The organism is Flavobacterium soyae (assembly GCF_021245985.1).
Classification (GTDB): Bacteria; Bacteroidota; Bacteroidia; order Flavobacteriales; family Flavobacteriaceae; genus Flavobacterium; species Flavobacterium soyae.
Genome location: NZ_JAJQXA010000024.1, coordinates 1 through 49,398, shown reverse-complemented (window position 1 = coordinate 49,398; position 49,398 = coordinate 1). Strand labels below are relative to the sequence as shown.

Below are 49,398 nucleotides of genomic sequence, written 5' to 3'. Positions count from 1 at the left end.
TACTAATGCCGAAGGCGCTTTTAAACAGGCATTAATTGGTTATATAAACGGGGCAACAAACAGCTGGGATCAAAATTATGATGCGGCAACCCTTAACGGAAATACTTATGTAGATTTCTACAGTATCAGCGATGCAAAAAAATTAACGGTTCAGGGACGTGCACTTCCTTTTGAAGACACTGATTTAATCCCCCTTGGCTATAAAACAGCCGTTGCCGGAGAGTTTACCATTTCTATAGACCATACTGACGGCCTGCTGAACAATCAGGCGGTTTATCTTGAAGATAAAACAACGGGGACTGTTTATGACCTGAAAGCCGGAAACTATAAATTTACTACCGAAATAGGAACTTTTACAGATCGTTTCACGCTTCGTTATACTAATAAAACATTAGGAACAGGAGATTTTGAAAATGTAAAAGACGGACTTTTGGTTTCTGTAAAAGATAAAACAATCAAAGTAACATCTTCTAAAGAAAATATTAAAGAAGTAAACATATTTGATATTACCGGCAGACTTTTATACAGTAAAAATAAAGTAGGAACAGCAGAATTGTCAATCCCAAATCTGCAGGCTGCTGATCAGGTTTTACTGGTAAAAACAACTCTTGAAAACAAAGCCGAAGCAACCAGAAAGATTATCTTTAAATAGAAAAAAAATCCTCCAATAAAAAAATCCATTCCGCAAAACGGAATGGATTTTTTGTTTTAAAATAAGATAAATATTAGGCTTTTTCAATTAAAATACTCACAGCGTTCCCGCCAAAACCTACAGCATTAATCAAAACCTTTTTAATTGGCTTGTCTTGTTTTTTTGATTCTGAAAAAGGTGTTTCTATAAAAGTGTCATTCTGCAGCATCAAAAGTGCCAATTCTAAACTCAGCATCCCGGATGCCCCAAAAGTATGCCCTATCTTCCATTTATTAGTCGTTAACAAAGGTAATTCAGACCCAAAAACTTTTTCAATCGCCCGTAATTCTGTCAAATCTCCTTTTATAGTCCCCGGAGCATGCATAACAATGACGTCAACACTTTCTAAATCAACACCTTTTAAAGCCATTTTCATGGATTTTTGAAAACAGTCTGCTTCTGTAGAAATTGAGATATTGTGTTCCAAAATTTCAGTCGCATAACCAATACCAATAACATAGGCTATTGCATTTTCTTTTTCTCCTGCTTCTAAACAACAAACTGCAGCCCCCTCACCCAAAATCATGGTGTTTTGTGTTTTCTTGAAATCAAAAGCTAAGTTTGGCCACAAATCAATGTTTTGGTCAATACGCGAATAAATTTTTAGAGCCCGCATTTGGCCAATGGTAAAATCGGTTAAAGGAGCTTCACTTCCTCCAACCAAAAACTTATCAGCCATTCCGGATTTCAGCCACGCAGCTCCGTTTAAAAGTGCATGAAGCGCCGTTGAACAAGTTATCGAATGCGAAATTTCAGGCCCGGCACTTTGTAAATCATGTGCAATCCAGGACGAAATATTTCCTAAAGTTGTTGTTGGTGAAGCCAAAGTTTGTGCTTTTCCAGTTTCAAGATATTCTCTATAATGTTTTTCGAATAAATCTGTGGCGCCTCTTGAAGATCCAATATTAATCCCGAAAATATCATTTGATTTCCAGCCGGCCTCTTGAACCGCTTTTCTCGATGCAGCTAAGGCAAATAAAACAGAATCATCTAAAAACTTATACTTGATATCAGATTCACGAATTTCTTCTATAATTTTCTTTGATTCTGCATTTAAAACAGCAGCCGAAGTTTCCTGTCCGTCTAAAAACTGTTTTGTAAAACAATGTTTTTTGTCGTGGTATTTTTTCCAAACTTCGTCTGTGGTATTTCCTAAAGGAGAAATAGATGAAAAAGCTGTTATGGCAATTTTTTGTGTGTTCACAATATTTAATTTGCTGTAAAGTTCGCAAAGTTTTACAAAAATAGCACACTGATAATACTGATTTAACGAATTGACACAGATTACTTATTTTTTTGGTGCAAATCGGTTTGATCCGTTAAATCTATGGGGCAAATCATACCATTTCAATGGCTTCTTCAATTGTAGTATATACTTTATGGAGCTGTTCATCTGTCATTATATATGGAGGAAGAATATAAACGATATTTCCAACGGGGCGCAAAACGACTCCTTTATCAATAAAGAAATTATATAATTTTGTGCGCATTGATCCGTAATAACTTTCCTCTGACTCTGATTTTATTTCAACGGCAAAAATTACTCCCAATGTTCTGGCAGTAATTACTTTCGAATGATTCTCGATCTTCTTTTGAAAATTTAAATGACTTGCATTTATTCTTTCAATATTTTGCTGCATTTTTGGAGTCTGCAATAAATCTATACTTGCTAAAACTGCTGCACAACCTGTTGGATTTGCTGTAAATGTATGTCCGTGAAATAAGGCTTTATTAATGTCATCATCATAAAATGCATTAAAAATATCCTGAGTAAAAGTCGTAATTGCCATCGGGATTGTACCTCCGGTTAATGCTTTCGAAAGGCAAATCATATCCGGTTCTTCTAAAACATAATCCATAGCAAAAGTTTTTCCTGTTTTTCCAAAACCTGTCATTACTTCATCGGCAATTGTTAAGACTTGATTTTCTTTACAAATTTTAATCAATTTTTCTAACGCTTCCGGTTCGTACATTACCATTCCTGCTGCACCCTGTACTAAAGGTTCAAAAATAAATCCCGCGCAATTATGTTTTTTAATTGCATTTTCTAAAGCGTCAAAACTTGCCTGCTCCTGCCCTTTTATTGGAACCGGAATTCGAACTACATCTATAAACATACCTTGAAAAGCTTGTGTATAAAACGAGATTCCGCTTGCCGCCATTGCTGCGAAAGTGTCACCGTGAAAAGCATTTTCAAAAGCAATAATCGTGGTGCGTTTTTCATTTTTATTGAAAAAATACTGAAGTGCTACTTTTATCGCCACTTCAACCGCTGTAGAACCATTATCTGAAAAGAAAATCTTCTGCTGATTTTTCGGCAAAATTTCCATTAATCTTTCAGCAGTTTTTACTGCTGGTTCATGTGTAAAACCGCCAAACAAAACGTGTTCTAAAGTCGTCAATTGTTTGTAAATAGCATCGGCAATAAATTTATTACTATGCCCAAAAGGGTTTACCCACCAGGAAGCAATTGCATCGATGTATTCTTTATTATTTTCGTCCCAAAGCAATGCGCCTTCTGCTTTTGTAATTGCAATTGGTGTTTGCGAAGTTTTATGCTGTGTATAAGGATGCCAAAGATATTGGCGGTCTTTTTCTGTTAAGCTCATTTGATTTCAGATTGTAGAATTTAGATTTTAGATTTTTCTAAAGCCAATATGTTGTCTCTAAATAAATCAGCGTACTCTTTAATTACATTTTGATCGAAATAAAGTTCTTCGTCAATTCTTCCGATACAATTTATTCCGGTTTTATTCAGGATTAAACTTTCTGTTGATTTGTTTTCGCTTCCGCTGAAGATAATTCCAGCTACTTTAAATCCTCGATTCTGAATTGCTTCAATCGTCAATAAAGTATGATTGATACTTCCCAGATAATGTCTTGAAACAACAACAATTTTATAATCCGGTTGTATTAAATCGATGATTGTTTCTTCATCATTTAACGGAACAAAGATTCCGCCTGCACCTTCAATAACTAAATTATTCTTCGTTTTCGGTTCCTGAATTTGATTTAATTTGATTTTTATTCCATCAATTTCTGCGGCCAAATGCGGACTTGCCGGTGTATTTAATTTATAACTGTTCTCAAAAATTTTAGTTTTATTATTTGAAATTCTGGATTGAATTTTATGACTGTCGGAATTATCTAAATCTCCAGCCTGAATAGGTTTCCAATAATCAGCTTCTAAAGCTTCAACAATAATCGAAGACGCGATTGTTTTACCAACATCTGTCGAAATTCCTGTTACAAATATTTTCATAAGTTTGTTGTTTCGCAGAGACACACAAAGAACCAAGAAGATTCACAAAGTTGTTTTTATACTTTGTGCTATTTTGCGTTTTTCTTTGTGTATCTCTGTGTAATAATTTCCTCAAAAATACCAATAAAAATAAACCCATCATTACGGTGGGTTCTGTTTATTATTCTTCTTTTAATTCGTCGATAACTTTCTTTATTTCTTTAGCAAATTTTCCATAAAATTTATGAACCCACCATTCCAAAGAAATCCCCATAAAAAGTACGGCAAAAACAACAACCAAAAAGAATCCGATTAGTTGTCCGTTCGAAAATTCGTGATCAAAAAATCCGGGGATTTTTGAAAACGAGTAATAATAAAAACCCAAAAGATATAAAACCAAAAACGGTGTTAAGGCAAAACCAAATGTTTTGTACAATTCCATATTCAATCTTATGTCAAAATAAGTTTCATATAAACTGTCTTTCGTTGTTAAAGTGGTATTATTTAATCTTTTATAAAAAAAATAAAGCTTCAATAAATAATAAACAGAAACTGCTGTAAAAAGACTAAAAAGTAAATAATAAAAAAAAGTCCATTTTGGCGGCAGATTAGCAATCAAAGGAACTGTACCAATGAAAATTATAGACAGAACTTGATAATAAAATTCTGTTTTTAGATTCTTTTTAATTTTATCCAAAGGTGTATTTGCCGATTGTATTTTTTCTAAATTATTAGGAACAACAATATTATTTGGTTTATCGTTATTCCATGCGTTTTGTATTTCATCAAAATCCATATCCTTGGTTTTTAATTATTTCTTTTAATTTTTCTTTTGCCCTGTTCAGTTTTACTCTCGCATTTCCTTCGGAGATTCCGAGGTTTACCCCAATTTCTTTATGCGAAAACCCTTCTAACTGATAAAAAATAATTGCTTTATCTATCTTTTCCAGTTTTTGAACTGCTTTATAAAAATGTTCGATTTGGCTTTCCTTGATCTGAGAATCGCCTGCCTCTTCTTTTATATTCTCTGAAGCAATTTCATATTTATCAACTTTCCGCTTTTCTTTTTTAAGGAAAACAATCGCCGTATTTACAGCAACCCGATACATCCAGGTCGAAAACTGACTTTCATTTCGAAAAGAATCATACGATTTCCAGAGCTGACAAATAATTTCCTGAAATAAATCCTGCTGATCATCATATGTATCCATGTACATTTTAGAAACCTTGTACAAAATTCCTTTATGACTTTCAATCCGATTTAAAAATTCTTGTTCCCTTTCTTTCAAAATCTATTAATTCAGGATTGGTTTTACTTTATAACCTGCTTTTCTTAATAAATTAATAACTCCAAATTCTCCTGCTAAATGCCCTGATCCAACAGCAAAAAAGATGCTTTGATTCTTCATTAATTCGGGCATATTTTTTACCCAGTTTAAATTTCTTGCATCAAGAATAATCTTTTTTGTTTTATCACTTGTATATTTTTTATCTGTTGTAAAATCATACAACAAATCAATATTCTCAGTTTTATACATTGACACTAATTTTGTTGATTCTTCTGGTGTTGACTCTTCCAGCATTTCAATCATTTCATCATTTGAATACGCTTTATCAAACATCCCGAATTGTTCTTTTACAGTCTCAAGCCCGCCAATTTCTATGTTTCTTTTTTTAGCCTGCTCAATGAATTCCATTTCGTAGAATTTTAAATCGGCACAGCCAAAACTTTTCATTGAAATCAAACTCATTACAGTCAGCAAACTAAAGCTATCGACTTGCTGTACCGTCATTCCGGTTGTTTTTTTGAGAATTGCATCTAATTTAGCTAACTGTTCTGGATTCATTTTTTTACTCAACGGTTCTTTTCCCATTGCCAATTGCTGCATTTCTGACATTTCTTTTGGGTCAGAAAAGTTGATTTCGAGTATTAATTTTTCTGAAGATTCTAAAGCTTTTTTAGTTTTTTCAGTTAGAAAATAATCCGATGAACAAATCATGTGAATCGTTCCGTATAAATAAGAAGGTTTAGAAAGTCCGTTTCCGGAAACTTCCCATAAAAGAGAATTTTCTAATTTAGGAGATTTGGTTTGAGCTTGTGATTTTATGCTAAAAACAACTAGTATAAATGCTATAAATAAATGGAATACTTTTTTCATTTTGAGGATTGATTAAGTTAATGACTAAAACTCATTTTGTAATTACGAGTTGTAAGTATAGGAATAGTCAAAACGTTACAAAAAAAGATTATTTTTTTTGCCCACTGATAAAACAGATTAAACGGGTTAACGCAGTATTAAATTTGGTTTTCTGTTATTTGTGTAAATTAAGCGTTTGAATTCGGGACTTTCTCCAAAATTTAAAAGTAGGCCGACTTCCATTTTTGTCGATTTGAGATAATTCATTAATTGGGCAATGTGAGAACTTAAAAGGTATTCACAGGCTTTTAATTCTATTATGATTACATCATCAATTACCAAATCAGCATAATATTCGCCAACTAATTGATTTTTGAAATATACCTTGATTTGTTTTTGAGCTTCTACTTTATAGCCTTGTGATTTTAGTTCAAAATACATTGCGTTTTGATAAATCTTTTCCAGAAAACCATAACCTAATTGGTTATAAACATCGTAAAACACTTTTAGAATAGATTTTGATTTTTCTTTATGTAATAAGTCAGACATTGTACGCAGTGTAAACCTGTTTAATTCGTTTAATCAGCGGCCTAATATACGTAATTTCTTAATAATTCAAGAACATCACTTATCTCTTCTTCAGAATTATAACTGTGAATGCAAAAACGCAGACGTTCCTGACCTTCAGGAACTGTTGGAGAAAGTATTGGTTTTACATCAAAACCTTTGTCTTGTAATTGCTGGGCTAGTTTCTTGACGTTTTCATTTCCCTGAACAATAGCAGACTGAATTGCTGATTTGCTTCGAACAAACATTGGTTTTAAACCCAATAAGTTTTTCTGCTGATTGAAGAAAACAATATTTTGACGTAACTTTTCGATTGCCTCTTTTTCAATTTCCAGTTGTTGATATGCTGTTAAAATTGTAGCAACAGAATGTGGAGATAATCCTGTGGTATAAATAAAACTTCGGGCAAAGTTTATTAAATATTCTTTGAGTTCCGGGCTTCCAAGCACAACTGCGCCGTGACAGCCCAAACCTTTTCCGAAAGTCATGATACGGGCAAAAATTCTATTATGCAATTCCAGGTATTGAAGAAGACCTTCTCCTTTTTCACCAAAAACACCCAGAGTATGTGCTTCATCAACTACTAAATAACAGTTGTATTTTTCGGAAAGCTGTACTAATTCTTCTAAATTCGGGCTGTCGCCATCCATAGAAAAAACAGTTTCCGTAACTATGTAAATATTGGTATCAGGAAACTTTAGAATAAGCCGTTCTAAATCTTCAAAATCATTATGGTTGAATTTATATGATTTTGCGTTTGACATTACAATTCCATCCCGAATGGAAGCATGACTTAACTCATCATATAAAATTACATCATTTCTTTGCGGTACAGCGCTAAAAAAACCAACATTGGCATCATAACCAGAATTGAAAATTAAAGCCGTTTCTGCGTCATGAAATTGCGAAATAAAGTTTTCTGCAATTTGATACAAAGAATGATTTCCCGAAATTAACCTTGAACCTGTCGCTCCATTTTGAAAAATTTCATTTTCATGCAGATAAGCATGTGTATGTTTAAAGATTGTTTCTGATTTTGAAAACCCAATATAATCGTTAGAAGAGAAATCAACCAGATTATTAAACACAGGAAGTTTGCGAAGCGAGTTATTCTGCTTTCGGTTTTCAAGTTTCTGATTAAGGTTTTCCGGTAATTTCATAAAAACAAAGTTATGAAATAATGACTAATTTCTTTTGGAACCAAATTACAACTCTAATAAAAAAAGCCATTCACATAGTGAATGGCTTTTAAGATTATTTTGAAATTGTTGTTAGTCTACTAAAACAATTATCTTGTTATCTTTCATTTCGATTGTACCTGACGTAATCTTTAATGTATAGGTTTGGTCATTAACTTTCGCAAATTTATCAGCTGCCTCTTTAGAAAAATTGAAACTCGGAGCTGCAATTTTTATAGTTCCTTTTTCTAGAATAGAAACAATAGGAGCGTGATTATTCAAAATCTGAAAGCTTCCATCAACTCCCGGAAGTGTAACTGAAGTTACTTCTCCTGAAAATAATTTTGCTTCTGGTGATACTATTTCTAAAATCATCTTTTTTTTTTAGTTAATAGTTGATGGTTGATGGTTGATGGCTGCTTTCTAACAACTGACAACTAACAACTAACAACCAATATTATTAAGCTTCAGCTAACATTTTTTCTCCAGCTTCGATAGCATCCTGAATAGAACCTTTCAAGTTGAAAGCTGCTTCTGGAAGGTGATCTAATTCACCATCAATAATCATGTTGAAACCTTTGATAGTATCTTTAATGTCTACTAACACTCCAGGAATACCTGTAAATTGCTCTGCTACGTGGAATGGCTGAGACAAGAAACGTTGTACACGACGTGCTCTCGATACAGAAAGTTTATCTTCTTCTGATAACTCTTCCATACCTAAGATTGCGATAATATCTTGAAGTTGTTTGTATTTTTGAAGAATTTCTTTTACTCTTTGTGCACAGTTGTAGTGCTCATCTCCTAAGATATGTGGAGTTAAAATTCTTGAAGTAGAGTCTAACGGGTCAACCGCTGGATAAATACCTAACTCAGCAATTTTACGAGACAATACTGTTGTTGCATCTAAGTGTGCGAAAGTTGTAGCCGGCGCCGGGTCAGTTAAGTCATCCGCAGGTACGTAAACCGCTTGTACAGATGTAATAGATCCTTTGTTTGTAGATGTAATACGCTCTTGCATAGCACCCATCTCTGTTGCCAAAGTTGGCTGGTATCCTACCGCAGAAGGCATACGTCCTAAAAGTGCCGATACCTCAGAACCTGCTTGTGTAAAACGGAAGATGTTATCAACGAAGAATAATACATCTTTTCCTTGGTCTGATCCAGCTCCATCACGGAAATACTCAGCGATAGATAATCCTGAAAGTGCTACACGAGCACGAGCTCCAGGCGGCTCATTCATTTGTCCGAAAACGAAAGTAGCTTTAGACTCTCTCATTCCTGGCATATCTACTTTAGATAAATCCCATCCTCCATTTTCCATAGAGTGCATGAAATCATCACCATATTTAATAATTCCTGACTCTAACATCTCACGAAGCAAATCATTTCCTTCACGTGTTCTTTCACCTACTCCAGCGAATACTGAAAGTCCACCGTGACCTTTTGCAATATTGTTGATCAACTCCTGAATCAATACTGTTTTACCAACACCAGCACCACCAAACAATCCAATTTTACCTCCTTTTGCATAAGGCTCAATCAAATCGATTACTTTAATACCTGTGAATAAAACTTCAGATGAAGTTGATAGATCTTCGAATTTAGGAGCTTGTCTGTGAATTGGCAAACCGTTTTCTCCTGTTTTAGGTAAATTACCTAAACCATCAATGGCATCTCCAACAACATTAAATAATCTTCCATATACGTCTGGACCGATTGGCATTTGGATTGGATTTCCAGTTCCAACTACTTCATATCCTCTGCTTAAACCATCTGTTGAATCCATAGAAATGGTACGAACAGTGTTTTCACCAATATGAGATTGTACTTCTAGAACTAATAAAGTTCCATCTTTTTTAGTGACTTCTAGTGAATCATAAATTTTTGGAAGTTCAACATCTTTACCGTTGAAAACTACGTCTACTACTGGTCCAATGATTTGAGCAACTTTTCCTATTACTTTTGACATTACTTATGTATTTATTAAATAGCTATTTAGGTTTATCGAAAATACCTCTTTTTTCAGAGCGCAAAGATAATTTTTTAAAATATAAAATCAATTTTTTTTTCATAAAAAATAGAATGATTTTGTTTGATTCATAAAAGCAGACTTTTAAACTGTCATTTATATCATTTTTTAACGAAATAAAAAAGCCACTACATTTTAAAAAACGAGTGGCTTTCTTAATTAAAAAAATGGTATATTATAATGACGCCGGATATTGAATTGGATATAAAGCCAAATCAACATGACGAAGTGTAGAACCGTATTTTGCGTTTATTGCATCAATAAATATATTAGCAATTAAACCATATCCTCTTCCGCTAGGATGTACCCCATCTAAAGAAAAAGCACCTCCGGTTACATAAGTAGACGACATTGTATAATTTCCAAATCTGTATCCTCCGCTTGCTAATTGTGTTAAGATCGCTCTTGTGTCAACAAAAGCCAAGCCTTTTTCTGCAGCTACTGCTGCAATTGTTGTATTATATGCATCTGTGGCAGTTTTAATTTCCGCAATTTCTGTCGGAATCAAAACGTGTTTATCTTGCAGAGGATAAGTTACCCCAAATTTATCTAATGGTGCAGGCGGTGCAATACCAAGTCCTGAATCTGAAGCTTTAGGAGCAGCTCCAATATCTGTTCTTGTTGGAAGCACTACCAAGTCTGTCGCTTTTGCTTGTCTTGCCTGTCCAAAAACAGCTCCGTAAAAAGCTGCTGTCTGTGCCCCTAATGAAGGAGTAAACGCTGCAGTCAATTGAGCTGATAAATTAGTTAGAGATTCATCTTTTATTAAAACCGGGTTTGCAGCAGTTTCAGATAATAAATTAATTCTATCACCTGCCTGAAAAACTGTTAATGCTTGTTTTAAAGGACCGTATAATTGTGCGTTTAACGCTTTTATCGTTGCTTTACCTACTGCTTCATTATTACCTCCAAGAGATTTTGCAGTAAGTGGATTATAAGGAACTGTTGTAAAATATGGCAAAGCTGTAATATAAGGAAGATTTGCTACTACTCCTTTTGCTCCATTTGCTGTTAGAGTTGTTGCCAATGTAGAATATACATTTGCAAAAACAGTTGGATCTGTGATATCATTTCCTCCATAAGTAGCCGGGTTTAGGTTTCCTTTTTGATCTTTTCCAATTCCACCAGAAGTTGCATAACTCAAAACATCATTTCCTCCAATGAATAAAGAGAAAAATGTTGGTGCCTGTGCTGCAGCATCTGCCAAAACTGTTGTTGAAGGTGTACTTGCAAATCTTGCAAAATACGGATTTGCTGCTCCTGTAGCCACACCGGCTACATTCCCATATCCAGCAGCAACTAAGTGAAAACTTTTTGCTCCCGGAACTCCTAAATTATTAAACGGACCTGTAAGATGGGCTGTTATTTCGGTTGTTGGTTTTCCTGCTACATTTACCGGACCCTGGCCGTTAAAATACAATCGGGTTGCGGCAACCACATTTCCTCCTAACAATAAACCTCCAAGATTATCATTCATTAATGGAGTTGTAAAAGTTCCGCCGCCAGCCGCCACAAACTGCTGTGCTAAAATATTAGTATAAGCCCCTTCCTGTCCTTTTTTGAAAAGAGCATTGTCGCTGTAACCAGCAGCAAAAGAATCTCCAAGAGCAACATATTTTGTAAAAACTGCCGAGCCGGGAATTACCGGAACTTCTTCCGGAGTATTATTGTCATCATCGCTATTACAAGCTGCCATAAAGGTTAAAGAAACCATTAATAGCCATTTTATATTTTTTTTCATGTTAGTACTTTTTAAATTATTACCTCTTCATTTTCATTGAACCGCTTCAAAGAAGCCGAATCAATTTCACACAAATAATTATATCATTTAAGGATTAATTGTCCACGAAGCAAACCATTGCTGACCTATCATTCCCGCTCCAATTACCTGAAGATAATCTGATCCGAAAAGATTTGTTGCACCAACTTTTATAACCGATTTTAGTTTTGGCAGCGCATAGTTTATCTGAGCATCAAGAACAGTATTTTCCGGAATCATTCCATCTCCAAAAGAAGACTCCCATAAATATTCTGTATTCCATCTTACATTAACATTGAATCCTAAATTTTTAGCTACTTTAGAATTCCCTAAAGAAGCTTTAATTCTATGTTTTGGAGTATTAAATCCTGCTACGAAATCAGGGTCATCTTGCTGCTTAAAATTAAACTGAGCATAATTGTAATTAACTCCTAATTCAAAATCTTTATATACTTTTTTAGACAAACCAACTCCAAATCCTAAAGAAGAAATCTCTGCTGTTGTATTTGTATAAACCTGATAAACTCTTCTGTCTCCAAAAGCTAACGCTTGGTAAGTCTGCTGTACTGCCGGATCTGCCGAATTAGTTCCTACTGTTCCATAATAAGGAGAAATAACTCTCGCAGTGTTCATGAAATCATTATAAATATTGTAATATCCGTTAATATCAATTGATAAATCATTTTGAACTACTGTACGGTAACCCGCTTCAAAAGCCTGTACTTGTTCTGGTTTTACCAATCCGATATTAGCCACCTGAAGGTCATTTGGATTTGAGGAAGCTGCAAATGCCTGAACTGATGCTACAGTATACGCATTATGATATGCATTTTGACCAGACATATTAATAGTAGCTGGCTGTCCTCCGATTGTTTGTCCTGCCGCACTTACATTTACAGTCTCCTGAAAACGATCTAAATTTTCTGCAGCCGAACCAATTAATGCAAATGGTCCCAGATCTAGACCAATATATTGATCTTGTGTTGTAGGGTTACGGAAACCTGTTTGATAAGACAATCTGAAGTTATGTCTTTTTGATGCCCCTGCAGAATATACAAATGAAACTCTAGGCGAAACATTTCCGTCAAAGTTTTGACTTTTATCATAACGCAATGATCCTGTAAATTTCAATCTGTCGTCAAGGAATTTTTTCTGTAATTGTGCATATGCACCATATTCTCTGTACTCAATTGGCCCGTCATAATCTGTAAAGATTGTTCCTTCAGAGTCCATTATGTATTGTCTCCAAGAACCACCAACCTGAACTTCAGCCCATTTGATTACATCTCTAAAATTATAATTCACATCTGAGTGATATAATTTTGAATGATCGATAAATTTAGCTCCTTGTGTTAAATCAGGATTTGAAACTACTGTAGCTAAAGCGCTATTGAATTTTGCAGAACCCGGCTCAAATCTAGGCGAACCTGTTGGGGCCGGAATAAATGATATAGCAGCTGGAAGTACATTGTAATCGGCAAAATTTCTTGCTATTGCAGCAGATTGATTTGCATCTGTTCCCATAACTGCACCTGCATATTGGTAAGCTGTTGCGTAATTTGTAAACCATTCTGTATCTGATTTCGCCGCTCTGTTAACATTCCATGCCGCAAATCTCATATCGTAAGAGTCTCCAGCATCTTCACTTGTAAAATATATTCTGCCAAAAAAGTTTTTCCCTTTTACTTCAAATTTACCTTGCTGCATTAAGAAATCTTTTAAAGCATATCTGTTTGCTCCTTGATAAATCGTACTTCCTGTACCAATTTTATATTGTAATATAAATTCTGTATCGTCTGCCCAAGGTTTAATATGAGCACTAAAATCAGCTTTCATACTTTTAACTTTATTATCAGTCAAATCTTGTTCACGATAACCCGTTCTGCTTACCTGACCAACATTCGAAATAAAAGTAGTTACCTCGTCACCATATATATTCAGTCCATCATAATTTTGATTCACTGCATGGCTGTCACCTCCCGTTGTCATACTTCTTTTATCTCCTGCAATCCATTCGGTTGCTTCCATATAAGTGAAATTAGCTTTCATAGCAAAATGCTTTGTAAATGCTTTTGCTGCTCTAATTCCGAAATCATTATAATCATTTGTTCCTGCAATATCCTGGCTGGTTTGTCCATATTTATAGTAAACACTAATTCCTTCATTTGTAAAAGGGCTTTTACTATTCATAAACATAATCCCGTTGAATGCGTTTGCACCATAAAGAGCAGAAGATGCTCCAGGCAAAAGCTCAACACTTGCCACATCAATATCAGATACACCAATTAAGTTTCCTAACACAAAATTTAATGCTGGCGAAGAGTTATCCATTCCGTCTACCAATTGCATAAATCTCGTATTGGCAACCGTAGCAAAACCACGGGTATTGATTGATTTAAAAGAAATACTGCTCGTGTTGAAATGTACTTCTTTTAAATTTTCTAATCCGTCATAAAAACTAGGGGCCGTTGTATTCTTAATTTCCTGAATACCCATTCTTTCGATAGTAACTGGCGACTCAATAACTCTTTCAGGAGTTCTTGAAGCAGAAACCACTATCTCGTCTAGTTTAGTTTCTTCATCTTTTAAAGCCACATTCACTTTTTGGTTTGCAGATGTAATGCTGATTGTTTGGGCTTCAAATCCTACTGCCGACACTTTTATCGAAAAAGGCAATTTAGCGCTTGTGGTTAATTTAAATGTTCCATCAAAATCAGTTGATACACCGTCGCTGCCTCCAAGTACAACAACATTGGCACCGGGAATAGATTGTTTGTTACTATCAGTAACAGAACCTGTAATTGTATTCTGCGCGAAGGATATTCCGCTGAAAAACAACATAATTAGCAAGTAGACTCTCATTAGGGTTAGTTTTTGGTTAGTTCTTATTAGTTTTAATAGCCAAAATACAAATATTTTTAATATTAATAAAAAAACGTTAAAAAAAATTCATATTCAACACAAAATTTTAAACTATTTTAACTATTTCATAATTGATTTTATTAGATAAAAATCAATTATAAAACAAAGAAAAACCTCAATACTATGCATACATATAAAATTTGAAAGAAAAATTGCGGATTTACTAAAAATACAAGGTCCAGAAAAAAAATTTGACAAATAAAAAAAGCGAGGCCTAAATCTCGCTTTTTTTAACATTACTTACATTTCCTTAACCTATTTAGAATTTGATTCTACTTTATCTAATCGGTTTTGTAAATTGGTAATTTGTTTGTTCTGTTCAATAACATACAACGTTAATTCTTCGATTTTTTGAAGTAATTTAGCGTTCATTTCTGCCAGCATAAAACCGTTCTTTTCTATTTCTTGGGCTGAGGGAATTTCTGGCAAATGATTATTTTGCTCAATATACTCTTTAACTTCCTTCAAGGATTTTAATTTGTAATCTTTTGCGAAGACATAATCTGGCCAATTCCAGCTATTCCCTGATTTCACTACAACTTCTTCACAACCAACAATACCTTTTACAGCGAGCTTATTTCCATTTGAATTGCTTGTACCAATAGAAACATCACCAGTATTTCTGTCAAAACTCATAAATTGCAACCCTTGAACGGTTCCATTTCTTCTAAAAATATCTAAATTCCCATTTATCGGATTGTCATAAAATGCCCAGCCATAGTTAGCACTAGTAGGAATTACTGAATTCAAAACGGCCAAAAAAGGCGTAGAACTACTAGCTCCATGATTCAAAAACAGAGGAGTACTTTCTCCAATAGCAACGTCTCCAGTATTTCTATTAAAACTCATAAATTGTATTCCTTGTGAAGTTCCGTTTCTTCTAAAAATATCCAAATTACCATTTGTAGAATTATCATAAAATGCCCAGCCATATTTGGCATCCGTTGGAATTACTGAATTCAAAACAGCTAAAAAGGGTGTAGAACTACTGGCTCCGCGATTGAGAAACAAAGGACTAGATCCTCCTAATGTTAACATAGAGTTTGGATTTGAAGTTCCAATTCCTATATTATTATTTCCCGATGATCCTTGAACTATACCACTTGGTGTGTAAATTTGTGCCTTTACAAACGATATAGAAACTAATAACACTACAATCGTTAACTTACTTTTCATATATTTTATTTACAATTATCTTTCTTTATTATTTCTAAAGAATTCTGCAGGTTTTTAATTTGTTTATTTTGTTCAATAACATACAACGTTAATTCCTCAATTTTTTGAAGCAGTTTAGCATTCATTTCGCCCAGATTAATTCCGTCTTTCAAAACTTCTTCTTCATTTGGAATATTTTCTAAATGACCTTTTTCTTTGATATGCATTTCAATTTCTTCAAGTGTTGGCAGGTCATATTCTTTTTTAAAGACGAAATCTGCCCAGCCTGCTGCCTGTACTTTTACTTCTCTTGCTCCAATTGAACCTTCTACCGCCAGTTTATGAGTTCCTGTTGTAGTTGTTCCTATTCCTAAACTTCCATTTGAAGTTAAAATCATTTTTCTAGCCCCAAACGAATCCCAGGAAAATAATGGTCTATTAACAACAGCAGAACTACTTATCCTAGAGTCAAATACCATAATAGGATTTGCACCATTATCACTAAGGCCGTCAATACTTCCTGTTAAATAAAGGGCTGCCCTATTATCCGTAATATGATATCCTTCTATGCATGGCATAAATTGTCCGTCTGTATTTGTAGAATTGGCTATTTTTAAATAATCTTTAGAAGCATCGGTGACATTTAATTTTAGCAGAGTTTCAGCACCAACAACAGCAGTGCTTGTGATTTCTAAATTTGCAGATGGAGCTGTTGAACCAATACCAACTTTTCCATTTGTAATTTGCATAACGCTTCTGCTAGTCCAGTCACCAAACCGAATTCCTCCATACCAATGTATATCCAATCCCGAGGAGCTGGGAACGCTATAATGTCCAATTGTATAATTATTTGCATCATTAAATCCTACAATTGGCAAGGTAGTTTGACTATTGATAATAGATGTAAATGATGCGAAGATCATTATAAGCCATTGGTTTAAATTTATTTTTTTCATTTTATAATTAATCGATGATCATTTTATGTACGTTTTTAAAGTTTAGATATATCTCTTTCAATCTTAGTCAGCCTTTCAGAAAACTCTTTAAGCATTTCATTCTGAATTTTTAAATCTTTGATTTCTTTATTTTGCTCAATAACATAAAGTGTTAATTCTTCCATTTTTTGCAGAAGTTTAATATTCATTTCAGACAAATTGATTCCGTCTTTTTGCATTTCCTGAGCCGAAGCAATTTCTGGTAAATGTTTATTCTCTTTAATAAATTTATCTAAAAAGTCTAACGAATTGAGGTTGTAATCGTTTTCAAAAACAAAGTCGGCGCCGGCATTTACTGTTACTTTTACTTCTCGTGCATGAATATTTCCTGCAACAGTAAGTTTTTCTGTTGGATTTGATGTTCCTATACCAACATTACCATTTTGAATTGCTTTAATTGCAAGAGAAGCTCCATTTGCGGTATAATTGTTTCCAACGTACAAATCCCAATCAGTAGTCATTGGTAAAAATTTTGAAACAGCCAGATCATTTCCAATGACATTCAAAGCGGTAAAAGCACCATTTGAATTTAACGAAACAACTTTTATATAAACTGTAATGGGTACTGTAGTCGTTCCATATGTATTAATTGCTCGTATTCTAAATCGTGGGTTTAAATATTCTGTATTACAATCAATTGTGAAATTTGTATTAGTGCCTACATGAGGATTGTTGTTTGTTCTCCCAACTTCTCTCCATAATGCAGGATTTGCATGCGATAAGGATGCCAAGTGTGTTGCTGCCGCAGCTATGCCGCCACGCGTATAATTTATAGAAACCTGATAGTTACCGCTTGCCCCTGCAGACAATGGACTTACTTTTACAAACTCAATATAATCCCCTATAGTATATCCAGCTGGAAATGTTACACTGCTTTCGTATTCATTTATATAAACCGCCTTATAAGCTTTGGCAGAAAGAAGAGGTGAACATAAAATAAGTAATGTTAGAATAAATAAGTTTTTTTTCATTTTTATTTTTTTAATTGACAAATTATTTTATTTGAAATAATTTCTTACAAATATATAAAATTAAGTTAAATCCTGTTAATTTAAAAAATTGAAACGGTCTAACTTATCGTTGCCGCACGAATTCTTTCATGTGATACATTTTTATTTAAACATCAAACAGTTTATAACAATTATAACATTAACTAATCCTATACCTTAAATCTTTTCTTTTAAATTCTCAACTGCTTTTGTATCATAGATTAACCGATGAATCTTTAATCATCAGGCTATATAGAAGGATTCGTTTGCTGCAGGGACCCTCTGGATGGTAAAAGGATTTTATCTTTCTTAACTTCTAAAAAATATTTTTAACTACCAATCAGGTTTCCAATTTTCTAAAAATTCTCTAGGTACTCTCTTCTTAATGAAAATTTCTCCATATTTATAATGATCTTTTAATTTAATTCTATCACCAATTATAACACCTTTTTTATTACTAATATATAAAGAGCAATCGCCAATAGTAGATATTTTTGTTTTTATAATACTATCTTCTAGCCAATAATATCCCATCTTAGCTCGTCTTGGATCAAAAAAAGAACGCTCCAAATTTAGAGTATCAGTTTTAAGGATAATAAAAAGTCCTAACTTTCCATTAGGATAAAACTTCATATAACTAGTATAAGGATAGGAATTATCATCATTTTTTTCAAAATAAACATATTCATTTGATATGTTATTCGTACTAAAACTAATTGATAATTTGTACAACGCAAGCGTGTCTATTATATCATAAGCTATAAAAGGTTTTAGTCTATTTATTTTTTTTCTTGGCAAACCAAATTCAGAAACCATCCCATTATAGCAACAACTACTTAATAAAATTATTATACTAAAATTTATAATTATCTTTTTTACCATGATGTAAATGTGTTAGAGGATTTATATTGAAAGTAACCTTTCCAGTTCCATGATTGATTTTCGAATCCCATTTGTCTCTTGTCAAAAAGTGATTTACCATTAAACCAAGGTATTCGTAAATTGTGAATTGCTTGATCTTGTATAGCATGTCAAATATGCTCGTTATTCATACCTAATACTATATCTCCCCCTGCTGGCGCGAGCATCTTGCTCCCCCCTGCTGGCGCGAGCATCTTGCTCGTGAACACCTGCTGCCGCACGAATCCTTTCGTGTGGCACGTTCTACTTAAACACTAAACATCCTGAACCCTTTTTATCTACAGTAATCAATTGCACCGCTATATAGAAAAATCTAACTTTGATCACTATACCACACGAAAGGATTCGTGCGGCAGCGGGGGGCAGGCCCTTAGTTAAACAATGATTTAATACATTGTTTTATAATAAATATCAATTTTAGAATATTCACTCTCAATGTAATTTAAAAAATTGCGATTTAAAAAATCCTCTCCCACTTCTAAACCTACATCAACAGGCATGTAATAAATAAAACTCTTCCAATCATCAATATAATCAAAATCTGCCCAAAGATTTGCTACCTTTTTCATTTTATCTGAAATGGTTGTTGCAGTTTGATTTATATCCTTTAACAAGGAAAGCCCCCATATCTTCAATCCTAATTTATATTTTCCCTCGTTAATGTTTGAAATATTACTTAATATATCTTTCAACTTTTCACAATTTAAATCAGACGAATATAAAAGTGATATTTCTCTCTCATTCAATTTTTCCAATTCTTCATTATCCAAATCTTTTAGCACATCATCTATAGAAATAAAATTTCTATCTAACCCTACATAAGCAATTACACAATTTAGCTTTATATTATTTCTTTTTAAAGTATTCATAAAAATCAAATTATATTTTAAAATCTATTTGGAATCCCTGTTATTTTAGCACCTGGTATGAAAACTCGATGAGTGCAATTACCTCCATTCTCAACGATCCACTCAAATATCCCATTAACACCTTTCATGGAAGCTCCTTCAATTTGATACAATGATCTACTTATGCCATCTCCTCCTTTCAAAGTAAATTTAGTTGCACTTCCCATATTATTATCAACAATCTTAGAAAAAGAATGGTTTAAGTCAGTAACATCTATACTTTTATATCCAGCCGAAGAATATGGGTCAATTTGCTTATAAAAAACAGAATTTCCACTTTTACCATCGATACTACTAACTGTATCCCATTTACTAGCAGTATTACCCATATCTATAGGTTCCTGCTGTATTTTTACTGCTTTATCATACGCTATTTGTGCACTTTCTTCAAAATTAGTAACGTTTTTAGCAATTACAGATGGATTAGGTTTACCAGTCCAAGTATTTAATCCTTGCGCCTGTGCACTTCTATATCCCTGATAACCTCCTGTAACTCCAGATATCGCAATTGTAAAACCCGCACCCTGAAATGGATTTTGCCCTTCAATTACATTACCAACACCATTCAGTGCTAAATTTGTTGAAATAGAATAGGCAGTACCATTTAAAATCCCAGCAGGTGCAAAACTAGCAGCATATCCTCCTGCAGCCCCAAAAACACCTCCTTTTAGTCCACCATATGCTCCATCTAGCATTACTTGCCCAAAACTATTTCCATTTAAAGCCGAACCAGTCACACCACCTGCAAATCCAGCAGCTGCACCTGTTATCATTGAAGCAGCAAGAGGCGAAGCCCCCCTGCTGCCGCACGAATCCTTTCGTGTGGCACGTTCTGCTTAAACACTAAACATTCTAAACATATAATATTAATAAGCACTTTTGGTTCAGAGTAATCATTTGTTTTGCTATATAGAAAAATCTAACTTTAATTCACCATACCACACGAAAGGATTCGTGCGGCAGTGGGGGAGGCAGTATATGAAACTATGTATTCTCGAGAAAAAACAAAAACAAGCTCTATTAGTTTTAAATAATACATTTTAGATTTTTTTATTTAGCAATCCCATATGTTGCAATATAGATATCACGAGAAATCATAGATAAAATGCTTACTACTACAATGTCCACAATTAAAAAAGAAACAACAATAATCTTTTGCTTTTTTGAAAGTGGATATTCCACAACCCAGTTATATTCTTTTTTATCAAATAATTTTTTAAATAAAAGTAAAATACCTGTAAACAACCCTACAATGAAAATTTTACTAAGAGAAATGAAAAACGAAATGATCATTTGTAGATTTATCATAAAAATAGAAGACATAATTATACTTGGAAATATTTTCCAATAGTCGCCTTTACTTTTATAAAAAAAAAATATAAATTCTAGCTAAAAACACAAAAATAATTTCGAAAAATTTAAACATAATCCATTAATATTAATTTCTTACCCTAGTATTATCAATTTGTACCCTCTGAAGCTCTCTAAAATCCATTGATCTATGACTGAAGTATTCTGGTGTACTTCGTACACCCTCGCTGACGCACGAATCCTTTCGTGTGGCTCGTTTGCTTAAACACTAAACATCTTAAAAACTACTACATCATCAATAAGTCCTTTCTGACCACAATAATCAATTACACTACTATATACATAATCTCCCTGCTGGCGCGAGCATCTTGCTCGTGAACACAATCTAAATCAATTTATATTTTACTATAAGATAAATTCCTGTTTTGTTAGCAAACTTGCTTTTTTCTACTCATCTTTTTTTTTATTTATCATGAGCTAACTCTCTTTGCGTTCACGAGCAAGATGCTCGCGCCAGCAGGGGGGCATTTACTCCTCCGTAATTGTTCCACATTTTTAGTGACATTTGAGTTACTCCAACTCTTGGTAATGCATTAAAATCTTTTTGTTCTGTTCCCCATCTTAGACTATTAGAGCCTAAATTTCCATCAAAAGTCTGACTGTAAATTATTGCATTAAAAAACATCACTGCAAAAAACATTACTTTTTTCATATTTAAAATTTTATATTTTGTTATTCACTATTCTATATTTTTTTAAGTTAAATCCTGTTAACTTTAAATTTTAAACAAGACTATTCGACAAACTAGATATCTAATGCATTATTTAAATTCTTTCATACAGAAAATTTTAATTAAGCTTCAAAATTATAAACTCCAAACTTTCTAAAAACAAATCTTTATATTCATTTCGGGTAAATACATCTAACCATCCTACAACAGCAAAGCTTATAAAATACAAACCTTCAGGATTATGAAATTTATAATTTCTACTCATTCTAAAGCATTAAAAATTTATAATTTGGATTTGATCAGCATAGCGCCACACGAAAGGATTCGTGCGGCAACTGGGGAGATTGATTTATATAACTCATCTAAAAATTAATCTTAATACCTTCTTTTATAAAATTATTAAAATCTTCATCAGTTTTAATTGGATAATCGCCTAACAAAAGGCTTTTTTGAGGGTCTTTTTTATTATAGGCCACAACAAATTTATCGTTGACATTCGGGGAAGAAGGAAGTTTATAAAACAACATATCATAATTATTAGTATAACGAATATCATTTACAGTATATGAATATGTTATTGAGCTTCTGCCTACATTATACCCAATTGTTCCTCTATTAAAATAAGCTTCTACATTACCTACAGAGAAGTCATACTGATCCAAAGAATTTTCGGCCTTACGTTTATTCATTTTATTAGCTACTAATAGTACAATTAAACTAAAAATGAAAATAATAATATGATATTTTTTATCCATCACTTTAACCTTTATATTTCTTTTGTGAAAAATTGTAATTATACTTTTGTGGAATTACTGTTCGCTGTGGCATAAAAACATCTGTACTTTTCAGGCAAGCTTCTAATTGGCACTGATTTTAATTGTAATGATTCCCCCGCTGCCTCACGAATCCTTTCGTGGCAAGTTCTATAATCGTTTAAAATTTCAATTTAACATTTTTATACTTTTTCAAGAAAACATTAAAATCTTCTTCGGTCTTAATCGGGTAATCTCCTAACAAAATACTTTTCTGTGGATCATTTTTATTATAAACTACAACAAACTTGTCATTAACATTTGGCGAATATGGCAGTTTATAAAACATCGCATCATAATTATTTACATACTTAACATTGTTTACAATATAAGAATATGTGATAGAACTAAAAGTAGCATTATATGCTACTGGAGCTCTATAAAAATATACTTCAATAGTACCAACTATGTAATCGTAGTTCCCCAAATCTCTTTTAATTTTATCTTTAACACCATGCTTTCCCACCAAAAACATTATTAAACCCATAACTATAATTAAAACTAGAACATTAGCATCATACTTTTTAAACATAATATTATCCTTTATATTTATTGTTCGTAATATTGTAATTGTACTTTTGAGGAATTACTGTTCGTTGCGGAATAAAAACTGGTGTAGGTGGAATAACCACATTTTGTGGCAAACTTCTAACGGGAATTGATTTTAATTGTAAAGACTCTAGAACAGGCTGATTCTGCTTAATAACTTCTACAGGTACTTTTGTTGAATTAGATACTTTAATTGTTCCATCCAGCCCCCCTAGTATTGCTGCTGAAGCTATATTGACTGGATCAAAAGCAGCCTTAAAACCTTCATTAATATTTCCCGATAATGTTGATGTGACTAAAAAAGAAGATACTATACTTCCAAAGGTATTATTAATGCCTTCATTTAATATAGGATTGCCAAAACCAACAATTCCATTCGGAAATACCAACCCAAGGCCTCTTCCAAATCCCAAAGTTAAACCTCCTGAAACAATTCCATTTCCTGTGCTTGTAAGTGTAGTTGACATATCATCGCCATTAATTACAGAATTACTAAAATTTTGAAATCCTGCTGCCCAAACAACCCCATAAGGTCCACCATAAACCGTTAATGCTCCTGCTACCGCCCCTGTGCCAGTATACGAAATAAATTTATCCCACTTAATATCTGAAAACTTACCAGTTCCTCCCGTTATTTTATCCCAATTTTGATAAACATTAATGGCTGCGCTAACAAGAATAATACCAGCAATAACTAAAGGTACAATTTCTCCGCTTGGGTCAGTAAATTTTAAAGGATTATTAAAAACATACCCATAACGATTGTAGCTTTGAGCGTTAAAAGGATCCTGCACAAAATTATCAGGCTGTAAAAAACGATGCAATTTAGGATCATAAATACGTCCGTTCATGTTTATTAGACCAACACTTTGCAGGTGTTCATGACCAGTATAGCCACGATCTAAAACTGTAAGACCTGTAAGAACATTTCCTGCTCCGTCTTTTACACTTACTATAGCTCCCCAGGCATCGAACAATCGTTTTTCGAGTATTGCTCCATTAGCATCAGTAATAGATAAAATACTGCCTTGATAATCTCTTTGTAAATATAAGTAATTCTGAGTGGCACCATTGCTTTTTGCTACAATTGGAGCGCTGTAACCATCTCCTCCTATATAGGTTACAAATTCAAACACTCCTGTGACTATATTTTCCTTGATTTCCATAGTGCCATCGGCAGAATAATATTTGCGTAATGGTCTTTGAAGTTTATCATCTTGCAAACCGCCATAAAACATTGCAGTACGGCTATTTGCATCATTATAATTAAAACTTATTTTATCAATTCCTGGTTCTTCAATCGATACGGGACTTTTAAAAGTATTATAGCTAATAGCTTGCGTTGGTTTTGCTGTATAATAGGTTAATGCATCTTGCGTAACTGTAATCGAGTTATTTTGATACGGTTTATCTTTTATAGTATACCCATAAGTTCCTAAATCATTTTGTGTAATTCTTCCCTGATCGTCATACAATTGTTTTTCTTGTACTCCTTTAACGTTTGTAAATTCTGTTAAACGGTCTTGTGAGTCGTATTTAAAACTTTCGTTTCGGCTAAACAAACTGTTTGTTCTGCTGGTCAGGTTACCTTGTTTCGCATCAAAAACAGTATTTAAAGTTAAGATGTTTACTGAGCCAGCTGTTTTATCATATTTAAACTGCGATGCCAGCCCATAAGTATCATATGCATTGATAATTGTAAGGGGTCCGTTTTGAGCTGTAAGCAGTTGTCCTCTGGCATTTACTGTGTTAACCTGCCATAATACTGCACTATTAGCATTGTCTAATATCTGCCAATGCGCACCATTTTTATATACATTTTTAACCGTTTTACCGCTTGATTTCCCTCCTCCTGCTGCTGTTGAAGTTTCAAGCTCTACTCTTCCAAAAGCATCATAACTTATAATTTTTGTAAAAACTGCAAATGGAGTTGTTTCAATAGACTTATTAACTCGTTTATAATTATCATAATTATACTCATTTGTAATGGTATTGGTTCCGTTACTAAAATCCTCAAACTTAGAATTTAAAAGTAATTTAGACGATGAATCGTAGGTGTATGTTGTTTTAGAATTTGTATTAGTTCCTGAAATTGTTTTTTGTTTTATTTTCCCAACATCATCAAGTACGTAAGATGTCGCTCCGTTTGGGGTTGTTTCTTTTACTGTTTCTCCAAAAGTGTTATACTCATAAGTATAGGTTCCGGCAGAAGCATCTACAAGCTTTGTTTTTCTTCCCCAGCCATCTTGCGATATCGTTGTTTTAACACCATTATACTCTGATTCTTTTAAATTACCATTGGCAAAATAAGTGTACTTAACTGTTCCTCCCGGCGTGTCTGTCATTGACACTACGTTACCTATTGCATTTTTTGTTGAGGCTTTTGTTTTTACTCCATCATTTACTGTTGTCGTAAGACCGGAATAAGTGATATCTGTAATTTTTCCTGTAAAAGCTATACTCTGCTTATTTCTCCCATAAACATCAAATAGTACTTCATTCCATTGTGTTGATGATGATCCAAAATAAGGTTCACTCACTTTATAATTTCTATCATAAATATCATATAAATAAGAAATAAATGAGAAGGAACCGTTAATGTCTTTTACGCCGGATTTTATTTTTCGACCTAAATCGTCAAATGTTTCTTCGGTTGAACTGCCATCATCAGCTGTTGACGTTACGACAGTTTCCTCTCCATTTCGTTTATAAACAAAGTTGTTTGTTTTTCCTAAATAATCTTTTGTCTTGGTTTTTTTAAACCATGAATCATATTCATACGACGTAATTAAGCCGTATGGATTTTTTTCTGATTGTAATGTGCCGTCAATATTGTAGATATATGTAGTTGACAAACCTTCTATATCAGTACTCAAGGTTAGGTATCGGCCTGAAGCATCATATCCATAACTCGTCATTCTTGATACCAAGCCTGTTGCTGAAATTGTTTTTTTTATAATATTACCAAAACCATCGTACTCGTTATCTTCTGTTATATAATCTGTATTTGTTCCTTTCTTTTTGATTTGACTCAATAAATTATTTTTATATGCATATATTTCTTCGGTTGACATCACATCTCCCGTAACGGTCACTGTTTGATTTTTACTCGTTGGTCTGCCCACGATGTATGGTGATGCCGTTGGAGAGTTTTGATATGCTATATTGGAAACTGTAGTTTGAACTGTTGTTCCCCCTTCTTTTAATAATGTTGTCGCCTTAAGCGGATTATTATAAGTATCGTATTCTGTAGCTGTCTCTGTACTTGTATTTTCTAATCCATTATATTGTTTTACTGTTGTATTTTTAAGTTTAAAAACTTTATTTGACAACAGTTCAGCATCATAAAATAATCGTGATTTTGTAATATAGTTTGTTGGCGCGTTTGATGACTTATTTGCCTCTTCATTTATTTTTGCCGTAAATGTGCTGCCTGATTTAATCCACACCCCAGGCTTTAAGGTTATGCTTTGTATTGCCACTAAGTTATCTGTCGTAGTTACGGTATAGTCCTTTTCTTTAATTATTGTATTAGGTGTAATAGCCCCTGAAACAGTAAGAGGCCCATGCCATCCAAGTGTTGTATAATTTTCAATATTGGCACCTCTCAAACTGATATCATTTTTAGAGATCGTTGAAATTATTTGAGAGTCGTTTTCATACCAGTTTGTTTTAGATGTAGATCGAAAACCTAAAAAGCCAATACCCTCCATGTTAGAAACCGCGCCTAAATAAGAATACTTTTGTTTTTTATAAACAGCTTTGCTCTGTTTTTCCAGCATTGAAACAATCTTAAAGCCCGGCGCAATTACAATATCAAAATTGGGAAAAATTTCTATTGGAGATGTTGGGCTATAAATAGGCTCATACGGGTCTTGTTTCAAAGGTTTATATGTTATGGTCTCTTTTACTTTATTTCCATTTGTAATTCCTTTTAACAATACATCTTCACGATTATCTTTTGGGCTTTTAAAAGACTTAATCATATTATCAAAAATCAAACTATACTCCAAATTTTGATTTATCTGATTGTGATTTGTAAATATAGGGATAGAGTTTCTTCCTATTCCTGCAAACTCTTCTGGAGCACCAATTACAGAGAATTTAACTTCTTTATCTGTAACGATTTGATTTTCGTATAAAATCAATTTTGTTACTATTGGAGAGCCAATTGGTCCATAACTTGCATCTTTTGCAGCCGTCAAATTTTGCTGATATAATATATCAGTTTTTCCATCACCATTATAGTCATTGGCGATATAAGTGCTTTCCTTTAGACTATATGGATATCTAATGATACCGTCTTCTCCTAAAACTTCAAAATTGCTTTGTTTTCCATATTCATATAAAATTCCTATACTCGAATTTATTTTATTAAATCCTGCACCTGTAGCAAGATAAAAATTCCAACTATCTTTATTTAGCTCATTTGGTATTACAAAATCTATTTTACCATCACCATTATAATCACCTATTAAAATTGGCTTGTCAAGGGCAATCCCTGAATCAGCAGATGCATTTTGATACAATAAGGTTAATTTATTGTCTTTATTTAAAGTATATACTTTTATAAAACCAGATTCTAAAACATAGATATCAGATTTTCCATCACCGTTGAAATCGGCTATATAAATTTTTGTACCAGAGCCAATACTCATGGCAATATTTCCTATGTTATCAGGTTGATCAGCGGTAAGTCGTCTATCTAAATTGAAAAAATGAACAGTTCCGCCTTGATATAACGGTCTTTGATATTCTGTTGTACGGCTTCCAAAATTACAGACAGTCATATCATAGTAAAAACTTTTTTCAATTCCGATAACATCTGTAAGACCGTCTCCATTAAAATCTCCACTGTAATAATCGATAGGAATATTTTCTAATACTACTCCCTTATAGTCTTTAGGATCGCAATAAGACCAATTGGATGCTTTTGTTACAGTTTTACTAAAATTATATTGTTTTTCATAATGTTTAGTAGTCGCTGAAGTAGAACCAGGACCATGTAGTGAAATAATACAATTTTCATCTGTTTTTTTTACAACTGCCCATCCTTGTGGCAATAATTTATTATCTGAACTTAAAAAAGCAGCAGGAAAAATATTTTCAAAAGTTCCTACATAATCTTGTTGACCTGGATTAAGCCTTCCTGACGTAATGTTTGAAAACAAAGTATATTTATCTTTTAAGCCTGCCGTTTTTGAATATAAAATAATATCTGTTTTACCATCATTATCAAAATCACCAGTAATATAATCAGTATTCAAGTTATTTATCCCTGACCATCCGAGTGTTGCTTCTATATTTGCTTTAAGGGGAGTAGGACTAGTAGTATCATCATAGCTAAAAGTAGTAGGATTATAACTTTTAGTATTATCACCACTTTTTTCTGTAATAGATTTCAAACGTTGATAATTCAAAGAAGTTGTTTCTTGATCCAAAACATAATTTCTAAAACCTAATCCATTTCCGACAACATTAATTTCTTTTAGAATTGTATTTCTAATAACACTAAGACCACCTACATAAGACTGTTCAGTACGTTTCCTATCATTATATTTAAATCTAATTTCATTTATAGGTGTTGCAGTTCCAATACTACCATATTTTATAGATATTATATTTAATACATTATTAAATGAATTCTCTGATGCAGAATAACTATAGCTTATTCGCACTCCTTGAGGATTTTCCCAATATGTAATTGCCCAATCTGTTACAGATCGAGAATCAACTGAATTACCATAATAAGCTTTTGAGCCATCTGGATATTCAACTAAAAAATAAGCAGGGCCATAATTTACACCCAATGGATGTACTCCAAAAGACGTTATTTTTATATTAGAAAAACTTTCAGTCTCATAAATTGTTTTATCAGCGCCGTAAATTCCATTCGTTCCATTTTTAACTATTAAGCGCTGACCATCTAATGCAAATCGATCTAAAGCATTAAAATCAACAGCATCAATGACATCGTCATGAAATTTAGTTGCAGGAATTCTTGAAATTGTTGAAACTCCAGCTATATTCCATCCGTAGCCGGCCATTTCATTTCCTGACTGACTATTATATGTCAAACTTATTTGTGGTACAATTCCATTAATTCCCGGAGGTACTGCAATAGGTATTTTGTAATTAGCTGCTCCAGTAAGAGAAACAGACAATTCTCCTTCTATAACACCAACTTCTGTAGACTGTCCAAAACCAAATAAACCAACTAATAAAAATAAAAGAGTAAAATAAAACTTCTTCATAGCCAATTATTGTTTAATAATTTTAATAGATTTTTCTCCTCCATCTCTATAAGAAAGCAGTACCAGATAAATACCTGTTGGATATTGCTGAAAAGGGACATCTAAATTACTTATGCTACTATTTAGTTCAAAGGTTCTTAAAACCTGTCCAGTTATAGAATAAACATGAACAGAAGTCACATAATTATCCTGAGCCAGCTGCCATTGCAGGTACAGTTGTTCTTTTACAGGATTTGGATAGTAGGAGATAACATCTTCCGGAAAGAATTTCTCTAAATCATTTTCGACAACTGCCTCTATTTCTTTAACCTGCTGTACAGATTTTGACAAACAATTGATGCATAGTACTCTGTTTGTTTGATTTCCGGCACCATCATAACTAAAAGTTAGTTTTGTTTGGGCGTTTGCAGAAAAACAAAAATGCAGCAGAATAAAAAGAAGACATGTTCTCATAAATAATAAAATTTAAAATATTTCCTACAAACGTATAATTATATTTTAAATCCTACAAATTTAATGTTAATAAAAAAATTTAAGCACAAAAAAAGCGAGACCTAAATCTCGCTTTTTTAACATTATTTGTATTTTAAAAAATATCTACTCTACCGTAACCGATTTTGCCAAGTTACGCGGCTGATCAACATTACATCCTCTCATAACTGCAATATAGTACGAAAGCAATTGTAATGGGATTGTCGTAATAAGCGGCGATAATGCATCTGAAGTTTCAGGAATTTCGATTACATAATCGGCTAATTCGCGAACCTGCGTATCTCCTTTTGTAACAACGGCAATGATTTTACCACTTCTGGATTTAATTTCCTGGATGTTACTTACAATTTTATCGTAGTGACCTTGTTTAGGTGCAATTACAATAACCGGCATCTGCTCATCAATTAAAGCAATTGGTCCGTGTTTCATTTCGGCAGCCGGATAACCTTCAGCGTGGATATAAGAAATCTCTTTTAGTTTTAAAGCTCCTTCTAGTGCTACCGGAAAATTATATCCCCTGCCTAAATAAAGGCAGTTAGGAGCATCTTTAAATTTAGCAGCAATTTCTTTTGCTCTGTCATTTGTTTCTAATGCTTCTGCTACTTTTTCAGGAATTAATTCTAATTCTTGTAAGTAAGCATGGAAATCAGAATTTGATAAGGTTCCTTTAGCTTTCCCTAATCTTAAAGCAATCATGGTAAGAACCGTGATTTGAGTTGTAAAAGCTTTTGTAGAAGCTACTCCAATTTCTGGTCCTGCGTGCGTGTAAGCACCTGCATGACTTTCTCTTGAAATAGATGAACCTACAACGTTACAAACTCCAAATACAAAAGCTCCGTTTTCTTTAGCCAGCTTAATAGCCGCCATAGTATCTGCCGTTTCCCCAGATTGAGAAATAGCGATTACAACGTCATCTTTATTGATAATTGGATTTCTGTATCTAAACTCAGAAGCATATTCTACTTCAACCGGAATACGTGTAAATTCTTCAAAGATATACTCAGCAACTAAACCTGCATGCCATGAAGTTCCACAAGCAACAATTAAAATTCGCTTAGCGTTTAAAAATTTCTCAAGATTATCTTCAACACCAGCCATTTGAACAATTCCTTCATTGGCATGAAGTCTTCCTCTGTATGTATCTTTAATTACACTTGGCTGTTCGTAGATTTCTTTTAGCATGAAATGATCATAACCTCCTTTTTCAATCTGCTCCAAATTCAATTGAAGTTCCTGAATATAAGGATCTACTAAAGAGTCATCTTTAATTTTTCTTACTTTTAGAGGTTTATGCAGTCTGATATTAGCCATTTCTCCATCTTCTAAATATACCGCATTCGAAGTATATTCAATAAACGGAGAAGCATCAGAAGCAATAAAGAATTCTCCTTCACCTACTCCAATTGCTAACGGACTGCCTAATCTTGCTGCAACAATTTCGTTTGGATTTTTTCTGTCAAAAACAGCAATTGCATACGCTCCAACAACTTGATTTAACGCAATCTGAACTGCTTTACCAAGCTTAATTTTTTCGTTTTTCTGAACTTCTTCAATTAAGTTTACTAAAACTTCTGTATCAGTATCAGATTTAAAAGTGTATCCACGCTTAATTAACTCTTCTTTAAGCGGCGCATAATTCTCAATAATTCCATTGTGGATAATTACTAAATCCCCAGAATTAGAGACATGAGGATGCGAGTTCACGTCATTTGGTACACCGTGGGTTGCCCAGCGGGTGTGCCCAATTCCAATATTTCCATTTATTGTAAAACCTATCTTCGATTTAGCTTCAAGATCAGAAACTTTGCCTTTTGTTTTACAAACTTTTATACCTGATTCGTCATCATACAACATAACGCCGGCACTATCGTATCCTCTGTACTCAAGCCGCTTTAAGCCCTTGATAACAATAGGATAGGCCTCTCTATGGCCGATATATCCAACAATTCCACACATATATTACTTATTTATTTGGTTTCGTGTAGTAAACCTCAAGCCTCAATCTTTTATCATAATTTGAATCACCTGCAGGAATATTATTTCCAAATAATATAGTTCCTAACGGATTCATAACTGATGCTCTCGGTGCTTCTGAAAAATATTCATTTGGATCCACTTGTGGATTAAGCTGAATTCTATTTTTCAATTTATTTGATGTTATAATACTTATATCATCTGTAACAACCAGTCCTAACTTTACATTAACTGCGGTTGTTGTTTTTATTAAATTACGTATGTGATTTGTAATTCTAATTTTATAAGTACTTCCTCTTCCTGTTGTTGCATCAACATTTATTATACCTCCAAAAATAACTTTTGACATCCTTGCATCAGATGTTATACTGGAACTTCCGTCTGCTGAATAATCTAAAAGCGGTGTGCTGTTCTTAAAATCATACAAGTAAACTCTTTTTGGTTCCTGTGCCTGTAAATTGTCAGTCTTTTTAACTGCCATTTTTTCTGCATCAACATGAAAGACCAAATTAGCTTCATTTACCAGCCATCCGTTTTTTCTAATTTCTTCTAATTTAGAACCAAAGTCTTTAAGTTCTATAATTGCAAGAGATCCCTGACCGCCTTTTAAATAAAGATTTTTATCTCCGGTAGTCATATTACGTGCAGCTACGGCATTTTGGTAATCAGTATCTTTAACATCCTGAAGAAGATTAACATTACTTCCTGTTAAATTTATTACTATAGTCCTGTTTTCTTTTGTGTCATCAGGATCGGTTGTAATGTCTGTCTTCGCTTTATAATAAACCGTAATTTTTCCTTTCGAAAAATCCATTAATGCCATATTACTTGGCTTTTCCGTTTTTTCTACCTTAAAATACAACCCTCTAAAATATTCCTGAAATACATCGGCAGCAGAAAGTTTTTCTTTTGCAGCATTTAAAATTTTAGATTGAAAAAATGCCTTATTTAACTTTAAGCGCATCGCTGGAGGCGTCAAAGTTGTAACGTCTTTATTATCTTTATCTTTTGTTTTCTCGTTAATTTCGACAGCACTAAAAAAGAATTGATTATTTTGTCTTTGATCTTCATCATCATTTAACAATGTTCCTTTGTTAGTATCAAAATCACTATTTTGGTCATTATAATAGAGCTGTGCTAATTGAGTACCATTATCAAAATAAGAACTTCTCATTTGAAACTTTGACTCATAAACACTTAGCTTTAAAGTTGCATCAGCTTGCTTTCCATAAATAGAATCAAGTTCATAAACGTGAGTTCCATTAGTATTTGTACTTATAAGACGACTAAAATAAGGTATATTAACTACCACACTATCTATAACTGGTGTTTCTCCAATTGACGGAGCATACGCAGCAAGCGCTACCTGTGTATTATAATTTGCAGTGGTTGTACCAAAAACCGGATTATCATAAATCCCTAAAGCATTTGTAACTAAAGCATTTGATTGTATTGGAGTTACTTCTTGATTATAAGCTATAACATCATATTTTTCAGATTCCAATCCAAAATGATCATCACCAATTAAATCATCACCAATCGCATTAAAATCTTTGTCGCAGGAATATAATAAAACAACTGTTGCGGCTAATAGAATTTTCTTAATAAAAGAAGTATTGTACATATTCGTATTAATAGTTAAAATTTAAAGACCCATAGTTTTATAGAAATTTGTATACGCCTCGGCGAATGCATCTTTCGCGGCGAAAGGTAAAAAAGGTTTTCCTGAAGATTCTATAAATTTTGTTAAACTTGGAGAAACATTTTCTGACGCAATAATGACAGCATCAGAATGCAATATACTGGCCTTTAAGACATTTTCGTAATTTGGGGTTTCAAGATCAGAAACTGATTCGTGCGGAACACCATCAAATTTAACCTTGTTTATCATTTCTAAATCTAAGTTTTCATCAAAAGACTGACCATAAACTGAGGTAACGATTTTTGTATCATTAAACAATGCCTCATTTTTATAATAGTGTTTCATATAAATTGGAAGCATCGCCGCTAACCATCCATGAACATGAATAATATCCGGAACCCAATTTAATTTTTTTACAGTTTCAACAACTCCCTTTGCAAAAAATATAGCCCGCTCGTCGTTGTCTGGATATAAAACCCCTTCTTCGTCTGCAAAAGTTGCTTTACGTTTAAAATATTCATCGTTATCAATAAAGTAAACCTGAATTCTTTCTTTTGGAATTGAAGCTACTTTGATAATCAATGGCATATCTAAATCATTCACTACCAAATTCATCCCTGAAAGCCTGATTACTTCGTGTAATTGATGTCTTCTTTCGTTGATATTTCCATATCTTGGCATGAAAATTCTTATCTGACCTCCCTGATCGTTAATCATTTTAGGAACGTCATAAGACATTAAAGAAACCTCATTTTCAGCCAAATAAGGCACGACTTCAGATGATACGTATAATATCCTCTTATCTTTCATAATAATATTTTACTTAATTTTTGGTAATAAAAACGTCGCAAAATTACAAAATTTTATGCAGTTTATAACTAATATATTATGTTTGCACTAAATTTTAATAATACTGCCATGCATATTTTCTACGGTAAAGTAGCTCTGATAGCTTATTTAAAAACTATCAAAACCGCAAATTCGACTATAGGATTTGTCCCAACCATGGGAGCTTTACACCAAGGGCATCTGGCTTTAATGCAGCGTTCACTTAAAGAAAATGACGACACAGTTGTAAGTATTTTTGTAAATCCAACGCAATTTAACAATCCCGAAGATCTTGAAAAATACCCTCGAACTCTTGAAGAAGACGTTAAGAAAATGAGAGGTTTAAGTGACAAAATAATTTTATATGCTCCTTCTGTAGATGATATTTATGAAGGACAGACTATTTCGCAGTCTTTTGACTTTGACGGTTTAGAAAATCAAATGGAAGGAAAATTCCGTCCCGGACATTTTAACGGTGTTGGAACAATTGTAAAACGTTTGTTCGAAATCGTGACGCCAACCAATGCTTATTTTGGCGAAAAAGATTTCCAACAGCTTCAAATTGTTAAAAAACTGGTCGAAAAAAACAACCTTCCGGTAAATATTGTAGGCTGCCCTATTTTTAGAGAAGACAATCTTTTAGCAATGAGTTCCAGAAATGAAAGGCTGACTGCTGAAGAAAGAAAAGAAGCTTCTATAATCTATAAAGTTTTAACAGAAGCTAAAGAAATCTTCCAAAACAGTACTCCCGAGGAAACCATTAAATTTGTCGAGGATTCCTTTAAAGACAACGAAAGATTTGACCTCGAATATTTTGTCATTGCTGATGAATCGACATTATTACCTATCAATCATAAAACAAACGACAAAAAATACCGCGCGTTTATAGCGGTATTTGTTAATTCTATAAGACTGATAGACACCATTTCATTAAATTAAATTATCTTTGCTCCATGCAAATTCAAGTTATAAAATCAAAAATTCATCGAGTAAAAGTTACTGGAGCTGATTTAAATTATATTGGCAGTATTACTATTGATGAAACTCTACTAGAGGCTTCTAATATTATTGAAGGCGAAAAAGTAGCTATTGTTAACATTAATAACGGAGAACGTTTTGAAACTTACGCCATTAAGGGAGAAAAAAATTCAGGCGAAATCACACTGAATGGTCCTGCTGCCCGAAAAGTTCAAAAAGACGACATTATTATTATCATTTCGTATGCAACCCTGGATTTTGAAGAAGCTAAAACCTTCAAACCGTGGATCATTTTCCCAAATGAAAACGATAATTCGTTAACATAAATCACATTTCTTTCTTATTTACGTGTGTAATTTGTCAAAAAATATTTTTGTACAAATAGATTTTCTTTTGCCTAAATTGAAAATTTATTACCCGTAAGAAATCATTGCTTTTTTTATTCCCCAAAATCACAAAAAGCAAATAAAGTATTATATTGCTACACTATTTAAATACTTTTTAATTCACTGAAATGCCACAAATCATGAAAAAAGTTTACCTGCTAATTACATTAATTTCCATTTCTGTATTCTCCCAGAAAAAATTTGACAACATTCAATCCGAAAAACTAGGAGAAGAAAGAAGAATAACAATTGGACTTCCTGCTTCTTACGATGCAAAATCAGATAAAAAATATCCCGTTTTATATTTATTAGATGGCGATTATTTGTTTGACCCGTTTTATGGAGCCGTAAGTTATGGCAATTATTGGGACGATATTCCAGAAATGATTATCATTGGTATTCATCAAAATAAAGATGAAGAACGTTACGACGATACCACAATTGATCAAAACGAAGGACTGCCTTTTGAAAAAGGAGCAAAATTTTTTGAATTTATTGGTTCTGAACTAATTCCCTATGTAGAGAAAAAATACCGTACATCGCCTTTTAGAATTATCGCAGGTCATGATGTAACAGCAAGTTTTGCTAACTTTTATTTGTATAAAGAAGAACCTCTTTTTAATGCCTACATTTGTTTGAGTCCGGAACTTGCACCAAAAATGGAAGTTAGAATTGCCGAAAAATTTGCCAAAATACAAAAACCAATATTCTATTATCTTTCTGCCGGAGAAGGCGACAATAAGAAAATAAAAGAACCAATTGAAAAATTGGCCGGAAATATTAAAATCGCAAATAATCCGTTAGTGAATTATAAATACGAAGTATTTAAAGGCGCAACACATTATACTGAGGTTTTACATTCGATTCCGAGTGCATTATATCAGATTTTTGAAATATACAGACCTATAAATTCTGCCGAATACAACGACAAAATTGCAGTTCTTCAAACAGGTTATGCTGATTATTTGCAAAAAAAATACAATGATATGTCTGAAGTTCTAGGCGTTCAGATTCCGGTTAGAATGAGTGACTTTAAAGTAATTGAAAATATTATTTTAAAAAGAAATGCCTACGACGAATTAGGAAGAATGGCTGAAATTGGAAACGTAAATTATCCGAAAGCCATGTTAGGAGAATATGAATTAGGCTTGATGTACGAAAAAATGGGCGATCCTAAACATGCTTCAAAAAAATACCAAAATGCTTCGCAAATGGAGCCAATTGGTGACTTGAATAAAGATTTGATGTATGAGAAAATTGACGAAATGAATACGCTTGCCAAAAAAACCAAATAATGTCAAAAGTTAAAACTTCCTTTTTTTGCCAAAACTGCGGTACCCAATATTCTAAATGGCAGGGACAATGCAATGCCTGCAAAGAATGGAATACTATTGCCGAAGAAATAATTCAGAAGCAGGAAAAAACAGCGTGGAAAAGCGAACCAAGCTCAACAAGTAAAGCTCCGAAACCTTTAAAAATAAATGAAATCGATTCGGCTCAGGAAATCCGTATGGATACTACTGACGGCGAATTGAATCGTGTTTTGGGCGGCGGAATTGTTCCGGGATCTTTAACCCTTTTGGGCGGAGAACCAGGAATTGGAAAAAGTACACTTTTACTTCAAATCTCATTAAAATTACCTTATAAAACGTTATATGTTTCTGGAGAAGAAAGCCAGAAACAGATAAAAATGCGCGCCGAAAGAATTACACCAAGCAGTGAAAATTGCTATATTCTTACGGAAACGAAAACACAGAATATCTTCAAACAAATTGAAGCGATTCAGCCTGAAATTGTAATTATCGATTCGATTCAGACTTTACACACAGATTATATCGAATCTACAGCCGGAAGTATTTCTCAAATTAGAGAAACTACTGCCGAATTGATCAAATTTGCAAAAGAAACCAATATTCCGGTTATTTTAATAGGTCATATTACCAAAGACGGAAATATTGCCGGACCAAAAATTCTGGAACATATGGTTGATACCGTTTTGCAGTTTGAAGGCGACAGAAACCATATTTATCGAATTCTTCGTTCGCTGAAAAACCGTTTTGGATCAACTTCTGAACTCGGAATTTACGAAATGCTCGGAAGCGGTTTGCGCGAAGTAAGCAATCCGTCAGAAATATTAATTTCGCACAAAGACGAAGAATTATCAGGAACCGCCATTGCCACAACACTTGAAGGAATGCGTCCGTTAATGATCGAAATTCAATCTTTGGTAAGTACCGCAGTTTACGGAACACCGCAACGAAGTACAACAGGTTACAACGCCAAAAGACTAAACATGATTTTAGCTGTTCTTGAAAAAAGAGCTGGATTCCGTTTAGGTGCAAAAGACGTTTTCTTAAACGTAACCGGAGGAATTTCTGTTGATGATCCTGCAATTGACCTTGCCGTTGTTGCCGCTATTTTATCATCAAACGAAGATATTCCGGTTGGAAAAGGTTTTTGTTTTGCCGGAGAAGTTGGACTTTCTGGAGAAATTCGTCCCGTAAATCGTGTTGACCAGCGTATTCAGGAAGCCGAAAAATTAGGCTTTGACACCATCTTTGTTTCTAAATACAATAAAATTGCTTTAAAAAATACCGGAATCAAAATTGAACTTGTGGCAAAAATTGAAGATGTTGCGAGTATTCTTTTTGGTTAAGTTTTTTTGCTGCAAATTAAACACGAATTTTTTATTTAAATTGCACCTATTCCAAAGTAAATATCACATCAAATTAATTCGAGAAATTAGTGAAATTGCTTCGTCTGTTCGCTATCGCTCGAGTCGTGGCAAAAACCATCCTACTAACGAACAATCCTAAAATCTTTTACGAAATAGACTTTATGAATTTTCCAAAACAAAAAATTTTCAAAGCTTTAAAAATACTTGCCCTGGTATTGATTTTGCTTTGCATTGGATTATACTTTTTCCGCAACTCGCTTTTAAAACAGGCCGTTGCAAAAGTAACCCATAAAATGGCTGTTGACTATAACAGTGACTTTTCTATTAAAGAAGCTTCTTTTGACGGCTTATCCAGCATCAAACTCACCGATGTTGTTTTAGTTCCTAAAAATGCCGATACACTTTTAAAAATTAAAAATATTGAAACCAGCGTCAGTTTAAGCAATTTACTAATTGGCGATGTTCAGGTTGGAACTTTAAAAGTCGACAACGGTTATATACAATTAGTTAAAAAAGGAAAAATCCGCAACTTTGATGCTTTCTTAAAAAGAAACCGTGACGATTCTGAAAAAAGCGAAAAGCGAAAATACGGTGCTTTTGCCTATCGTATTATTTCAAAACTGCTCAATTTAGTTCCGACTGATATGAATTTGGAAAACTTCCAATTCAAAATCGACGACAATGGCAAAAAAACGGCTGTAGCAATCAATAAGCTTGTTTTAAACAACAAACAACTTGAAACCAGTATTCATGTCCAAAGCAAAGATTTTGATCAGCGCTGGAACTTAAAAGGTTTTGCAGACCCAAGAAATCAAAAAGCAGATATTCGGTTTTTTAATTTAGATACCGGAGCCATTCGTGTTCCGTATCTTGATGAAAGATATGGTTTAAAAGCAAGTTTTGATTCTATCCGTTTAAACGTTGAAAATATTGATAAAAGCGGAAGCGAATTACATCTTGATGGTTTTACTTCTATTGTAAACCTAAAAATCAATCATCCAAAAATTGCCAGTAAAGATGTTGTTATAAAAAATGCACGTTTTGATTACCGCTTTTTATTGGGGGATGATTTTATTTCAATTGACAGCACCTCAACAATGACGCTGAATAAAATAAAACTGCGTCCATACGCTTCTTACGATACCGAAAAAGATACAGTTTATACTTTAAAAGTTGATATTCCGAAAATGAAAGCGCAGGATTTTATTGTTTCGCTTCCCGATGGTTTATTTACACATTTTCAAGGAATGCAGGCAACCGGGAATTTCGATTATAAACTTGATTTCAAATTCAACAAAAATAAACCAAACACACTTGTTTTTGACAGTAAACTCAAAAAAGAAGATTTACGAATTACAAAATATGGCGAAGCCGATTTAAATAAACTAAACGGCGAATTTGTCTATCGTGCCATAATTCAAAATGTATTGCAAAGACCGGTTTTGGTTGGAAATGCCAATCCAAATTATACACCTTTAGACCAGATTTCTCCTTATTTGAGAAAATGTGTTTTAACAACCGAAGATCCGTCGTTCTTTTCACATCGTGGTTTTATAAACGAAGCTTTCAAACAATCGATTCTAAAAAACATCAGAACTAAAAAATTCTCACGCGGCGCGAGCACGATCAGCATGCAGTTGATTAAAAATGTTTTCCTAACCAGAGAAAAAACGCTTTCGCGAAAGCTTGAAGAAATCTTATTAGTTTACATTTTAGAAAATAACCGAATTGTAAGTAAGGAAAGAATGCTCGAAGTGTATTTCAACATTATCGAATGGGGACCAAATGTATACGGAATTGGTGAAGCAAGTCATTTCTATTTCCAAAAAAGTCCGTCGGCTTTAAATGTTGATGAATGCTTGTATTTGGCTACTATTATTCCGAAACCAAGAAAATTCATGTATCAGTTTAATGACGAAGGAAATCTGAAAGATTATGCATTAAAGAATCAGAAGTTTCTAAAGAACTTAATGTTTCGCCGTGGTCTTTTAATTCCTGAAGATACAATTGGTCAATTACCAGTTTATATTTCAGGAAATGCTCGTTCTTTAATAAAAATCAAGGCTCCGGATTCTACTGCAGTTCCGGTGGATTCTTTGTCTGGAGGAGATGAGTTTGATTTGTAGGTATTTGCCATGAAGGCGCTAAGGCACAAAGTTTTTTTACACTAAATGTTATAATCTCGCAAAGTTTTGTCATTTCGACCGAAGGGAGAAATCGCACTAGTAACTCTACAAAGATTGTCGATTCTCTTTGCGGAAATACTAGTGCGATTTCTCCCTTCGGTCGAAATGACAATATTGCGTCTCTCCTGCAAGGTTTTCAAAACCTTGTAGGTGTTTGTTACTATTTACTCTCTAATACCTACAAGGTTTTGAAAACCTTGCAGGAAACGATTATCTAAAGTTCCTTAAAAATTCTTCCTTATAAGTCGATGAAACCTCAATTTCAGTTTCGTCATTGAGTGTAACAATACCGCCTTTATTATAAGATTTTACACAATTCATATTGATAATATGCGATTTATGAACCCGAATAAAAGGTAATGGCAAAATCTCTGAAAAGTGTTTCAAAAATCGGCAGACCATTTTTTTACTTCCGTTATTGAGGTATAAATCGGTGAAGTTACCATTGCCGCGAAGACGTACTATTTCTTCCATTTTTACCACTTCAAAACCTTCAAGTGTTGGCAGAATAACTTGCTGCTTTTCCGGTTTTTGTTCGTGAAAGTTTTCTACAATAATTTTATTTCTGTTGAAGATTTCGTTATTCATTATTTGATGCTGCACTTTATTTACAGCAACAATCAATTCTTCAATACTTATGGGTTTTAGCAGATAATATGCCGCACTCTGGTTCAAAGCTTTTAGTGAATATTCAGAAAAAGCGGTGACAAATATGGTTTCAAAATGTAAATTTTTACAAGCTTCCAGAACATCAAACGCATTTCCAAAAGGCATTTCGACATCCAGAAAAACCAATTGTGGTTTCACTTCGTGAAGCAGCGGAACGGCTTCTTTTATATTTTGGGCTTCACCCACAACCTCAACTTGCGGACAGTATTTGCTTAAATAGTTTTTAAGCACTTCGCGCGCGGCAAGTTCATCTTCGATAATTACACTTTTTATCTTTTGCAGTGTCATCATATTTTGTCAATTAATGGAAAAACAATTTCAACAATAGTTCCCTTCTCTGCTCCTTCTTTTTCCAAAATCTTAAATGAAATATCTTTTTTATACAATTCATTCAAAAGATCAATTCGCTCTTTTGTATTGTTCAAACCACGGGATTCGTATATTTTCTGATTTGTTGTTTTAAGCTCGCGGCTTTTGGTTAAACCAATTCCGTTATCGTCAATGGTAACGATTATTTTTCCGTTTTTAAAATCAAACCGAAGCGATAAAAATCCTTTTTGGTCTAAATAGCGCAATCCGTGCCAGATTGAATTTTCTAAATGTGGCTGGATAATCATATTCGGAACAAAAACCCTTTCAGCATCCAGCGAATCATCTACCATAATTTCAAAATTGAATTTATCCTCAAAACGTAAATGCTCTAAATCCAGATATTTTTTAAGCTGTTCGACTTCTTTATCTAAAGAAATAAAATCCTTATTGGAGTTTTCCATCATATTCCGCATCAAGTTCGAATATGAAGTCAGATATTTATTGGCTTCCAGTTCTTTATTTTCTGATATAAACTGATTCACACTATTCAAACTATTGAAAATAAAATGCGGGTTCATTTCACGACGCAGTGACTGCAAAGCGATTTCTTTATTTTTTATTCTGATAGAATACAATGCTTTCGAAATAAACGTAAACAAGAGCAGCAGTAAAACTACCGAACCAATCAAAAAATAATTGAATGTATTTTTCTTTGAAATTAGTTCATCTTTTAGTGTTTTTTCTTTTTCTAACTGACGAATTTTATTTTCGGTAATCTGAAATGTTTTGGCATCGATTAAAGTCGTATCAGAATGAATCAGCTTTTCGAAGTTTTGAAAAAACTGTTCATACAACGCCATACTTTCTTTGTCTTCGCCTTTTGTTTTGTAATATTTAATTAAGGATGACAGGCTTTTTTTGGCTTCCGCCGAATTTCCTTTTTGAAACGATAAATCATACGCTTCTTTCAAAGACGAAATTGCTTTTTCCGGTTCTGCTTTTTCAAAATAAAGAGATGCCAGCGATTGCAGTTGTTTTATTTCGGTATTATAATCTTTATTGTTTTTAGCTTCGGCAAGCAGTTTTTCATTTATACTGACAGCTTTATCAAACTGATTGTCTTCGGCATAAACTTTTGCAATTTCATTCTTGATTTTAATTACAGCTTCGGGTTTGTCTTTTGCATAAACTAATGCCTTTTTATAGCTTTCTATCGCAACCTTTTTATCTTTTAAGTCTAATGAATTTTGCGCTTTTTGCACATACGCTTCTGTTACTTCCTCACTCTTCTTTTCCTTTTTCAGCAATTCAATATTAGAATCTACATAATTCTTTTGACTTGCCGGATTTGCCTTATTTTTAAGTCGGTTGGCATCATTTAAATTTATCTTTTCTTCAGAAACGTCTTTTGCCAAAGAACCCGCAGCTTCATAATTTTTAATTGCCGAATCAAAGTTCTTTTGGTTTTCCTGTGTTTTAGCTAAACTTCGGGTTACACGCGTTTTATCTTCCGTTAGTTTTAGTTTGGTATAACTGTTTAATGCTCTTTTAAAATATTCCTCGGCTTTGGCATTATCTCCATTATTTAAAAATTCATTCGCCAGCCTTTCGTAATTCTGGGCAATTTTTGCTTCATCATTTTCATCTAATGATTTAGATAAATCATCGGCTGCTTTACTGATTTTGACTTGTTTGCTTTTTTCACTTTTCTGCACAGGAGCTTCCTGCGCTATTATTTGCTGTGGAAACAATAACACTAAAAAAAGCAGACTAAAACTAATTACCAAATGATGTTTCACAAATAAGTTATTTAGAAAGTGTAAAGTAACCTAATTTCAAATTCCTATCCTATATTTTTCACCAAGTCAAACAACCTGTTGACCCATTCTGTCAAAAATACGTTTTTTCGATCAATACATTTGATTGCTAATTCTTAAAAACCGTAATTATGAAAAAACTATTCTTTACAATTTTAACAGTACTATCTTCTTCATTTATAATTGCTCAGGCTTCGGGAAATGTCAATTATCAAAACCAAGGGTATTATAACAACAACACCATCAACATTAATTTTCCTGCAAATGATGATATTGTTGTAAGCGTAAAAGGGCTTGCTAATATTAAAGCAGATGCTTACACTGCAATTTTCAGCGTAACTCAAACGGGTAAAACCACTAAGGAAGTAAATGATTTAATTGACCAAAGAATCACCCAGTCACTCAATGAAATTAAACTTAAAAAAGGTGTTGAGACTTTTGTCGACATGATTTCATTTGTTCCTGTTTATGAATATGAAACAGAAAAAAAACTTTTTAATCGTAAAACCTATAATGAAATGCCCGCAGGATTTGAATTAAAGAAAAACATTCATATAAAATATTCAGATCCCAATCATCTCAATGAATTTATTTCCATTTTATCCAATAATGAAATATACGATCTGGTAAAAGTGGATTATTTCTCCAATACATTAGAAACCATTAAGAAAGAAATGATGTTAAAAGCAAAACTCTTGATTCAGGAAAAAATAAAAAATTATCAGGAACTGCTTGGAGAAACATTTACAAATGCCGAAAAAAGAATCGCCGATGATTATATCGTAAATATTCCTGTAGAAATGTATCGATCTTATGAAGCTTACAATGGTTCTTCTTTAAACTTAAAAAAATCGGCAAACATTAATCCGCTTAACAAATCTGTTACACTTTATTACCAGCCTGTATTTAATAAAGAGTTTGATTTTGTAATTAATCCTGTTGTTTTAGAACCTGTTATTCAAATACAATACGAAGTTAAAATAGCGATTAACAGAGAAAAGAAACAAGTTCTAAAAGCAGACAAAACGGAGAAAGAATTTATTCTGGTGACTGCAAATGGTGATTTAAAAATATTGAATACAAACACAGCCAGACCAATTCATTAATCTGGCAGAAACATTTCACCAAGTCAAAATGCCGTTTCACCATTTGTGCAAAAAACGCGCGTTTTTAGTTTTTAAGTTTGGTCTGTAATCATCCAATTAAAACTAAAATTATGAAATCAAATCTTTTTATTTCCGCGTTTTTTGCTACTGTATTTTCTATCGCTGGCTATAATTCAGCTAATGCAAAACCAAAAAATAAAACTGAAATTGAAAAACCGGCTTCTGCCGCAGCGACTAAAATACAAGTGGCGCTTTTACTGGATACTTCGAGCAGTATGGACGGTTTAATTGATCAGGCAAAATCGAGATTATGGAACATCGTGAATACTTTGACAACTTTAAAATATGAAGGAAAAACTCCGGATATCGAAATTGCTTTGTATGAATATGGGAATGATGGTTTGAGTGAAAAATCAAATTATATCAGACAAATTACACCACTTTCGACAGATTTGGATTTAATTTCTGAAAAACTATTTGCCCTTAGAACCAATGGCGGCAATGAATATTGCGGCGCTGTAATTCAGGATGCAACAAAACAATTAAAATGGGCATCTGAAAACAACAGCATGAAACTGATTTATATTGCCGGAAACGAAGAATTTAATCAGGGAAAAATCAGCTATAAAGAAGCAATCAGCAATGCTTTAAAAAATGACATTTATGTAAACACGATTTTCTGCGGTAATAAAACGGAAGGAATAAGTACGTTTTGGAAAGATGGCGCTGACTATGGAAAAGGAAAATATTTTAATATCGACGCCGACCAATCTGTAGAATATATTGCAACGCCTTATGACGATGAAATCACTAAATGTGATGAAAAAATAAACAAAACCTACATTAATTATGGTGCTAAAGGAGCTGCCAAAAAAATGAATCAGGCTATGCAGGATCAAAATGCAAAAATGGTTTCGAAGGCTAATTATACAGATCGCGCCGTGAGTAAATCAAAAGCGGCTTACAAAAATGAAAGCTGGGATTTGGTCGATAAAACAAAAGATGATGCCACAGCACTTTCGAAAATTAAAAAAGAAGAACTACCTGTTGAACTCCAGGATAAATCGACTGAAGAATTGAAAAAAATTGTAGCCGAGAAAACGAAGGAAAGAGAAACGATTCAAAAAGAGATTAGCGTATTGGCAAAAAAACGTCAGGCTTATATTGATACTGAAGCCAAGAAAACCAAAAAGCAAGATGATCTTGGCAACACAATAAACACGTCGATAATTGCTTTTGCAAAAGTGAAGGGTTATACAGTTGAGAAATAAATCATGCTGCAAATCCTGAAACATGAAAAAGAAAATATTCTTTTTGCTTTGGCTGAGCATTTTGGGTCTAAGTTTTGCCTGCAGGAATAAAGAAGAAAAACCAGAAATCATTAAGAGTTCAAAACCGGTTTACTCCTACGAAGAGAAACTAAAAAGTAAGATAACTGAGATTAGGATTTTTTTGGGGAAAACTCCTAAATACAATTCAAATGTTGTCTTCTTATTAGATATGAAGATTGAATCTGGAAAAAACCGGTTTTTTGTTTACGATTTAAAACATAACAAAATACTTAACAAAGGATTGGTTGGCCATGGTTCCGGATCAGAAACCGGAATTGCCGGAAAACTGCAATTTAGCAATACAAAAGATTCTAATTGTAGTTCGCTTGGCAAGTATGAAATTGGCAGTTCATATTTTGGAAGATTTGGAAAAGCATATAAATTATACGGTTTAGACAAAACGAATAGTAATGCTTTTGATCGAAATATTGTACTTCACAAATATGCAGACGTTCCTTATGAAGAACAAATAAATCCTATTTGTAATAGTTTGGGATGCCCAATGGTTAACGAAAAGTTTTTTGGCGTAATCGAAAAATTGATTGATAGTTCTAAAAAGAAAATCATTTTGGTAATTTATTATTAAGTTAAACCAACCTTTCAGCCGTTTTTGTTATCTATACTTATATAAAACACTTTAAATTATACTCCGATGATAAAAAAACAAGCAACAGCGCTCTTATTATTGTTAGGCATTTTTGCCTTTGCGCAAAAACCAATTTTCACCACTGCAAAAGTAAAAGCGGCAACGGTTTATTTTAATGCTGCCGAAATTTCTCAAACTGCAAGTACAACTTTACCGTTAGGAACAAGCGAAATTGTGATTAAAAACGTGGCAGTAAATTTAAATGAAAGTTCCATTCAAATTGGTACGCCGGCAAGTGTAACGGTTCTATCGGTTCAGTTTACTAATAATTATATTTCAGAATATGAAACCGATCCTAAATCGCCTTTATTGAAAAGAGTTCGTGACAGTATTATTTTGGTTCAAAAGGAAATTTTGAAAGTAAATAATACTATTAATTCTGAATCAAAAACCATTCAGTTATTAGATAAAAACCAACAGATTTCCGGCGTAAATTCTGGATTAAATGTTGCCGAATTAATGAAAATGGTGGAGTATTATAAAAGCAAACAAATAGAAATTGCAAACAATATTAATACGCTAACGGAGAAAAAGCAAAAACTAGATGAAACGCTTCAAAAGCTAAACAACAAACTCGAAGTTGACACAAGTAAAGAAGAAAAAACCTCATCTGGAAAACTGATTGTTCAGGTAATGAATAGCGTAGCCGGACCGGTTCCTTTAGAAATATCGTATTTAACCAATAATGCATCCTGGTCTCCTTTTTATGATTTACGTACCGAAAGTGTTGCGGCTCCAATTAACATGATGTACAAAGCACAAGTTGTTCAAAATACAGGAATTGACTGGAAAAAAGTAAAACTGACTCTTTCCAGCGGTTATCCAAATCAAAATAATCAAGCACCAATATTGAGTTCTTGGTTTCTGGCGAATCAGCTAAATGATCAAGTTATTACTACTTCGGCTTATGGAATCAGCAAAAGGAATCAGATACAGAGAAGTATTTATAAAGATAAAAAAGTAAGTAACGAAATGGAAATGGCGGCACCGGTAATGGCAGAATCTTCTGTTTCGAATTACACAACAGTTGCAGAAAACCAGCTTAATATTTCTTTTGATATTGATATTCCGTATGACATTTTATCGAATGGAAAAATTCACAGCGTATCTTTAAAAGAAATAAAACTTCCGGCAACGTATAAATATTATGCTGTTCCAAAAGTGGAAAATGACGCTTTTTTACTTGCTGAAATTGCAGATTACAGCAAATACAATTTATTGCGAGGCGAAGCGAATATTATTTTTGAAGGAATGTATGTTGGTAAAACGTTTATTGAACCGAATCAAACCAGCGATACTTTGAATTTGAGTATGGGACGTGATAAAAAAGTATCTATCAAAAGAGAAAAAGTTGCTGATAAATCGGGAACTAAGTTTTTATCTGCCAAAAAAGAACAGACTTTTACTTTTGATATTACGGTAAGAAATAATAAAAAAGAAGCGGTTGAATTGCTTTTGAAAGATCAATATCCGTTAACTACAAATAAAGATATTGAGGTAGAATTACTGCAAAGTGATTCGGCAAAAGTAAATGTCGAAACCGGAATATTGACATGGCAATTGCAGTTGAAACCAAATGAAACTAAGAAATTCAGAATTAGTTACAGAGTGAAATATCCAAAAGATCAGACTTTGAACTTATAAACAGATAACATTTTAAACACGAATTCCACAAATTAACACAGATCAATCCGTGAAAATTTGTGGAATTCGTGTTTTAAAAAGCCTTCGACTTCGCTCAGGCTGACACTCAAAATTTAGAAGTTTCATGGTATTGTCAGGCTGAGCGAAGTCGAAGCCCTATGCAGCAAATAATTACGGTGCCGGATCTGGAATAATTGCCTGAACGTGGTTGATTTCAGCTATAATTTCTTTTGATAAAACTACATCAATTGTAGCAATGTTTTCTTTTAACTGTTCCATTGTTGTTGCACCAATAATTGCGCTTGTCAAAAATGGCTGCTGTAAAACAAATCCCATTGCTAATTCAGTTAACGTTAATCCATGTTTTTTAGCAATTTCCTGATACAATTTTGTTGCTTGTGTACATTGTTCGCTTTTGTAACGTGTATATTGCGGAAAAAGGTTAACTCTCGCATTTGGATGTGCTTCGCCCGTTAAAAATTTACCCGTTAAAACTCCAAATGCTAAAGGAGAATATGCCAATAAACCAACATTTTCATATTTTGAAACTTCGGCAGAGCCCACTTCAAAAAGACGGTTCAATAAATTATAAGGATTTTGAACGGTTTTAATTCTTGGCAGGTTTTGATATTTACTTTCTTCTAAAAGACGCATCATTCCCCATGCGTTTTCATTTGAAACACCAATATGTTTAATTTTTCCTTCTTTAATTAATCCGTCAAACGTTTCCAGGATTTCTCTGAAATGATCTTCCCATGCATCATCATAACCATTAAAACCACGCTGTCCGAAATAATTTGTTTTTCGTTCCGGCCAGTGCATTTGGTACAAATCAATATAATCGGTTTGAAGGCGTTTTAAGCTGTTTTCTAAAGCATATTTTATACTTGCCGGAGAGAAATCTCCTTTTTCTCGCATATAAGTAAAATTCGGGTTTGGTCCTGCAATTTTAGAGGCTAAAACGACTTTATCACGATTTCCTGATTTTTTAAACCATGTTCCAATAATTTTTTCTGTGCTCCCGTAAGTTTCTTCACGTGCAGGAACTGAATACATTTCGGCAGTGTCAAAAAAGTTTACGCCTTTTTCTAGTGCGTAATCCATTTGAGCGTGGCCTTCAGCTTCTGTATTCTGCTGACCAAAAGTCATCGTTCCAAGATTTATTTTACTAACTTTTATATCTGTATTTGGGATTGTAGTGTATTTCATTTTTTTTTAAGGTTCTAAGGTGCTGAGTTGCTAAGATTCTAAGGTTTTTATTTTGATACTTTTTATGTAGGTGCAAAGTTTTAGAGCCGCAAAGGTACAAAGGGATTTTGCAAATCTAAATTTGACAAAGGTTAAAAAAAGTACAAGATTTTTTTTAAAGGTGCTAAGGTTCTGAGTTGCTATCCCGATAGCTGTCGGGACTAAGTTAAAATTCATCGTAATAAAAAAGAGGCTGTCTCAAAAGTGAGGCAGCTTTTTTTGTGGCATAAAAAAAGGAAAGCTTTCGCTTTCCTAATTCTTGCAATTTGATTAAATTGCGGTGTGTGTATAGCTTCAAAAGTAGTCTTTA

General features: G+C 33.4%; 41 protein-coding genes. 10 read left to right on the top strand and 31 right to left on the bottom strand.

Going from position 1 to position 49,398, the window contains the following annotated elements:
- Positions 1–652 (top strand): RemA C-terminal-like gliding motility protein (locus tag LUU93_RS20515; RefSeq protein ID WP_232683031.1); only part of this gene is annotated, 652 nt, incomplete at its 5' end.
- A gap of 73 nt (positions 653–725) precedes the next feature.
- Here the strand turns inward: LUU93_RS20515 and LUU93_RS20510 are convergent.
- The 28 genes from LUU93_RS20510 to LUU93_RS20375 all read right to left on the bottom strand — a co-directional run bounded on the left by LUU93_RS20510 (position 726) and on the right by LUU93_RS20375 (position 34,070).
- A complete protein-coding gene (locus LUU93_RS20510; protein ID WP_232683030.1) occupies positions 726–1,895 on the bottom strand; it encodes a beta-ketoacyl synthase N-terminal-like domain-containing protein in 1,170 nt (389 codons plus the stop codon).
- A 133-nt stretch (positions 1,896–2,028) separates the two neighbouring features.
- Positions 2,029–3,300: an adenosylmethionine--8-amino-7-oxononanoate transaminase gene (gene bioA / locus LUU93_RS20505; RefSeq protein ID WP_232683029.1), complete on the bottom strand. Its 1,272-nt coding sequence runs from the start codon at positions 3,298–3,300 to the stop codon at positions 2,029–2,031.
- A 20-nt stretch (positions 3,301–3,320) separates the two neighbouring features.
- Positions 3,321–3,953: a dethiobiotin synthase gene (gene bioD / locus LUU93_RS20500; protein ID WP_232683027.1), complete on the bottom strand. Its 633-nt coding sequence runs from the start codon at positions 3,951–3,953 to the stop codon at positions 3,321–3,323.
- A 160-nt stretch (positions 3,954–4,113) separates the two neighbouring features.
- Entirely contained in the window at positions 4,114–4,728 is a 615-nt protein-coding gene (locus LUU93_RS20495) for a hypothetical protein (RefSeq protein WP_232683026.1), read from the bottom strand.
- On the bottom strand, positions 4,718–5,149 hold the full coding sequence (locus tag LUU93_RS20490; RefSeq protein WP_406845623.1) for an RNA polymerase sigma factor: 432 nt from the start codon (positions 5,147–5,149) through the stop codon (positions 4,718–4,720). Before LUU93_RS20490 ends, LUU93_RS20495 begins: the two co-directional genes overlap by 11 nt.
- A gap of 78 nt (positions 5,150–5,227) precedes the next feature.
- Positions 5,228–6,091, bottom strand: coding sequence for a TraB/GumN family protein (locus LUU93_RS20485; protein ID WP_232683024.1), 864 nt, complete (start codon positions 6,089–6,091; stop codon positions 5,228–5,230).
- A gap of 126 nt (positions 6,092–6,217) precedes the next feature.
- Positions 6,218–6,619, bottom strand: a complete 402-nt coding sequence (locus LUU93_RS20480) for a GxxExxY protein (RefSeq protein ID WP_232683023.1) — start codon at positions 6,617–6,619, stop codon at positions 6,218–6,220.
- Between the two features lie 41 nt (positions 6,620–6,660).
- Positions 6,661–7,797, bottom strand: coding sequence for an aminotransferase class I/II-fold pyridoxal phosphate-dependent enzyme (locus tag LUU93_RS20475; protein ID WP_232683022.1), 1,137 nt, complete (start codon positions 7,795–7,797; stop codon positions 6,661–6,663).
- Positions 7,798–7,908: 111 nt separating this feature from the next.
- Positions 7,909–8,190, bottom strand: coding sequence for a F0F1 ATP synthase subunit delta/epsilon (locus LUU93_RS20470; protein WP_232683021.1), 282 nt, complete (start codon positions 8,188–8,190; stop codon positions 7,909–7,911).
- 85 nt (positions 8,191–8,275) lie between these two features.
- Positions 8,276–9,787 carry a F0F1 ATP synthase subunit beta gene (atpD, locus tag LUU93_RS20465; protein WP_012022907.1) on the bottom strand — a complete coding sequence of 504 codons (1,512 nt, stop codon included), beginning with the start codon at positions 9,785–9,787 and terminating at the stop codon, positions 8,276–8,278.
- A gap of 235 nt (positions 9,788–10,022) precedes the next feature.
- On the bottom strand, positions 10,023–11,588 hold the full coding sequence (locus LUU93_RS20460) for an SGNH/GDSL hydrolase family protein (protein WP_232683020.1): 1,566 nt from the start codon (positions 11,586–11,588) through the stop codon (positions 10,023–10,025).
- Positions 11,589–11,675: 87 nt separating this feature from the next.
- Positions 11,676–14,468, bottom strand: a complete 2,793-nt coding sequence (locus LUU93_RS20455; protein WP_232683019.1) for a carboxypeptidase-like regulatory domain-containing protein — start codon at positions 14,466–14,468, stop codon at positions 11,676–11,678.
- A gap of 315 nt (positions 14,469–14,783) precedes the next feature.
- On the bottom strand, positions 14,784–15,704 hold the full coding sequence (locus tag LUU93_RS20450; protein WP_232683018.1) for a hypothetical protein: 921 nt from the start codon (positions 15,702–15,704) through the stop codon (positions 14,784–14,786).
- A 5-nt stretch (positions 15,705–15,709) separates the two neighbouring features.
- Complete coding sequence (locus tag LUU93_RS20445) at positions 15,710–16,639, bottom strand: hypothetical protein (protein WP_232683017.1); 930 nt, start codon at positions 16,637–16,639, stop codon at positions 15,710–15,712.
- Between the two features lie 35 nt (positions 16,640–16,674).
- Positions 16,675–17,649: a GAS domain-containing protein gene (locus tag LUU93_RS20440; RefSeq protein WP_232683016.1), complete on the bottom strand. Its 975-nt coding sequence runs from the start codon at positions 17,647–17,649 to the stop codon at positions 16,675–16,677.
- A 351-nt stretch (positions 17,650–18,000) separates the two neighbouring features.
- Positions 18,001–18,549 (bottom strand): hypothetical protein, encoded by a 549-nt coding sequence (locus LUU93_RS20435; RefSeq protein WP_232683014.1) that lies wholly within the window; start codon positions 18,547–18,549, stop codon positions 18,001–18,003.
- Positions 18,550–18,974: 425 nt separating this feature from the next.
- Complete coding sequence (locus LUU93_RS20430; protein ID WP_232683013.1) at positions 18,975–19,457, bottom strand: DUF2247 family protein; 483 nt, start codon at positions 19,455–19,457, stop codon at positions 18,975–18,977.
- A gap of 17 nt (positions 19,458–19,474) precedes the next feature.
- Positions 19,475–20,269 carry a hypothetical protein gene (locus tag LUU93_RS20425; protein ID WP_232683012.1) on the bottom strand — a complete coding sequence of 265 codons (795 nt, stop codon included), beginning with the start codon at positions 20,267–20,269 and terminating at the stop codon, positions 19,475–19,477.
- Positions 20,270–20,546: 277 nt separating this feature from the next.
- Entirely contained in the window at positions 20,547–20,819 is a 273-nt protein-coding gene (locus LUU93_RS20420; protein ID WP_232683011.1) for a hypothetical protein, read from the bottom strand.
- Between the two features lie 481 nt (positions 20,820–21,300).
- Positions 21,301–21,519: a hypothetical protein gene (locus LUU93_RS20415; RefSeq protein WP_232683010.1), complete on the bottom strand. Its 219-nt coding sequence runs from the start codon at positions 21,517–21,519 to the stop codon at positions 21,301–21,303.
- Between the two features lie 136 nt (positions 21,520–21,655).
- The gene (locus tag LUU93_RS20410) at positions 21,656–21,802 is read right to left on the bottom strand and encodes a hypothetical protein (RefSeq protein ID WP_232683009.1); all 147 of its coding nucleotides are present in this window, start codon (positions 21,800–21,802) and stop codon (positions 21,656–21,658) included.
- A 97-nt stretch (positions 21,803–21,899) separates the two neighbouring features.
- Positions 21,900–22,226 carry a hypothetical protein gene (locus LUU93_RS20405; RefSeq protein WP_232683008.1) on the bottom strand — a complete coding sequence of 109 codons (327 nt, stop codon included), beginning with the start codon at positions 22,224–22,226 and terminating at the stop codon, positions 21,900–21,902.
- Between the two features lie 244 nt (positions 22,227–22,470).
- Positions 22,471–22,836, bottom strand: a complete 366-nt coding sequence (locus LUU93_RS20400) for a hypothetical protein (protein WP_232683007.1) — start codon at positions 22,834–22,836, stop codon at positions 22,471–22,473.
- A gap of 49 nt (positions 22,837–22,885) precedes the next feature.
- On the bottom strand, positions 22,886–29,152 hold the full coding sequence (locus tag LUU93_RS20395) for an RHS repeat-associated core domain-containing protein (RefSeq protein WP_232683005.1): 6,267 nt from the start codon (positions 29,150–29,152) through the stop codon (positions 22,886–22,888).
- 6 nt (positions 29,153–29,158) lie between these two features.
- Positions 29,159–29,605 (bottom strand): T9SS type A sorting domain-containing protein, encoded by a 447-nt coding sequence (locus LUU93_RS20390; protein ID WP_232683004.1) that lies wholly within the window; start codon positions 29,603–29,605, stop codon positions 29,159–29,161.
- A 144-nt stretch (positions 29,606–29,749) separates the two neighbouring features.
- Complete coding sequence (glmS, locus tag LUU93_RS20385) at positions 29,750–31,600, bottom strand: glutamine--fructose-6-phosphate transaminase (isomerizing) (RefSeq protein ID WP_232683003.1); 1,851 nt, start codon at positions 31,598–31,600, stop codon at positions 29,750–29,752.
- Between the two features lie 7 nt (positions 31,601–31,607).
- Positions 31,608–33,242 (bottom strand): BamH family beta-barrel-assembly machinery protein, encoded by a 1,635-nt coding sequence (gene bamH, locus LUU93_RS20380; RefSeq protein ID WP_232683002.1) that lies wholly within the window; start codon positions 33,240–33,242, stop codon positions 31,608–31,610.
- Between the two features lie 21 nt (positions 33,243–33,263).
- A complete protein-coding gene (locus LUU93_RS20375; protein ID WP_232683000.1) occupies positions 33,264–34,070 on the bottom strand; it encodes a glycogen/starch synthase in 807 nt (268 codons plus the stop codon).
- Between the two features lie 78 nt (positions 34,071–34,148).
- Between LUU93_RS20375 and panC the strand changes: the two genes are divergently transcribed.
- The 5 genes from panC (at position 34,149) to LUU93_RS20350 (ending at position 40,255) form a co-directional block, all read left to right on the top strand.
- A complete protein-coding gene (gene panC, locus LUU93_RS20370; protein ID WP_232682999.1) occupies positions 34,149–35,027 on the top strand; it encodes a pantoate--beta-alanine ligase in 879 nt (292 codons plus the stop codon).
- A 14-nt stretch (positions 35,028–35,041) separates the two neighbouring features.
- On the top strand, positions 35,042–35,392 hold the full coding sequence (gene panD / locus LUU93_RS20365; RefSeq protein ID WP_053473997.1) for an aspartate 1-decarboxylase: 351 nt from the start codon (positions 35,042–35,044) through the stop codon (positions 35,390–35,392).
- 200 nt (positions 35,393–35,592) lie between these two features.
- Positions 35,593–36,747 carry an alpha/beta hydrolase gene (locus LUU93_RS20360; protein WP_232682998.1) on the top strand — a complete coding sequence of 385 codons (1,155 nt, stop codon included), beginning with the start codon at positions 35,593–35,595 and terminating at the stop codon, positions 36,745–36,747.
- Entirely contained in the window at positions 36,747–38,108 is a 1,362-nt protein-coding gene (gene radA / locus LUU93_RS20355; RefSeq protein WP_232682996.1) for a DNA repair protein RadA, read from the top strand. The genes LUU93_RS20360 and radA overlap by 1 nt, the downstream gene beginning before the upstream one ends.
- A gap of 182 nt (positions 38,109–38,290) precedes the next feature.
- A complete protein-coding gene (locus LUU93_RS20350; RefSeq protein ID WP_232682995.1) occupies positions 38,291–40,255 on the top strand; it encodes a transglycosylase domain-containing protein in 1,965 nt (654 codons plus the stop codon).
- A 270-nt stretch (positions 40,256–40,525) separates the two neighbouring features.
- On the opposite strand, the gene LUU93_RS20345 is transcribed toward LUU93_RS20350, so the two are convergent.
- Both LUU93_RS20345 and LUU93_RS20340 read right to left on the bottom strand, forming a co-directional pair.
- The gene (locus LUU93_RS20345; RefSeq protein WP_232682994.1) at positions 40,526–41,275 is read right to left on the bottom strand and encodes a LytR/AlgR family response regulator transcription factor; all 750 of its coding nucleotides are present in this window, start codon (positions 41,273–41,275) and stop codon (positions 40,526–40,528) included.
- Positions 41,272–43,095: a tetratricopeptide repeat-containing sensor histidine kinase gene (locus LUU93_RS20340; protein WP_232682993.1), complete on the bottom strand. Its 1,824-nt coding sequence runs from the start codon at positions 43,093–43,095 to the stop codon at positions 41,272–41,274. The genes LUU93_RS20345 and LUU93_RS20340 overlap by 4 nt, the downstream gene beginning before the upstream one ends.
- A 149-nt stretch (positions 43,096–43,244) precedes the next feature.
- On the opposite strand from LUU93_RS20340, the gene LUU93_RS20335 reads away from it, so the two are divergent.
- The 4 genes from LUU93_RS20335 to LUU93_RS20320 all read left to right on the top strand — a co-directional run bounded on the left by LUU93_RS20335 (position 43,245) and on the right by LUU93_RS20320 (position 47,840).
- Complete coding sequence (locus LUU93_RS20335; protein ID WP_232682992.1) at positions 43,245–44,219, top strand: SIMPL domain-containing protein; 975 nt, start codon at positions 43,245–43,247, stop codon at positions 44,217–44,219.
- 110 nt (positions 44,220–44,329) lie between these two features.
- Complete coding sequence (locus tag LUU93_RS20330) at positions 44,330–45,490, top strand: vWA domain-containing protein (protein WP_232682991.1); 1,161 nt, start codon at positions 44,330–44,332, stop codon at positions 45,488–45,490.
- A gap of 22 nt (positions 45,491–45,512) precedes the next feature.
- Positions 45,513–46,136 carry a murein L,D-transpeptidase catalytic domain-containing protein gene (locus tag LUU93_RS20325; RefSeq protein WP_232682990.1) on the top strand — a complete coding sequence of 208 codons (624 nt, stop codon included), beginning with the start codon at positions 45,513–45,515 and terminating at the stop codon, positions 46,134–46,136.
- Between the two features lie 66 nt (positions 46,137–46,202).
- Entirely contained in the window at positions 46,203–47,840 is a 1,638-nt protein-coding gene (locus LUU93_RS20320; RefSeq protein ID WP_232682988.1) for a DUF4139 domain-containing protein, read from the top strand.
- A gap of 171 nt (positions 47,841–48,011) precedes the next feature.
- Here LUU93_RS20320 and LUU93_RS20315 read toward each other — a convergent pair whose 3' ends face one another.
- Complete coding sequence (locus LUU93_RS20315) at positions 48,012–49,049, bottom strand: aldo/keto reductase (RefSeq protein ID WP_232682987.1); 1,038 nt, start codon at positions 49,047–49,049, stop codon at positions 48,012–48,014.
- Between the last annotated feature and the right edge of the window lie 349 nt (positions 49,050–49,398).

Coding starts and splice junctions, on each gene's coding strand:
- LUU93_RS20325 (WP_232682990.1), top strand. CDS start 45,513: ATGAAAAAGAAAATATTCTTTTTGCTTTGGCTGAGCATTTTGGGTCTA.
- LUU93_RS20425 (WP_232683012.1), bottom strand. CDS start 20,269: ATGATAACAGGTGCAGCTGCTGGATTTGCAGGTGGTGTGACTGGTTCG.
- radA (WP_232682996.1), top strand. CDS start 36,747: ATGTCAAAAGTTAAAACTTCCTTTTTTTGCCAAAACTGCGGTACCCAA.
- LUU93_RS20435 (WP_232683014.1), bottom strand. CDS start 18,549: ATGGTAAAAAAGATAATTATAAATTTTAGTATAATAATTTTATTAAGT.
- LUU93_RS20400 (WP_232683007.1), bottom strand. CDS start 22,836: ATGGGTTTAATAATGTTTTTGGTGGGAAAGCATGGTGTTAAAGATAAA.
- LUU93_RS20470 (WP_232683021.1), bottom strand. CDS start 8,190: ATGATTTTAGAAATAGTATCACCAGAAGCAAAATTATTTTCAGGAGAA.
- bamH (WP_232683002.1), bottom strand. CDS start 33,242: ATGTACAATACTTCTTTTATTAAGAAAATTCTATTAGCCGCAACAGTT.
- LUU93_RS20330 (WP_232682991.1), top strand. CDS start 44,330: ATGAAATCAAATCTTTTTATTTCCGCGTTTTTTGCTACTGTATTTTCT.
- LUU93_RS20420 (WP_232683011.1), bottom strand. CDS start 20,819: ATGTCTTCTATTTTTATGATAAATCTACAAATGATCATTTCGTTTTTC.
- glmS (WP_232683003.1), bottom strand. CDS start 31,600: ATGTGTGGAATTGTTGGATATATCGGCCATAGAGAGGCCTATCCTATT.
- LUU93_RS20410 (WP_232683009.1), bottom strand. CDS start 21,802: ATGAGTAGAAATTATAAATTTCATAATCCTGAAGGTTTGTATTTTATA.
- LUU93_RS20495 (WP_232683026.1), bottom strand. CDS start 4,728: ATGGATTTTGATGAAATACAAAACGCATGGAATAACGATAAACCAAAT.
- LUU93_RS20480 (WP_232683023.1), bottom strand. CDS start 6,619: ATGTCTGACTTATTACATAAAGAAAAATCAAAATCTATTCTAAAAGTG.
- LUU93_RS20395 (WP_232683005.1), bottom strand. CDS start 29,152: ATGAAGAAGTTTTATTTTACTCTTTTATTTTTATTAGTTGGTTTATTT.
- LUU93_RS20405 (WP_232683008.1), bottom strand. CDS start 22,226: ATGAATAAACGTAAGGCCGAAAATTCTTTGGATCAGTATGACTTCTCT.
- bioA (WP_232683029.1), bottom strand. CDS start 3,300: ATGAGCTTAACAGAAAAAGACCGCCAATATCTTTGGCATCCTTATACA.
- LUU93_RS20445 (WP_232683017.1), bottom strand. CDS start 16,639: ATGAAAAAAATAAATTTAAACCAATGGCTTATAATGATCTTCGCATCA.
- panD (WP_053473997.1), top strand. CDS start 35,042: ATGCAAATTCAAGTTATAAAATCAAAAATTCATCGAGTAAAAGTTACT.
- LUU93_RS20455 (WP_232683019.1), bottom strand. CDS start 14,468: ATGAGAGTCTACTTGCTAATTATGTTGTTTTTCAGCGGAATATCCTTC.
- LUU93_RS20315 (WP_232682987.1), bottom strand. CDS start 49,049: ATGAAATACACTACAATCCCAAATACAGATATAAAAGTTAGTAAAATA.
- panC (WP_232682999.1), top strand. CDS start 34,149: ATGTTTGCACTAAATTTTAATAATACTGCCATGCATATTTTCTACGGT.
- LUU93_RS20450 (WP_232683018.1), bottom strand. CDS start 15,704: ATGAAAAGTAAGTTAACGATTGTAGTGTTATTAGTTTCTATATCGTTT.
- LUU93_RS20475 (WP_232683022.1), bottom strand. CDS start 7,797: ATGAAATTACCGGAAAACCTTAATCAGAAACTTGAAAACCGAAAGCAG.
- atpD (WP_012022907.1), bottom strand. CDS start 9,787: ATGTCAAAAGTAATAGGAAAAGTTGCTCAAATCATTGGACCAGTAGTA.
- LUU93_RS20320 (WP_232682988.1), top strand. CDS start 46,203: ATGATAAAAAAACAAGCAACAGCGCTCTTATTATTGTTAGGCATTTTT.
- LUU93_RS20440 (WP_232683016.1), bottom strand. CDS start 17,649: ATGAAAAAAAACTTATTTATTCTAACATTACTTATTTTATGTTCACCT.
- LUU93_RS20335 (WP_232682992.1), top strand. CDS start 43,245: ATGAAAAAACTATTCTTTACAATTTTAACAGTACTATCTTCTTCATTT.
- LUU93_RS20430 (WP_232683013.1), bottom strand. CDS start 19,457: ATGAATACTTTAAAAAGAAATAATATAAAGCTAAATTGTGTAATTGCT.
- LUU93_RS20360 (WP_232682998.1), top strand. CDS start 35,593: ATGAAAAAAGTTTACCTGCTAATTACATTAATTTCCATTTCTGTATTC.
- LUU93_RS20415 (WP_232683010.1), bottom strand. CDS start 21,519: ATGAAAAAAGTAATGTTTTTTGCAGTGATGTTTTTTAATGCAATAATT.
- LUU93_RS20390 (WP_232683004.1), bottom strand. CDS start 29,605: ATGAGAACATGTCTTCTTTTTATTCTGCTGCATTTTTGTTTTTCTGCA.
- LUU93_RS20460 (WP_232683020.1), bottom strand. CDS start 11,588: ATGAAAAAAAATATAAAATGGCTATTAATGGTTTCTTTAACCTTTATG.
- LUU93_RS20345 (WP_232682994.1), bottom strand. CDS start 41,275: ATGATGACACTGCAAAAGATAAAAAGTGTAATTATCGAAGATGAACTT.
- LUU93_RS20485 (WP_232683024.1), bottom strand. CDS start 6,091: ATGAAAAAAGTATTCCATTTATTTATAGCATTTATACTAGTTGTTTTT.
- LUU93_RS20490 (WP_406845623.1), bottom strand. CDS start 5,149: ATGTACATGGATACATATGATGATCAGCAGGATTTATTTCAGGAAATT.
- bioD (WP_232683027.1), bottom strand. CDS start 3,953: ATGAAAATATTTGTAACAGGAATTTCGACAGATGTTGGTAAAACAATC.
- LUU93_RS20350 (WP_232682995.1), top strand. CDS start 38,291: ATGAATTTTCCAAAACAAAAAATTTTCAAAGCTTTAAAAATACTTGCC.
- LUU93_RS20375 (WP_232683000.1), bottom strand. CDS start 34,070: ATGAAAGATAAGAGGATATTATACGTATCATCTGAAGTCGTGCCTTAT.